Origin of the sequence: Limnothrix sp. PR1529 (assembly GCF_002742025.1) — a bacterium.
Taxonomy (GTDB): domain Bacteria; phylum Cyanobacteriota; class Cyanobacteriia; order CACIAM-69d; family CACIAM-69d; genus CACIAM-69d.
Genome location: NZ_LIRO01000009.1, coordinates 393 through 58,063, shown reverse-complemented (window position 1 = coordinate 58,063; position 57,671 = coordinate 393). Strand labels below are relative to the sequence as shown.

General features: G+C 55.9%; 49 protein-coding genes and 1 tRNA gene (1 of these 50 only partly in view). 28 read left to right on the top strand and 22 right to left on the bottom strand.

Annotated elements, in window-relative coordinates; translation table 11 throughout:
• Positions 1–39: the final stretch of a DNA methyltransferase gene (locus AMR42_RS01605; RefSeq protein WP_099531725.1), read on the top strand. 2,703 nt of this gene lie to the left of the window's left edge; 39 of the gene's 2,742 nt are visible here — the last part of the coding sequence; its start codon lies beyond the left edge, outside the window; its stop codon occupies positions 37–39.
• 21 nt (positions 40–60) lie between these two features.
• Here the strand turns inward: AMR42_RS01605 and murD are convergent, their stop codons facing one another.
• The 4 genes from murD to AMR42_RS01580 form a co-directional block, all read right to left on the bottom strand.
• Positions 61–1,431, bottom strand: coding sequence for a UDP-N-acetylmuramoyl-L-alanine--D-glutamate ligase (gene murD, locus AMR42_RS01600; protein ID WP_099531839.1), 1,371 nt, complete (start codon positions 1,429–1,431; stop codon positions 61–63).
• Positions 1,432–1,483: 52 nt separating this feature from the next.
• On the bottom strand, positions 1,484–1,978 hold the full coding sequence (locus AMR42_RS01595; RefSeq protein WP_099531724.1) for a hypothetical protein: 495 nt from the start codon (positions 1,976–1,978) through the stop codon (positions 1,484–1,486).
• An 86-nt stretch (positions 1,979–2,064) separates the two neighbouring features.
• Complete coding sequence (locus AMR42_RS01590) at positions 2,065–3,438, bottom strand: murein transglycosylase A (RefSeq protein WP_099531723.1); 1,374 nt, start codon at positions 3,436–3,438, stop codon at positions 2,065–2,067.
• 302 nt (positions 3,439–3,740) lie between these two features.
• The gene (locus AMR42_RS01580) at positions 3,741–3,995 is read right to left on the bottom strand and encodes a hypothetical protein (RefSeq protein WP_099531721.1); all 255 of its coding nucleotides are present in this window, start codon (positions 3,993–3,995) and stop codon (positions 3,741–3,743) included.
• Positions 3,996–4,627: 632 nt separating this feature from the next.
• Here AMR42_RS01580 and AMR42_RS01575 point away from each other — a divergent pair.
• The 5 genes from AMR42_RS01575 (at position 4,628) to AMR42_RS01555 (ending at position 10,279) form a co-directional block, all read left to right on the top strand.
• Positions 4,628–6,001: a CmpA/NrtA family ABC transporter substrate-binding protein gene (locus tag AMR42_RS01575; protein WP_099531720.1), complete on the top strand. Its 1,374-nt coding sequence runs from the start codon at positions 4,628–4,630 to the stop codon at positions 5,999–6,001.
• A 105-nt stretch (positions 6,002–6,106) separates the two neighbouring features.
• Complete coding sequence (ntrB, locus tag AMR42_RS01570; protein WP_099531719.1) at positions 6,107–6,943, top strand: nitrate ABC transporter permease; 837 nt, start codon at positions 6,107–6,109, stop codon at positions 6,941–6,943.
• An 80-nt stretch (positions 6,944–7,023) separates the two neighbouring features.
• Entirely contained in the window at positions 7,024–9,021 is a 1,998-nt protein-coding gene (locus AMR42_RS01565; RefSeq protein ID WP_099531718.1) for a nitrate ABC transporter ATP-binding protein, read from the top strand.
• 92 nt (positions 9,022–9,113) lie between these two features.
• A complete protein-coding gene (locus AMR42_RS01560) occupies positions 9,114–9,953 on the top strand; it encodes a nitrate ABC transporter ATP-binding protein (protein WP_099531717.1) in 840 nt (279 codons plus the stop codon).
• Between the two features lie 125 nt (positions 9,954–10,078).
• Positions 10,079–10,279, top strand: coding sequence for a DUF433 domain-containing protein (locus AMR42_RS01555; protein WP_099531716.1), 201 nt, complete (start codon positions 10,079–10,081; stop codon positions 10,277–10,279).
• A gap of 21 nt (positions 10,280–10,300) precedes the next feature.
• Here the strand turns inward: AMR42_RS01555 and AMR42_RS19705 are convergent, their stop codons facing one another.
• The 3 genes from AMR42_RS19705 to AMR42_RS01545 all read right to left on the bottom strand — a co-directional run bounded on the left by AMR42_RS19705 (position 10,301) and on the right by AMR42_RS01545 (position 13,619).
• Positions 10,301–11,509, bottom strand: a complete 1,209-nt coding sequence (locus AMR42_RS19705) for a hypothetical protein (protein ID WP_143472889.1) — start codon at positions 11,507–11,509, stop codon at positions 10,301–10,303.
• 61 nt (positions 11,510–11,570) lie between these two features.
• Positions 11,571–12,155: a Panacea domain-containing protein gene (locus tag AMR42_RS01550; RefSeq protein ID WP_099531715.1), complete on the bottom strand. Its 585-nt coding sequence runs from the start codon at positions 12,153–12,155 to the stop codon at positions 11,571–11,573.
• 300 nt (positions 12,156–12,455) lie between these two features.
• Complete coding sequence (locus AMR42_RS01545; protein ID WP_099531714.1) at positions 12,456–13,619, bottom strand: GuaB3 family IMP dehydrogenase-related protein; 1,164 nt, start codon at positions 13,617–13,619, stop codon at positions 12,456–12,458.
• Positions 13,620–14,034: 415 nt separating this feature from the next.
• Between AMR42_RS01545 and AMR42_RS01540 the strand changes: the two genes are divergently transcribed.
• Positions 14,035–15,408, top strand: a complete 1,374-nt coding sequence (locus AMR42_RS01540; protein ID WP_099531713.1) for a TldD/PmbA family protein — start codon at positions 14,035–14,037, stop codon at positions 15,406–15,408.
• A gap of 186 nt (positions 15,409–15,594) precedes the next feature.
• Here AMR42_RS01540 and AMR42_RS01535 read toward each other — a convergent pair whose 3' ends face one another.
• From AMR42_RS01535 to kdpA, 5 genes are all read right to left on the bottom strand, one after another.
• Positions 15,595–18,444 (bottom strand): cyclic nucleotide-binding domain-containing protein, encoded by a 2,850-nt coding sequence (locus AMR42_RS01535; RefSeq protein ID WP_099531712.1) that lies wholly within the window; start codon positions 18,442–18,444, stop codon positions 15,595–15,597.
• 156 nt (positions 18,445–18,600) lie between these two features.
• The gene (gene kdpC / locus AMR42_RS01530) at positions 18,601–19,182 is read right to left on the bottom strand and encodes a K(+)-transporting ATPase subunit C (protein WP_099531711.1); all 582 of its coding nucleotides are present in this window, start codon (positions 19,180–19,182) and stop codon (positions 18,601–18,603) included.
• A gap of 3 nt (positions 19,183–19,185) precedes the next feature.
• Positions 19,186–19,437: a K(+)-transporting ATPase subunit F gene (kdpF, locus tag AMR42_RS01525; RefSeq protein WP_099531710.1), complete on the bottom strand. Its 252-nt coding sequence runs from the start codon at positions 19,435–19,437 to the stop codon at positions 19,186–19,188.
• Between the two features lie 103 nt (positions 19,438–19,540).
• Positions 19,541–21,631 (bottom strand): potassium-transporting ATPase subunit KdpB, encoded by a 2,091-nt coding sequence (kdpB, locus tag AMR42_RS01520; RefSeq protein ID WP_199858049.1) that lies wholly within the window; start codon positions 21,629–21,631, stop codon positions 19,541–19,543.
• A gap of 237 nt (positions 21,632–21,868) precedes the next feature.
• Positions 21,869–23,509: a potassium-transporting ATPase subunit KdpA gene (gene kdpA / locus AMR42_RS01515; protein WP_099531838.1), complete on the bottom strand. Its 1,641-nt coding sequence runs from the start codon at positions 23,507–23,509 to the stop codon at positions 21,869–21,871.
• Positions 23,510–23,895: 386 nt separating this feature from the next.
• Here kdpA and AMR42_RS01510 point away from each other — a divergent pair, with 386 nt between their 5' ends.
• The 3 genes from AMR42_RS01510 to AMR42_RS01500 are packed head-to-tail and all read left to right on the top strand — an operon-like array spanning position 23,896 to position 26,044.
• Positions 23,896–25,020 carry a sensor histidine kinase KdpD gene (locus AMR42_RS01510; protein WP_099531708.1) on the top strand — a complete coding sequence of 375 codons (1,125 nt, stop codon included), beginning with the start codon at positions 23,896–23,898 and terminating at the stop codon, positions 25,018–25,020.
• A complete protein-coding gene (locus AMR42_RS01505; RefSeq protein ID WP_099531707.1) occupies positions 25,001–25,690 on the top strand; it encodes a response regulator transcription factor in 690 nt (229 codons plus the stop codon). The genes AMR42_RS01510 and AMR42_RS01505 overlap by 20 nt, the downstream gene beginning before the upstream one ends.
• A 60-nt stretch (positions 25,691–25,750) precedes the next feature.
• Positions 25,751–26,044 carry a putative quinol monooxygenase gene (locus AMR42_RS01500; RefSeq protein ID WP_099531837.1) on the top strand — a complete coding sequence of 98 codons (294 nt, stop codon included), beginning with the start codon at positions 25,751–25,753 and terminating at the stop codon, positions 26,042–26,044.
• Between the two features lie 124 nt (positions 26,045–26,168).
• On the opposite strand, the gene AMR42_RS01495 is transcribed toward AMR42_RS01500, so the two are convergent.
• Positions 26,169–26,774: a Uma2 family endonuclease gene (locus tag AMR42_RS01495; protein WP_099531706.1), complete on the bottom strand. Its 606-nt coding sequence runs from the start codon at positions 26,772–26,774 to the stop codon at positions 26,169–26,171.
• Between the two features lie 131 nt (positions 26,775–26,905).
• Positions 26,906–27,217 carry a carbon dioxide-concentrating mechanism protein CcmK gene (locus tag AMR42_RS01490; protein WP_099531705.1) on the bottom strand — a complete coding sequence of 104 codons (312 nt, stop codon included), beginning with the start codon at positions 27,215–27,217 and terminating at the stop codon, positions 26,906–26,908.
• A 933-nt stretch (positions 27,218–28,150) separates the two neighbouring features.
• Here AMR42_RS01490 and AMR42_RS01485 point away from each other — a divergent pair.
• Positions 28,151–32,812: a glutamate synthase-related protein gene (locus AMR42_RS01485; protein ID WP_234406511.1), complete on the top strand. Its 4,662-nt coding sequence runs from the start codon at positions 28,151–28,153 to the stop codon at positions 32,810–32,812.
• 150 nt (positions 32,813–32,962) lie between these two features.
• On the opposite strand, the gene AMR42_RS01480 is transcribed toward AMR42_RS01485, so the two are convergent.
• Positions 32,963–33,678, bottom strand: a protein-coding gene (locus AMR42_RS01480; protein WP_234406468.1) for an IS1 family transposase whose coding sequence is annotated in 2 segments (ribosomal slippage) — positions 32,963–33,393 and positions 33,393–33,678 — 717 coding nt in all. Because the reading frame shifts where the segments join, the coding sequence is not laid out codon by codon here.
• A gap of 155 nt (positions 33,679–33,833) precedes the next feature.
• Here AMR42_RS01480 and AMR42_RS01475 point away from each other — a divergent pair.
• The 8 genes from AMR42_RS01475 to AMR42_RS01445 all read left to right on the top strand — a co-directional run bounded on the left by AMR42_RS01475 (position 33,834) and on the right by AMR42_RS01445 (position 37,537).
• On the top strand, positions 33,834–34,760 hold the full coding sequence (locus AMR42_RS01475; protein ID WP_099531703.1) for a hypothetical protein: 927 nt from the start codon (positions 33,834–33,836) through the stop codon (positions 34,758–34,760).
• 38 nt (positions 34,761–34,798) lie between these two features.
• On the top strand, positions 34,799–34,966 hold the full coding sequence (locus AMR42_RS20130; RefSeq protein WP_158234317.1) for a hypothetical protein: 168 nt from the start codon (positions 34,799–34,801) through the stop codon (positions 34,964–34,966).
• A 62-nt stretch (positions 34,967–35,028) separates the two neighbouring features.
• Positions 35,029–35,439 carry a hypothetical protein gene (locus AMR42_RS01470; protein ID WP_143472888.1) on the top strand — a complete coding sequence of 137 codons (411 nt, stop codon included), beginning with the start codon at positions 35,029–35,031 and terminating at the stop codon, positions 35,437–35,439.
• A 5-nt stretch (positions 35,440–35,444) separates the two neighbouring features.
• Positions 35,445–35,846 carry a type II toxin-antitoxin system VapC family toxin gene (locus tag AMR42_RS01465; RefSeq protein ID WP_099531701.1) on the top strand — a complete coding sequence of 134 codons (402 nt, stop codon included), beginning with the start codon at positions 35,445–35,447 and terminating at the stop codon, positions 35,844–35,846.
• A 27-nt stretch (positions 35,847–35,873) separates the two neighbouring features.
• Positions 35,874–36,284: a hypothetical protein gene (locus AMR42_RS01460; RefSeq protein WP_143472887.1), complete on the top strand. Its 411-nt coding sequence runs from the start codon at positions 35,874–35,876 to the stop codon at positions 36,282–36,284.
• Positions 36,284–36,691, top strand: coding sequence for a type II toxin-antitoxin system VapC family toxin (locus AMR42_RS01455; protein WP_234406466.1), 408 nt, complete (start codon positions 36,284–36,286; stop codon positions 36,689–36,691). Before AMR42_RS01460 ends, AMR42_RS01455 begins: the two co-directional genes overlap by 1 nt.
• A 26-nt stretch (positions 36,692–36,717) precedes the next feature.
• Positions 36,718–37,128 (top strand): hypothetical protein, encoded by a 411-nt coding sequence (locus AMR42_RS01450; RefSeq protein WP_143472886.1) that lies wholly within the window; start codon positions 36,718–36,720, stop codon positions 37,126–37,128.
• A gap of 4 nt (positions 37,129–37,132) precedes the next feature.
• A complete protein-coding gene (locus AMR42_RS01445) occupies positions 37,133–37,537 on the top strand; it encodes a type II toxin-antitoxin system VapC family toxin (RefSeq protein ID WP_099531698.1) in 405 nt (134 codons plus the stop codon).
• 49 nt (positions 37,538–37,586) lie between these two features.
• On the opposite strand, the gene AMR42_RS01440 is transcribed toward AMR42_RS01445, so the two are convergent.
• Positions 37,587–39,005: an FAD-binding domain-containing protein gene (locus AMR42_RS01440; RefSeq protein WP_099531697.1), complete on the bottom strand. Its 1,419-nt coding sequence runs from the start codon at positions 39,003–39,005 to the stop codon at positions 37,587–37,589.
• A gap of 433 nt (positions 39,006–39,438) precedes the next feature.
• Between AMR42_RS01440 and AMR42_RS01435 the strand changes: the two genes are divergently transcribed.
• On the top strand, positions 39,439–40,899 hold the full coding sequence (locus AMR42_RS01435) for a sensor histidine kinase (RefSeq protein WP_099531696.1): 1,461 nt from the start codon (positions 39,439–39,441) through the stop codon (positions 40,897–40,899).
• Between the two features lie 155 nt (positions 40,900–41,054).
• On the opposite strand, the gene AMR42_RS01430 is transcribed toward AMR42_RS01435, so the two are convergent.
• Both AMR42_RS01430 and folK read right to left on the bottom strand, forming a co-directional pair.
• Positions 41,055–41,609, bottom strand: a complete 555-nt coding sequence (locus tag AMR42_RS01430; RefSeq protein ID WP_099531695.1) for an NUDIX hydrolase — start codon at positions 41,607–41,609, stop codon at positions 41,055–41,057.
• A gap of 19 nt (positions 41,610–41,628) precedes the next feature.
• Entirely contained in the window at positions 41,629–42,087 is a 459-nt protein-coding gene (gene folK, locus AMR42_RS01425; protein ID WP_255407480.1) for a 2-amino-4-hydroxy-6-hydroxymethyldihydropteridine diphosphokinase, read from the bottom strand.
• Between the two features lie 490 nt (positions 42,088–42,577).
• On the opposite strand from folK, the gene AMR42_RS01415 reads away from it, so the two are divergent.
• From AMR42_RS01415 to AMR42_RS01375, 8 genes are all read left to right on the top strand, one after another.
• Entirely contained in the window at positions 42,578–43,045 is a 468-nt protein-coding gene (locus AMR42_RS01415) for an MgtC/SapB family protein (RefSeq protein WP_099531692.1), read from the top strand.
• Positions 43,046–43,085: 40 nt separating this feature from the next.
• On the top strand, positions 43,086–44,267 hold the full coding sequence (locus tag AMR42_RS01410) for a cysteine desulfurase family protein (RefSeq protein ID WP_099531835.1): 1,182 nt from the start codon (positions 43,086–43,088) through the stop codon (positions 44,265–44,267).
• Positions 44,268–45,046: 779 nt separating this feature from the next.
• Complete coding sequence (locus AMR42_RS01400; protein WP_099531690.1) at positions 45,047–46,159, top strand: polysaccharide deacetylase family protein; 1,113 nt, start codon at positions 45,047–45,049, stop codon at positions 46,157–46,159.
• A 226-nt stretch (positions 46,160–46,385) separates the two neighbouring features.
• Complete coding sequence (locus AMR42_RS01395; protein WP_099531689.1) at positions 46,386–46,607, top strand: hypothetical protein; 222 nt, start codon at positions 46,386–46,388, stop codon at positions 46,605–46,607.
• A gap of 161 nt (positions 46,608–46,768) precedes the next feature.
• Entirely contained in the window at positions 46,769–49,468 is a 2,700-nt protein-coding gene (locus AMR42_RS01390) for a glycosyltransferase family 39 protein (RefSeq protein ID WP_158234316.1), read from the top strand.
• 190 nt (positions 49,469–49,658) lie between these two features.
• Positions 49,659–49,961 carry a 30S ribosomal protein S14 gene (gene rpsN, locus AMR42_RS01385; protein ID WP_099531687.1) on the top strand — a complete coding sequence of 101 codons (303 nt, stop codon included), beginning with the start codon at positions 49,659–49,661 and terminating at the stop codon, positions 49,959–49,961.
• 284 nt (positions 49,962–50,245) lie between these two features.
• On the top strand, positions 50,246–50,797 hold the full coding sequence (locus AMR42_RS01380) for a Uma2 family endonuclease (RefSeq protein ID WP_099531686.1): 552 nt from the start codon (positions 50,246–50,248) through the stop codon (positions 50,795–50,797).
• A 115-nt stretch (positions 50,798–50,912) separates the two neighbouring features.
• Positions 50,913–51,464 (top strand): Uma2 family endonuclease, encoded by a 552-nt coding sequence (locus tag AMR42_RS01375; protein WP_099531685.1) that lies wholly within the window; start codon positions 50,913–50,915, stop codon positions 51,462–51,464.
• Between the two features lie 74 nt (positions 51,465–51,538).
• On the opposite strand, the gene AMR42_RS01370 is transcribed toward AMR42_RS01375, so the two are convergent.
• From AMR42_RS01370 to AMR42_RS01355, 4 genes are all read right to left on the bottom strand, one after another.
• On the bottom strand, positions 51,539–53,794 hold the full coding sequence (locus AMR42_RS01370; protein WP_099531684.1) for a Piwi domain-containing protein: 2,256 nt from the start codon (positions 53,792–53,794) through the stop codon (positions 51,539–51,541).
• A 240-nt stretch (positions 53,795–54,034) separates the two neighbouring features.
• Entirely contained in the window at positions 54,035–56,149 is a 2,115-nt protein-coding gene (locus tag AMR42_RS01365) for a pentapeptide repeat-containing protein (protein WP_158234315.1), read from the bottom strand.
• Between the two features lie 56 nt (positions 56,150–56,205).
• Positions 56,206–57,159 carry a dihydropteroate synthase gene (folP, locus tag AMR42_RS01360; protein ID WP_099531682.1) on the bottom strand — a complete coding sequence of 318 codons (954 nt, stop codon included), beginning with the start codon at positions 57,157–57,159 and terminating at the stop codon, positions 56,206–56,208.
• 246 nt (positions 57,160–57,405) lie between these two features.
• A tRNA-Pro gene (locus tag AMR42_RS01355) sits at positions 57,406–57,479 on the bottom strand.
• Between the last annotated feature and the right edge of the window lie 192 nt (positions 57,480–57,671).

Below are 57,671 nucleotides of genomic sequence, written 5' to 3'. Positions count from 1 at the left end.
TGGGCACTCGATCGACCCCCAAGCGATCGGTCGAATTAACAACCAAAGCCAAACCGTCTCTTAGCTTTGTTGGGCAATCCAATCGAGACAACATTGGCGGAAATGATCGCCCCGAACTTCAAAATTCGGGAACTGGTCAAAGCTGGCACAGGCAGGCGACAACAAGACGATCGGGGCCTCGTGTGCTTTGGCTAATTCGGCGGCCCGGGGCACTGCCCGATCGAGCGTTTCCACAATTTCCGTAGCCCCATAGCCAGCCGCTTGCAGATTGGCTTGGAAGGTTTCGGCCGCGCTGCCAATCAGCAAAACGGCGGCGGCTCGGGACTGAATGGCCGAAATCCAGGCGAGATCGTCCCCTTCTTTAGCCTCGCCGCCCGCAATTAGGATCGCCGGTTGGGCCACCGCCTTCAGCCCCACTTCAGCCGCATCGTAATTGGTGGCTTTGCTGTCGTTGATGAAATCGATGCCTTGCCAACTGCCCACCCGCTCCAGACGATGGGGCACGCCGGGAAAGTCGCGCACCGCTTGGGCAATGGTTTCCGGGGCAATACCCGCATAGTGGGCCGCAGCCACGGCCATCAGCAGGTTTTGTTGGTTGTGGCGGCCGGTCATGGCCAGGGCGCTCACGGGCACGATCGCTTGGCCAGCCACCACGGCCCAACCGTCTTCGACCCAAGCCCCCCGATCGGGGTTGGCGGGCAACTGGTCACGCCCGGCCACGCTCGTCCAAATGGCGTTGGGATAGGGGGCGATCGCCTGGGCCCGCAGGGCCGGATCATCACCGTTCAAAATTTGCAGGGCCGCTCGATCAATCAGGCTGGCTTTGATGTTGAAGTAGTTGTCTAGGCTGTAGTGGCGAGCCAGATGGTCGGGGGTAAAGGTGGTCCAAATGCCGATTTTTGGGGCCAGGTTTTGGGAGGACTCAATTTGGTAGCTGCTGACTTCAGCAATCACCCAATCGATCGGGTCGGCTTCCGGCAGGGCCAAGCCACAGGCGGCGGCTCCAATGTTGCCGCAGGCGGGCGCTTTTCGGCCGGCCGCTTGGAAGATGGCGGCCGTGAGGGCGGTGGTGGTGGTTTTGCCGTTAGTGCCGGTGATGGCCACCCAAGGGGTCTGTTGCAGGTTGCGCCAAGCCAACTCCATTTCCCCGATCGTGTCGATGCCGAGCGCCCGGGCCCGGGCCACGCCGGGGCTATCCCAAGGCACGCCGGGACTGACCACCACTAAATCCGGTTGCGGCTCGATCGGGTCGGGGTTGAAGGTGTCGCCCAATCGGACTTGGATGCCCAACTGGGTGAGTGTGGCTTCGATCGGGGCCAGGCGATCGCCCGTTCCCCGATCGCTCACGGTCACCTGCCAGCCCTGGGCCGCCAACAGTTGCGCCGCCGCCACTCCAGATTTACCCAATCCCACAATCCAAGCCGTTTGCACGCTCAACGCTCCCGTTTTGTCTCTGAACTGCTGTTTTTGAATCAGACTCTTTTTAGCGCTGCCGTTCCCGTTCCAAGGCATCGATCGCATCGCCCAGGGCCGTGGTCAAATCCCGTCGAGTGCGATCGTGGGCTTCCCGTTCTGCCTGGAGCTGCCGTACCAGTTGTGCCAGTTGCTCGCGCAGTTGCCGACATTCAATTTGAGCCTCGGCCAGGGTGGCCGGAGTGCTGGCGGGCAGAGCGGCCCCGACGCTGGCAGCCTCTCCCAGCGGTTCCCACCCGTCCAGCACTGCATCGGGATTGCCGCGCAGCCGATCGATTTCCCCTTGCAGCCGGGTCTGTTGTTGCTGAAACTGTTCCCGATCGGCTCGGCGTTGTTGGGCTTCCGTGGTGTAACGGGCTTGCCAAGCGTCGGCGGCCTGGTAGGCCGCATCCCGATCGCGTTTCAGGTCGGTCACCTGTTGTTTGAGGGCTTGAATTTCCCCAATCCATTGGGTGACCTGTTCGTGGGACAGGGGCCCTGCCCCATTCAGCCCTTGGTTGCTCATGGCCGATCTCCGAATGGTTGCCAACTGCTTGCGGACAATTGCTAATTTTTCAGCAACTAGTTTCTCAGCAACTAATTTTTCAGCAACTAATTTCTCAGCAACAGGTAGTAGAGCCGGCCGCGCGACCCGGTGACCCCGGCTCGATTCCCGGCGATCGGGCCCGTGCCCATGAAGTAGTCGGCTCGGCCAGGGCCAATCATGGCGCTGCCGGTGTCTTGATCCAACACAAACCGGCTGACGTTGCGATTCACCACGCGCCCGTCCGCGCTGGCATAGGGCAGCGTGGTGTTGACCAAGGCCAAGGCTCCATGGGGCATCAGGGAGCGATCGGTGGCGATCGAGCGATCGGGCGTAACAGGCACACCCAAGGTTCCTGTGGCCGGTGCGCCAAAGGTTTCCCGGAAGAAGATAAACCGCGTATTGCGGGGCAAGTAGTTATCCAATTCCTGGGGATTTTGGCGGAAATAGCGAATCATCACCGGCAGGGTCAACCCTTCAAAGGGCAGCTTGCCATCTTTGGCCAGCTCGCGGCCCACGCTGGTGTAGCCATAGCCGTTGTGGTTGGCATAGCCGACGGTGATCACGTTGCCATCGGGCAATTGCAGCCGGGCCGAACCTTGGATATGCACCAAAAAGGCTTCTAGGCGATCGCTCAACCAAGCAATTTCCTGGCCGCGCAGGGGGCTGTTGGTGCCTTGACCGTCTTTGCCTTCCAGGATTTCGCGGGTGGGCATGGGGGTGCGCCAACTGGCCAAGTCGGCCGGCTCCCGATAAATCGGATAGCGATAGGTGGCGGAGGGGGTGCGGCTGGCGCGATAAATCGGTTCGTAATAGCCCGTGAAGAAAACATCACCGTTGCCATCCCGCCCGATCGATTGGTAGAGCGTAAATTCCCGATCGACCAAGGTGGCCAACTCGCGGGCCGATCGCGCCTGGGTCACCAGTTGCCGAAACCGCCGCACACTTCGCAACACCCGATCGCGCGTGATGCCAGCGACGGGATAGTTTTGGTAAGCCGTGGCAGCCGCTGGCGATTGCAAATAGCGCAAGCTGTGGTCGATCGATTGCAACAGGTTACGGCGATCGCCTGATTGGCCGAACAGTTGCTCATCTAAGCCCAACAGACTCGCAATCGATCGCGCCTGTACCGGCCGCAGGGGAATCCGCTGTTCCGATGGCGAAAGGGGGGTTTCTCCCTGGTGCAGAGGCGGCGGAGTAGACCGCTGGGCCAAGGCCGGAGAGCCGCTGAAGGTGGAGCCGCTCAACGCCACAGAACCCAAAAGAGAACTCAGACTAAAAACCGCCCCCCAGTAACCAAACTTGGGAGCGGCATGATGGCCAGAACGGCGATTGGTGGCCAGGTGATCGAACTTAGCCCTTAGCTCAGATTGATCGGATTGATCGGAGCGATGGCGGAAGCGATGGCACAGAAGATCTTTCAGGGAATCTTTCAGACTCATGGGGGTGGTTGGGGTGAAGCGGTGAGGAGCAATCGCGATCCCCGATCAGCATGGGGCGACAGCGATCGGCTCAGAGGCGATCGGGTTGGGGATCGACGGACTATTGCTATCAGACTGGCGGGTGATCGCGCAAGCCCCGATCGGGGAATTGCTTCCTCGATCGCCCCATTGCATCGCCACACCAGTTTTGAGACCAATGGCCAACCACCGTTCAACCCCGATCGCCCCTGAAGCGACTGCTTAAGAACTCCTAGTCGATCGAAGAGACCCACAAAGGAGCAGCTTTGGCTTCCCAGGCATCCTTAAAACGATCGATCAATGCTGGAGTTAAACACCGGTTCCACCCGGATACCTAACACCTGCGATGGCCGCACCACCATATATTCACCCTGGAGATTTTGGATCGGCACGCTAATGAAGGCCGAAGAGTCCTGCTTCGGAACCAAGTCCGTGCTGTACCACTTTTGGAAGTCTTGAATCGTGCGGAAGCGAACTTCCTCGCGGTGACCGCCCGCCAACAGGATATGCACCGCAAACTCATCAGGTGTTCTCGGCATCGGCCCGGGATCCTTATAACAACAACAACTGCTGCCGCAGCAAACTACCCATCAACACACTCATCAACATTCGTTCCAAGGCAGCTTGGTTGCCAGCGGCGATCGCCCCAAACAACCAGTGACCCGCAATTAGCCACCTTAATTTTGGCCACCTTAATCATGGAGCTTGCCCAGACTTTACCAAAAAAATGGGTTTAAAGCCCCGCCCTTGTGGAGCGGCTGATCGATCGGGGCGGGCAAAGCATCGGCCGGGATATCCATAAAGCAGCCTGACTCGATCGATTAGTCAAGTTGTGAAATCTGTGAAATCTTAGATTGTGAGAGCTAATCAAGATAATCAAAACTTGTTTTCAATGAAAAAAATTATAAAGAGAAGCTTATGAAGACAATTTAGTTTTTGTTATTCTCAAGCTGATCAAGCATCTAGACTTTTTATGAAAGAACCTTTAGCATGTCTGAAGTTGCTAAAGCGGGAAGGCGCTTGACAAGCGGGATTCAGCCCCTATGATCAAGCTCCGATTTAAATTTCCTTGGCTCTTAGCGATCGGCTTTTTCACAACTCATGACAAATTTAGCGACCCCCCGATCGCCCGGTTTGTCGTGCTCAACTTTCACTTAAGGTTGCTAGCGCCATGTCTGATGAGTTCGGATTTTCGCGTCGTCGCTTTCTATTGACCGCTGGAGCCTCCGCCGCAGGCTCCATTCTTTTAAAAGGATGTTTGGGAAATCCCCCAGAACCCGGTAGCACTGCCGCCAGTCCCGCCGGAGGATCGCCCGCCAGCACCGGTAGCCCCGCAGCCCTGACCCCGGAAACCACCCCGGAAGTCACCAAAGCCAAACTCAGCTACCTCCCGATCGCGGAATCTGCACCGCTGATCATTGCCAAGGAAAAAGGCTTCTTTGCCAAGTACGGCATGACCGAAGTGGAGGTGTCCAAGCAAGCCAACTGGGCCGCCGCTCGCGACAACATTGTGATCGGTTCCAAGGCCGGTGGTGTTGATGGTGGCCAATGGCAAATGCCCATGCCCCACTTGATCACCGAGGGCATCATCACCAACGGTAAGAAAACCCCCATGTACGTGTTGGCACAATTGGTGACCAATGCTAACGGGATTGCCGTTTCTGGCAAAAATGCCGGTAAAGGATTGGGCTTGGATCTCAAAGGTGCTCAAGCCTACATCAAGGGCTACGCCGCACAAAATGGGCGTAAATTCAAAGCCGCCTTCACCTTCCCCGCTGCTAACCAAGATTTCTGGATTCGCTACTGGTTTGCAGCCGGTGGAATTGACCCCAACAAAGACATCGACCTGCTGGCTGTTCCCCCGCCAGAAACCGTACAAGGGATGCGGATCGGGACGATGGATGCCTTCAGTACCGGTGACCCCTGGCCCTATCGAATTGTGAACGACAAGATTGGGTTTATGTCTTGTTTGGTCACCGAAATGTGGCCCTACCATCCCGAAGAATATTTCGCGATGCGGGCAGATTGGGTGGATGCCAATCCCAAGGCCACCAAGGCATTGCTGAAGGGAATCATGGAAGCCCAGCAATGGTGCGACAAGCCCGAAAACCGCGCAGAATTGGTGAAAATTGTTTCCGGTCGGAACTATTTCAACATTCCTGCCAACATTCTGGAGCCGCCTTTCTCAGGTAAATATGCCATGGGAGATGGCAAACCCGACATCAACGATTTCAACAAGGGCCCGCTCTATTGGAAAGACCCGATCGGGAGTGTTTCCTATCCCTACAAGAGCCATGATCTTTGGTTCCTCACGGAAACTATTCGTTGGGGCTTCCACAAGGATTACGGTTTCACGGTTGCTAAGGCTAAAGATTTGGTTGAGCGGGTCAATCGCGACAGCATTTGGCTGGAAGCTGCCAAGGAAGCTGGGATCACCGATGTGCCCAGCAGCCCTTCCCGTGGGGTAGAAACCTTCTTCGACGGCATCAAGTTTGATCCTGAAAAGCCCGAAGATTACCTCAAGAGCTTGGCCATTAAGGCTTAGGAATTCGCTCCCAAGGAACCGACTCCTTCAGGACGACTCACACACCCAATTGGTTGAATTCTGCTTCATTCAACTTCTTTCTTCGACCTTCGAGAGAACATCACCATGGCACCTTCTGTATCTCGATCGAACGGCATTTCCAAGCCCTCCGCCTTTGACCAATGGCTGAAGAAAAATGGCAGCACGATCCTATTACCCGCGATCGGGATTTTAGGATTCCTGACCATCTGGCAACTGATTGCTTGGTCAGGTGTGACCCGGTTGCCCGGCCCCCTGAGCGTGTTTACCGACGAGCGCACCCGCACCCTGCTGCTCTATCCCTTCTACGATCGCGGCGGGTTGGATAAGGGACTGTTTTGGCAAACGATGGCGAGTCTGGTGCGCGTGGCCCAGGGTTATGCGATCGCCTCGGTCGTGGGCATTTCATTGGGGATTTTAGTGGGTCTTTCACCGGCCATTGATAAGGCGCTGGATCCGGTCTTCCAGTTCTTGCGGATGATTGCACCGCTGGCGTGGGTACCGATCGCCCTGGTGACGTTCCAACAACCGGAAATCTCCGCAATCTTCGTGATTTTTGTGACCGCTGTTTGGCCGATTTTGATTAACACCACGGTGGGTGTGAAGCAAATTCCCCAGGACTACATCAACGTCAAACAGGTGTTGCAACTCAAGCAAAAAACCTTCTTCTTCAAGATTCTATTCCCCTCGGCCCTGCCCTACATCTTCACGGGTTTGCGGATTGCGATCGGTCTGTCGTGGTTGGCAATTATTGCGGCTGAAATCGTGATTGGTGGCACGTTGGGGATCGGCTTCTTTATCTGGGATGCCTATCAGCAAAACTACGTTAGCGAAATCATTCTGGGCGTGGTTTACATCGGAGCTGTGGGCTTGATTCTCGATCGCGCTGTTGCCTACATCCAAACCCTGATCCTGCCGGAATAAATCGGTAAATCGCCAGTTCCAGAGGGCGCAAGCGTTGCGCCCCTACCTATTCCCTCCGCTGGTTTTTAGAGGATTGCCCCATGAGTGCATTCGTTGCGATCGAGAATCTCGAAAAAGTCTTTCCCCTCAACCAAGGTGAATATCTCGCCCTCAAGGGCATTGACCTAACCATCAAAAAGGGTGAATTCGTTTCCCTGATTGGTCACTCCGGCTGCGGCAAATCCACCCTGCTAAACATGATTTCCGGGTTGGATTTTCCCACCGATGGCCTCGTCACCCTGGAAGGGCAACGGATTAAAAAACCCGGGCCCGATCGAATGGTGGTGTTCCAAAACTATTCGCTGCTGCCCTGGTTGACCGCTCGCGAAAACATCGCCCTGGCTGTCGATGAAGTGATGGGTGATTTGCCCAAGGCCGAGCGCGATGCCATGGTGCAAACCCACATTGATATGGTGGGTTTGAAACAAGCCGCCGAAAAGCGCCCCGGTCAACTGTCCGGCGGGATGAAACAACGGGTGGCGATCGCCCGTGCCTTGGCCCTCAAGCCCAAGCTGTTGCTGTTGGATGAACCCTTCGGTGCGTTGGATGCCTTGACTCGCGGCAATTTGCAAGAAAAGCTGATGCAAATTTGCGAGGAAAACCAAGTCACCGCCGTGATGGTGACTCACGATGTGGATGAGGCGGTGTTGTTGAGCGATCGAATCGTGATGCTCACCAACGGCCCCGGCTCCAAAATTGGGCAAATCTTGGAAGTGGATATTCCCCGCCCCCGCAAGCGGATGGAAGTGGTGGAACATCCCAGCTACTACAAGCTGCGATCGGAAATGATCTACTTCCTGAACCAACAGAAACGGGTGAAGAAGATCCGTGCCCGCAAGGTGGAAGTGGTCGCCAAACATGGCTTGGAAAAAGTCAATTTGGAAATCGGCTTTGTGCCCCTCACCGCCTGCGCTCCCCTGGCCATTGCCAAGGAAAAGGGCTTCTTTGAAAAGTACGGTCTCGATGAAGTCAACCTGGTGCGGGAAACCAGTTGGCGCGGCATCGTAGACGGAATTGCCGGTGGCTACATCGACGCGGCCCAAATGCCCTCGGGAATGCCAATTTGGTTAACCGTTGGTGGCCATGAGGATCGCCCCTTGCCCACGGTCACTTCCCTGACCATGAGCCGCAACGGGAACGCCGTCACCCTTTCCAAAAAGCTGTTTGATGCGGGTGTCCAAACCGCCGCCGACTTCAAAAAGCTGCTGCGGGAAACGCCGGGTAAATCCCACATTTTGGGGATGGTTCACCCCTCTTCCATGCACAATTTGCTGCTGCGCTATTGGCTGGCAGCCAACGAAATTGATCCCGATCATGATGTGCATTTGGAAACGATTCCGCCGGCCCAAATGGTCGTGGATTTGAAAGCGGGCAGCATTGACGGCTATTGCGTTGGTTCGCCTTGGAACCTGCGGGCCGCCATGGAAGGCGTGGGCGTAACGATCGCCACCGACCTAGAAATCTGGCAAGGACACCCCGGCAAAGTCCTGGGCGTGCGCGAGGACTGGGCGAACGCCTACCCCAACACCCACGTGGCCCTGGTGAAGGCGCTGCTGGATGCCTGCCGCTACTGCTCCGACCCGGCGAACCACTTGGAAGTCCGCAAAATCCTGAGCGATCGCGCCTATGTGGGCACTCGCGAGGAATACATCCACCTGGGCGATCCGAAGGAGCTGACCTGCGACCTGGGCAACCCGATCGAATATGCCCACCACTGGTTCTATGGCGAAGGGGCCAACCGTCCCAGCCGCACGGAGCACCTGTGGATGATGGCGCAGATGGCGCGTTGGGGCGATGTGCCCTTCCCGCGCAACTGGCTGGAAGTGCTGGAGCGGGTGGTGCGTCCGACCACCTATAGCATCGCGGCTCGTGAGCTGGGCTTGCTGGATGAGAAGTTCCGGCGCGGGGCGATCGAACTGTTTGATGGCTCGGCCTTCGACGCGGAAGACCCGATCAGTTACCTGAACAGCCTGGCGATTAAGGCCAATATCTCGATCGCGGAAGTTCACCTCGATCCGCCACGCATCTTGGCTGCCTAAATCCCGGAGAGGGCGCACCGCCGTGCGCCCCGACAGAGAAACATCGCTTCAGTTTGCAATCCGAATTAACCGATTCGTCGGAGGTTTTTAGGATGTCGATCGCCACCAACAGCGCTCAAAAAGTTGCGCCGCTTCAGTCTTCCGGCACGCCCTTTCTAGAGTTCAAAGGGGTTAACAAAACCTACCCCACCGGTAAAGGCCCCTATGTCGTTTTGGATGGGGTGAACCTCACCGTTAATGAGGGCGAATTTATTTGCGTCATCGGTCACTCCGGTTGCGGGAAATCGACCCTGTTGAGCATGGTTTCCGGCTTTGCCCAGCCCACCCACGGCACTGTGCGCCTCAAGGGCCAAGACATCAAAAAGCCCGGGCCCGATCGAATGGTGGTGTTCCAAAACTACGCCCTATTGCCCTGGTTGACGGTGTTTGAAAACGTCTATCTAGCGATCGATGCGGTGTTTCCCGAAAAGCCTGAACGGGAAAAGCGCGCTATGGCTCGCGACAACCTGGCCATGGTGGGTCTCAGCGAAGCCATGGAAAAGAAGCCACCGCAAATTTCCGGGGGTATGAAGCAGCGGGTTTCGATCGCCCGCGCCCTTTCCATCCAACCGGAAGTGTTGATTCTCGATGAACCCTTTGGTGCGCTGGATGCGATCACCAAGGAAGAACTCCAAGAAGAATTGCTAAAAATTTGGAGTGGTCGCCGCTGCACGGTATTGATGATCACCCACGACATTGATGAAGCACTCTTCTTGGCCGATAAGTTGGTGATGATGACCAACGGCCCTTCCGCAAAAATCGGTGAAGTGATGGAAATTCCATTCGATCGCCCGCGCGATCGGGATCTGATCATGGAAGATCCGCGCTACTACGATCTGCGGAACTACGCCCTCGATTACCTATTCAATCGTTACGCCCACGACGACGAATAGGCGCGATCGGTTTTTCTCAGTTTTCTCCTCAGCAACTTTGCTTCTTCCCCGTTTGCCCCACCAGGGCGATCGGGGATTTTCTTGTTAAGCTGAGGCTGATTACTGAGCCATTTCTGAGCTATATCATGCCCACTTTACTGTCCAGAATCACCATCAACCCCAAGCAATGCGGCGGCCGGCCTTGCATTCGTGGTATGCGGATTCGGGTTGCAGATGTGCTTGATTTACTAGCAACGGGATTGAGCAATTCAGAAGTCTTAGAAGAACTTCCCGACTTGGAGCCAGAAGATATTCAAGCAGCTCTAATTTATGCAGCCCCGCAATAGCTTCACCATCTTCTTCTGATCTTAGGAGTTAGATGTTTCTGGACTGGTTACAGCCATACTTTTCCACCAATTGAGAAGAGAGCATCGAACTATATACTCAAAGACATGAAGATGTATGGGAACATCTTTTGCTTTCCAAGATGCTCCAAGATATACCTCTGCCAATCCAATTGCAGGTTGTTCTACAAATATTCCATTTTGATGATCTCGAATTGGAGGTCTACACATAGGCTTAGGGAATGGCGTACCACCATGTAGTGCTTTTGATCGATGTTTATAAACTACATCAAATACCCTTGCCAAAGTGGCATCATCCCATTCTATTTGCCATGATTTCGGTCTATTAGCTGGCGGCTCTTGAGGCTTAAACTTGGAAAGAAACTGCTTAAATTTTTTGGTTACTCCTATCGTCCCTTGCAGGTCTTTACTGACAATATCTATGGCTTTTAGGTGATCGTGTTCTAAACTACTTAAATCTCGAAATAGATCTGGTTTGAGATCTTGTAGTTGCTTCTGAATATCAGGATTTTCTCGGCCATACCAATGATCAGCAGCAACTTCGATTGCAGACACTAATAAAAGCCAAGAAATCTCCGGATCACTTTCTGCAATCCAAACTGCATCTTGGTAAAGCCTTGCAGACTGAATTAAGGTAGAGGCTTGCTGAGGCTCTAGAAAACCATATGAACTTACATAGTCTTGCATTAGTTCCAAATCACGCTCGGTTGGATGAAATGGCAAAATATACCGATCATCACGAGGAGGAAGGAATATAGGAGTTTCGTCAGGTCTTGGAATGCGAGGTTTACCATACTCATTTCCTTCTTCAAACTCTCGAACCACTCCACCAGCTTTTAACCGTACACCTAGAGCAAGAGAGTATAGAGATGCCATTTCATCTCGAAGAGTCCCACCATGATATCTTGACACATCTGTCTTGAGTGGGTACGTAGAAGGATGAACAGTCGGATCCTGATTAGGATCTAGATAGTATTCACATCGAAAAATTAATCGACCACGCATAAATTGACGATTCTCACCCAAAGGAATTGGATCGGCATTAACTACCAAATATGGGCCATGCTCAACTACAGTTCCCTTAAAGAACGCATCACTGTACAACTCAATCTCCACTGTAGAGATAGGTAATTCTCCATCTAGCTGAGATTGCCAATTCCAGTGAGAGTAGGGACCAAAATCTTTAAACTTTTTATTTTTATTGTTTTTCATGGAATCGATAGAAACTCTGATTTCCGTAAAAGGTCTAATTCAATTCCAAATTGGTACAACATCAAAATAGAGAGTTGAGCCAGTCATACACTGCTCCTTTCTCAATCGTAGCGGTGGGTGGATTTGTGAAGGATGTATGGAGCGTCTGAGTCATCGCCGCATCATAAACTGGCGACGATCGCTCGATTTGCTCTAATTTTTGATGCCCCAAAGCCTTGAGATCATCCAAGGAAATAGCTTGTGTTGAGCTGGCTGCGGTCGGTAGTCCTTGACGCGCTTTTCGCCAGGGAAATTCCAAGTGACTCATCTCGCTCAGTCGATAAGCATGATAGCCGCCAAAATTCTCCCAAACTTCATCCAGAACTGATTGGATTTCTTCTGAAAGATGCGATAGTTTTTTTCGCTCTGGAAATGGTAGCTGCTGGGCTTCAAAGTCACTATAAAATCGATAAGCAGGTGGGCAAACGGGCCCATAGCGCCATGCTTGGATTTCTTCCGCAAAAAGCGGTTGATCGTATAAAGCTAGGTGCAAGCTCTGGGCGTAATACAGTAGCTTTTGCACCTTCATATTCGTCATATTAACTTCCAAGCCATCTTCATAGGCTCGGGCAATGAAGTATTGAGCAGCATCGAGGCAGCTAATCATGGCTTGGGTTCCCCTCTGCTTTGGTCGATCGCTAATCACTTCTCAGTCCATTCTAGAGTTCTCGACTGTTCAAAATCCAGTTCCAAACGTGGGTGAAAAGCGATCGCACACGCTTCCAACGATTCAAAAGCATTAAAAAACCGCCCGAAGCTTGTTCGAGCGGAGTGTGGTGTGAGGAGTGAACGGAAACATGCGTCTCCGCTATACCTCTATTCTATACGCTGAGTTTGCCTCTCGATAAGGATTGTGGCCGATCGCCCTATAAATTGAGACGAATCGACAACCTCAGCGGGCGATCGGCTATTTGCCCATGCCCAACTGTTGGGCCTTCTGGTACACCTTGCCCTCGGTCAACAGCGACGGCGCAACGGCCACCTCCACTTGCTGCATTTCCTTCAGGGTGCTGGCTCCCAACGTGCCCATGCTGGTCTTCAGTGCGCCCAACAGGTTGTGGGTTCCATCGTCCAGCTTTGCGGGGCCAATCAGAATTTCTTCCAGGGTTCCCGTCGTGCCCACCTTGATTCGCGTCCCCCGGGGCAGCACGGGGCTAGGCGTGGCCATGCCCCAGTGGAAGCCGCGACCCGGCGCACCGGCCGCCCGCGCAAACGGCGAGCCAATCATCACCGCATCGGCTCCGCAGGCGATGCACTTACAGATGTCGCCACCGGTCACCAAGCCACCGTCAGCAATAATCGGCACGTACTTACCAGTCTTGGCGTGGAACTCGTCGCGAGCGGCCACGCAGTCAGCCACGGCAGTTGCTTGGGGCACACCAATGCCCAGCACCCCGCGCGAGGTACAGGCCGCACCGGGGCCAATGCCCACCAACACGGCGGCGGCTCCGGCTTCCAACAGTTGCAGGGTCACTTCGTAGGTGACGCAGTTGCCCAGGGCCACGGGCATCGGCATTTCTTTGCAGAATTTTGCCAAGTCCAGCGGGGTCACGCCTTCGGGAGAAACGTGGTTGGTGGAAACAACGGTGGCTTGGATAAAGAGGATATCGGCTCCGGCTTCGGCGATCACGCTGCCGAATTTTTGGGCGGCGATCGGGGTGGCGCTGACGGCCGCGATGCCGCCGCCGGCCTTCATTTCCTGAATTCGCTTAGCAATCAAGGCTTCTTTGATCGGTTCGGCGTAGAGTTCTTGCATCAAGGGCACGAATTCATCTTTGCCGACGGAGGCAATCCGATCGAGGATCGGTTCGGGATCGTCGTAGCGGGTTTGGATCCCTTCCAGGTTCAACACGCCCAATGCCCCCAACTGGGCCAGCTTGATGGCGGTTTGGACATCCACCACGCCGTCCATGGCGCTGGCAATAATCGGGATCGTGCGTTCGATGCCGCCGATCGTCCAGCGGGTATCGGTGACGTTTGGATCAACGGTGCGGCCCCCCGGCACCAGGGCGATTTCATCAATACCGTAGGCCCGGCGAGCGGTTTTGCCTCGTCCCAATTGAATGTCCACTGCGCTTGCTTGCTCCTTGGCTCGAATCGAGGTTTGCGATCGCTCATATAGATAACCCTAGAATTCGTTTTGCAGAGCGAATTCGGGGGGTGATTGAGCGGGTTGGCGAAATGTATTCCAGCTAGGGTATCAAATCTAGCAGACGGCGCGATCGCTTCTAGAATCTTGGGCGATCGATTCGCAATCGCCCCCTTGACTTTCGGAGGACTGGGCCGGGAATGGGCGGGTTGCGCGGCCCCCGCAACGGTACAATTTGGGGCAGCGTTGCGGTCTGGCGCGGTTTTGCTGGCGCACGATCGCTGGTGAAATGAGGGGTTGCCCGCATGGCTCCCTTGGTGTTGGCCGGCCCCTGGCCGACCCTGTGCTAATCCCAAAAGCCGCAGTGATGTTGTCAATTGCCCCTGTGAATTGCCCTATGGGTGCTGCTGAGTGGCCGGAAGTTTCTGCAACCAACGGAATCGCCACAGGTGCGATCGAACCGGAGCAATTACTCGATTTAGCCCAGCGGGCCGGTGCCGAAGCCGCTGAAGTTTATCAATCTCAGTCCCTATCGCGGCCGGTTTCCTTTGAAGCAAACCGCCTGAAGCAAATTGAAAGCGCCCAGGCCGCGGGCACGGCCCTGCGGCTTTGGAAAAATGGTCGGCCCGGCCTGGCGGTGGCCTATGGGCCCGTGGATGCCCAGGCCTTGGTGGAACGGGCGATCGCCCTCAGTGCGCTGAACGACCCGGAAGATATTGAACTGGCTGACAGCGCCGCCGCTGACCACTACCCAGACTTGGGCCAGGCGATCGCCGTGGAACAGTTAATTGAGTGGGGCAAAAGCGCGATCGCCCATATTCGCGATCGCCATCCCGATGTGCTCTGTTCTGCGGAGTGGGAAGCGGATGTGGAAACCACCCGATTGGTGAACTCCCGCGGCCTCGACTGTGGCTACAGCGACACCACCTTGGGCTGTTACCTGTCCGCCGAGTGGGTGCGGGGCGATGACTTTTTATATGTGGCCGATGGACAAACCCAGCGCGATCAACTCGACCCGATCGCGATCGCCCAACAGGTGGTGCAGCGGCTCGATTGGTCTCGGCAAAACGCCGCCACCCTCACCGGCCGGTTACCTGTCCTGTTCACAGCCAAAGCCGCCGACATGCTTTGGGGAACCGTCCAAGCCGCCCTCAATGGCAAGCAAGCCCTCGAAGGAGCCTCGCCTTGGGGTGGGCAAACGGGCAAGTTGGAAGGCAGCCGCCTGGGCGATCGGGTCTTGGATGGGGGAGTAACCCTGTCTCAACAGCCCGAAGCGGGGCCCTACAGTTGCCCCTTTGATGACGAAGGCACGGCCACCCGGGCCATTGACTTTGTGAAAGACGGGGTGCTGCAAAGTTTCTACGCCGATCGTAAAACCGGCCGCCGCCTGGGCATTGGCAGCACCGGCAACGGTTTCCGGCCCGGCTTGGGCAGCTATCCGGCTCCCGGCCTGTTCAACATGGTAATTACCCCCGGCCAAGACAGTTTGGAGCAACTGATTGCCAATTTGCCCTCGGGCCTGATCATTGACCAAATGTTGGGCGGCGGCGCAGGCATTTCCGGAGATTTTTCCGTGAATATTGACCTGGGCTTTTGGGTGGAGCAGGGGCAAATTGTCGGCCGAGTCAAGGACACCATGGTGGCGGGCAATGTTTATGCCGCCTTGAAACAGGTGGTGGCGCTGGGGGGAGATGCGGAATGGAACGGCTCTTGCTACACACCCTCGATCGTGGTGGATGGCCTGTCGATTACGGGGCGATCGGGCGATTAGGCGATCAGCAGCATTCTGGCCAGGCAACGGACAGGAAAGCTAACGGGCCAGCTCCCAGCAATCACCAGCCATGGAGCGATCGCCCCAAAAGCAAGGGCGCACCGAAATGCGCCCCCCCTTTCAACTATTCAGTTCATGGCATTGGGCTGATGCCGTTTGGCCATGCAGCCCCAGCGATCGGAACGGTTAGCCCACAGCCCTGGCGGTCGCCAGGGTCGATCGCAGGCTCAAGACCTGTTGCAGGCGGCGGCTTTCCAGTTCCAGCACTCGACGGGATAGCTCGCGATCCTGATCCAGCAGGTCATCAAAGCGATCGACCGGCATGGCCAAAATCCGCGTCGGTTCCGACAGGGCCACCACCGTGCCCGTTTGCTCCGAGTGGGCCAGCACTTCCAGCTCATCGAGCACTTGCCCCGGATGGAAGGCGGTCGGCTCCGGCTCGCCCGGGCGGGTGATCTGCGCGTCGCCTTCGATCAACACCAGCAGTTCGCGGCAGGTGTCGCCCGCTTCGACGATTTCCGCGCCCGCCCGGTAGCTGCGGACTTCCGATCGCGCGGCCACCTCTAGCAACAATTGCCCGTTCAAATTCGCGAAGAAATCGGTATTGGCCAAGGCCGCCAGTTTTTCCAGGGTCGGACAATCCACCAACAGCAGGGGTCGATCGGGGTCAGCATCCACCACCCGTTGGGCCGTGTCCGCCACGATCGGGTCAGGAGCCGCCAGCCAATCCCGCGCCAAACTCACGGCCCGGGGGCGATCGACCCGCGCCAAGCCAAACAGGGCCACCGCCTGGGCCGTGGGCGGCATTTCCACCTCGCCCAGCAAATGGGCCAGGTCGTCGGCAATGTCCGAAGCGGGCAGGTCGATCGCACAAGCGCCGCCCCCCGGTGCATGGAGCTGCTGCCAAATCTCGGGAGTCAGTCGATCGCTCCAGCGATCGTCCGGATCGGCCAGCACATCCGGCAGGGTCACGGCGGCCAAGGTGCTGAGGGTTTGGGCAAACCGCTCGGCCACCGGGTCGTTGCCCAACCGCTCCAGAATTTCCAGCAACCCGCGAATCACCAACTCCTGCTGGTGGCGCACGGTCGATCGCAACACCGTGAGCAACGACGACAGGGCCGGCTGGGCCAGCAGTTGCGGTTGGTGCAAGCGGCGGAACCGATCGACCTCCACGGTCAGCCGCGCGATCAACCGATCGCCCCGCTGTTCCGCCGCCTGGACGCGATCGAGCTGGGCGATCGCCCGTTCTTCGTCACTGGCGCTAATCCCATATTCCAACCGCAGGGCCGCCAACTCCTCGGGGTTGACCGCCAAGGATTCCAGGGCACTTTGGCGCGGGCCGCCCCGATTTTCTTGCAGGGCGATCGTCCGCTCCAAGGCCCGTCGATAGCCCGTCAAGCGCACCAGATTTTCCAAGCTGCGTTGGCGGTTCGGATCGAGCAGGGCCGGATCTTCCACGCCCAACTGGGCCAGAATTTCCCGGTGATCATCATCGGAAATATCCAACTCTTGACGCAATTGCCGCAACACTTCCAAGCTGCTGGCGGTGTCGGTGAAGCCTTCTTCCAAGGATTCGCGCAACACGCCCTTGTAGGCTTCCCGCCGTTGGTTTTGGGTGAAGCCGGGCAGCACTTTGGCCAGCACATACAGCTCGTGGGGGTTCAGATCGTCGATCGACCGGCCCTCAAAGTACTGCGCCACATCCAACCGCATTTTCACCAACTGCTTGCGGAAGCGGTTGGCCAAGTTCTCCAGGGAATAGAGCCGGGGGCTGCGGGCCCAAGCCCGTTGCAACCAAAAGGCACTGAGCAACACGAGGGACACATCCCACAACCACTGCACCTTATAGGGCAGTTGGGTGATGATCGGCCGGCCGCCAAAGATAAAGAAGAAGTTGAACACCGCAAAGGTGCAAATCGTGAAAATTCGGTGTTGCAGCACTTCGCGGGGCAACTTGGCGCTGCCGGCCCACAGTTGCCGGATCGCCCGTTCCACCGCCAACCCGATCGCCACGCCCAGCACCGTAAACAGCCCCAAGGTCAGGGGCACGGCCAGCAGTTTGGGAATCGCGATCGCCTGGCCCGCCAGATAGAAACCGGGTTTCAGCCATTGGCCGATCGCGTCAGTTTGCCGGGCCCAATAGCCGGACATGTAGTAGTTCCAGTTCCCGGCGTAGAGGTAGTAGTAGCCAAAGTAGCCGACCACCAAACCCACGTAGCCGTAATAGAGCCAGCGGGTGGTGCGATCGGTGATGTCATCCCAGTACGATCGCTCGGAGTCAATATCAATGCAGGGGTTTTGGCAGGCCACACAGGCGCTGCGTTCCTTACCTTCCGGGTCGATCGTCCGGCACATGGACTGGGTGATTGGCGTTTCGCTGGTGTGGGCCTTGCTGGCAAACAGGCCACCCGGCTCCCCATAGATCCGCTGCACCGGAGCCATCGGACAGAAATATTGACACCAAGACTTGCCGCCGTAGAAATAGCCCACCGCAATGGCGATCGCGATCGTCCCCAACAGCCACAGGCCCAGGGCCAGGCGATCGGAATTGATCACCAAAATCCGCAAGCACAGGCCCACAAACAACCAGCCAAATTGCAAATACGGATAGTTGCGCCCCAGCCAGGAATTGGGTTTCACCTTGGCCAGTTCCGATTTCACCTTGCCGGTTTTCGGATCGGTTTTGGTGCGTTGTCGCTGCCAACCCAAGGCCCGGGGAATTTGCGACAAAAACGACAGGGGGCAAATCCGCCGCCACAGCTCGTGGCCAAACACCAACAAAATCAAAATCCCCGCCGGAACCACAATCCCCCAAAACAGGGAAGTCCCGATCGGGTAGGGCTGCTCGGGCAAGCAGTTGCCTTGGACAGTGATGCATCGGGCAGGGTCAACCCGAAACGGACTCCAGGTTTGTTCCCAGCGGGTCAACCCAGCGGAAAAGGGGTCGTAAAACAGGGAGGCGATCGTGAGTAACCACCCGATCGTCAGCACCCAGCGCACCCAGTGAAAGGTGCGTTCAGAGAAGCGAGCGAACATGAGTTTTTTGAGCGAAATAGGGGAGCAACGAAAACAAAATCAGGCCAATGAATCCTGCTATCAACGCACAGAACGAGGTGCAGGGCCAGCCCCGCACCTCAATCTTAAAAAATCGCCATTAACAAGTTGGGAAGCGACGATTCCTCTGCCGGTCTCCTAACGATTGAGCCGATCAAGGGCGAGATTCAGCTTCAGCACATTCACCCCCGGCTCGCCAAACAGATTCAGGAAGGGGCGATCGGTGGCTTGGTCAATCAGGCTCCGCAGTTGGTCGGGGGTCACTTGGCGGGCGCGGGCCACCCGATCGAGCTGGGCGATCGCGCTGGCGGGGCTGATGTGCGGATCCAAACCCGAGCCGGAACTGTAGAGCAAGTCGCCCGTGGGTTCGATGCCGACCTGTTGGAGGCGCTGTTTTTCCGTGGCGATCCGTTCCGCGAGGGCCGGGTTGGTGGGGGCCAGGTTGCTTGCGCCGGAAATGCCGGTTTTGGCCACCTGGGGATCGGTGCTGTAGGCGATCGCGCTGGGGCGGGGCCAAAAGTAGCGATCGCTCGTGAAGGGCTGACCAATCAGGGCTGACCCAATCACCTGGCCTTGATCATTCGTCAACAGGCTGCCATTAGCCTGGAACGGCAGGGCCGCCCCCGCCAGCAACAACATCACCGGGTAAATCACCGCCGTCAACAACCACAGGGCCGCCGACAGTCGCAGCGATCGCCCCATTTCGCGCAGGAAGTCCATGATCTAAAACCGCTCCGGTTGAAAAATCGCCACGAACAAATAAATCGATAGGGCAATAGTGGCCAGACCCAACAGGGCGATCGCCCCCAGTTGGCCGCTGTTCAGGGGGGCGGGGCTGGTGGCGGCGGTGGCCGGGGCGATCGCGGCGAGGGCGGCGAGCCAAGCCAGGCCCCAGCGCAGACTCCAGCGCACCCAAGGCGTGAGGCGGCGATCGGGCGATCGGTCAGGCGCTGAATGGTGCAACAGGGTTTTCATTGGACTTAGGCTCCGGCTGGATAAACGCTCAAATGCTTGCGGGTGTTGGGTTTCGCTTGGCTCAACCCAACCTACGGGACTACTACGGGACTACGAGATAGGCTCAACCGACCCAGCGGCCGATTGCCACATCGATCGCCTTGATTGCGATGAACGGGGCGATCGTGCCGCCGAGGCCGTAGACCAGAATGTTGCGCTGCAAGAGGCGATCGGCCGACAGGGGCCGGAACGCCACCCCCCGCAGGGCCAAGGGCACTAGCGCCGGGATGATCAGGGCGTTGTAGATCAAGGCGGACAGCACCGCTGAGTTGGGACTCGTCAGGCCCATCACGTTCAGGGGCCCCAGCCCGATCGAGGCGAACAGGGCCGGGATAATCGCGAAATACTTGGCCACGTCGTTGGCGATCGAGAAGGTGGTCAAGGCTCCCCGGGTCATCAGCAGTTGCTTCCCGATCGTCACGATGTCGATCAGCTTCGTGGGGTCGGAATCAAGGTCGACCATGTTCGCCGCTTCCTTGGCCGCCTGAGTGCCGGAGTTCATGGCCACCCCCACGTTGGCTTGGGCCAGGGCGGGCGCGTCGTTGGTGCCGTCGCCGGTCATGGCCACCAGCTTGCCTTGGGCTTGCTCCCGTTGGATGGCGGCGATTTTGTCCTCGGGCGTGGCTTCTGCGATGAAGTCATCGACTCCGGCTTCTCGGGCAATCACTTCGGCGGTGATTCGGTTGTCGCCCGTGAGCATGACGGTGCGAATCCCCATCCGCCGGAGTTGGTCAAACCGCTCGCGGATGCCGGGTTTGATCATGTCTTTCAGATAGATCACGCCGTAGATTTGGTTGTTTTCGCAAACTGCCAAGGGCGTGCCCCCCAACCGCGACACCTGCTCGAAGGCCGCATCCAAGTCAGCGGGAATCGAGCCACCGCGAGATCGAGCAAATCCCTTGATCGCATCCACCGCGCCCTTGCGATATTCCGTGCCGTCGGGCAAATCCGTGCCGCTCATCCGGGTGCGGGCAGAAAAGTCCAGACCCGTGGCGGTTTCCGGCGTGGGATGGGGGCGATCGCTCAGTTTTTCCGCCAGCCGGACGATCGACTTGCCCTCGGGGGTTTGGTCAAACCAACTGGCGGCCCAGGCCACGCGGGCCACGGTGTCGATCGGGTGGCCGCCCACAGGGATGAACTGCTCTGCCAGGCGGTTGCCGAGGGTAATCGTGCCGGTTTTGTCCAGCAGCAGGGTGTTGATGTCGCCGCAGGCCTCCACGGCCCGACCGGAGGTGGCGATTACGTTGAATTGGGCCACCCGATCCATCCCGGCAATCCCGATCGCGCTCAACAGCCCCCCGATCGTGGTGGGGATCAGCGCCACCAACAGGGCAATCAAAATCGCAATGCTGGCGGGACTTTGCACATAGGCAGCCACGGGCGGCAAGGTGGCGATCGCCAACAAAAACACCTGGGTCAACACCGCCAACAACACCGTGAGGGCAATTTCGTTGGGGGTTTTGCGGCGCTCGGCTCCTTCCACCAGGGCAATCATTCGATCGATAAACCCCTGCCCCGGATCGGCGGTGACGCGAATCGTCAGCTCATCGGACACAATCCGCGTGCCGCCCGTGACGCTGCTGGCCGTATCCGATCCCGGCTCCTTCAGCACCGGAGCCGACTCGCCGGTAATCGCCGACTCATCCACCGAAGCCACCCCGGCCAGCACTTCCCCATCGGCGGGGATCACATCACCTGCGGCCACCCGCACCCGATCGCCCCGTTGCAACCGAGATGCAGATATGGCCTCTTCGCTGCCATCGGGCAACAACCGCCGGGCGATCGTGTCCGCCTTGGTGGCGCGTAGGGCATCAGCCTGGGCCTTGCCGCGCCCTTCCGCGATCGCCTCGGCCAAGTTGGCAAACCAAACCGTCGCCAACAAAATCAGGGCGATCGCGCCATTCACGGCCCGGGCGTTCAGGTCGGCCACGGGGCCAAACAAATCCGGGGCGATCGTCACCAGTAGCGTCACCACCGTACCCAGCCAGACCACGAACATCACCGGGTTATGCACCGCCTGACGCGGGTCGAGTTTCCAAAAGGCCTGCTGAATGGCGCGGCCATACAAGCCTTGGTGACTGACTTTGGGCGTGTGGCGACGTTGCGATCGGGGGCCACCCGGAGTGCGCCGCATCTTATTCGCAAGACTGTTCATCAATCGAAATCCTGAATTGATCGGGATAATGCAGGGCTGATTGACTGAAAACTACGCTCCCAAATCGATCAGTTTGTAGGTTGGGTTGAGGCACGAAACCCAACACCCGTAACCCTTGCATCGATTGCGTTGGGTTCCGCAAGGCTCAACCCAACCTACGGGATCAGCCAACTTGGGAGCGGTTTTTGATCAATCAGCGCATCTTGAAAACAAGGCTTTGGGAAATTACGAAGCGACCTAACGCAGGGCAAATCCTTCGGCGATCGGCCCCAGGGCCAACACCGGGAAAAAGGTCAACAAACCCAAAATCAAAATCGTTACGCCCGTCACCGTCGTGAACAAAAACGTGTCCGTGCGCAGCGTGCCCGAGGTGGCCGGAGCCGGTTGCTTTTGGGCCATGCCGTCGGCGAGTAACAGCAACGCCGCGATCGGGAGGTAGCGCCCCGCCAAAATGCTGACCGTTGCCGATAAGTTCCACCACAGGGTTCCGTCACCCAAGCCCTCAAAGCCCGAGCCGTTGTTGGCGGCTGCCGAGGCGTATTCATAAATCACCTGGGAAACGCCGTGGAAGCCGGGGTTCGAAATGCCCGCCAATTGCTCCGGAAAGGCCAGGGCGATCGCCCCGGGAATCAACACAAACACCGGGTGAACCAGCAGGATCGCACTGGCCAAAATGATTTCCCGTTTTTCGATTTTGCGGCCCAGGAATTCCGGCGTGCGACCCACCATCAAGCCGGTTAAAAACACCGTCAAAATCAGGAACACATACAGATAAGCCGTGCCAGTGCCTTGGCCGCCCCAAACCATCTGCAAAAACAACCCCAGCAAGGTGGCCAAACCACTCCCCGGCATCAGGGAATCATGCATTCCATTCACAGCGCCGCACATGGTGGCCGTGGTGGTCACTGCCCAAAGAGCCGTTTGGGCCCAACCAAAGCGCTGTTCTTTGCCTTCCAAGTTGGGGCCAGGAGCCAGGGTCGGGTTGCCTTGCCACTCTGCGATCGCACTGAGGGCAATTAAGCCCACAAAAATGCTGCCCACCAAGCCAAATAACCACCAAGCTTGTCGCCGGTTTTGGCTGATTTCTCCATAGGTAAAAATCAACCCCACGGGAATTAGCAACATCGCCACAATCTCTAAACTGTTGGTGAAATTGTTGGGATTTTCAAAGGGGTGAGCGGAGTTAATCGCAAAGAATCCGCCGCCGTTTTCCCCCAGTTGCTTAATCGCTTCAAAGTGGGCTACGGGGCCGCGAGCGATCGCCTGGGTTGCCCCTTCCAATGTGCTAGCCATTGCTGGCCCGGCCAGGGTTTCCGGCACGCCATTTAGCAACAGCAACAGGGCGATCGGGATCGACAGGGGCAACAACACCCGCGTGATCGATCGCGTCAAATCCCGATAGAAATTGCCCAAGGGTTGCCCACTCAGGCCGCGAATAAACGCGATCCCCACCGCCAGCCCCGTGGCCGCCGAGAAGAACATCAAGTAGCCCAAAATTCCCACTTGGGAACCGTAGGTAATCGCCGTTTCGCCCGAGTAATGTTGCTGGTCAGTGTTGGTTAAAAAGGAGGCGATCGTATGCACCGCCAAGTCCCAACTGGGCGCACCCAAACCGGTCGGATTCAGGGGCAAGCGGTCTTGCAACCAAAACCCGCCAAACCCCACCAGAGCGATCGCCAAGTTACTCGCCAACACCGCCCGCAGGTATTGCCCACCGGTCATCGGTTCGTCGGTGCGGTGACGAATTTGCCGGTATAGCCAGCGTTCGGGCAGCCAGTCCGGCCCTTGGAATGCCCGCGCCATGTAGCGCCCTAAAAACGGGGCGATCGCCCCCACGATCAACAACGTCAGGGCAATTTGCAACCAGCCCGATAGCATAAAGACCCGATCGCTCGATCGGACGAAAGACCAGACCCCCATCCACCCGATCGCGGGCGCTAGGGAATCCTCTTGATCGTCGGGCGATCGCCCCGAATCCGCCATCTATCAATCAGTCTAAACATCCGGCCTAGGCGATCGTCGATCTATACCAACCGTTTAGTCCTGTAGGTTGGGTTGAGCCTTGCGAAACCCAACGCGATCGATGCAAGGGTTACAGGTGTTGGGTTTCGTGCCTCAACCCAACCTACCAAAATGATCTGTGCGAAACCCAACGCGATGACTACAAGGGTTACAGGTGTTGGGTTTCGTGCCTCAACCCAACCTACGAGATGATCTTTTAAACGCCACCGGATCGCTCCCACTGCCAACCCCAGGACAATGACATGAACCGCCGATCGCCCTCATCAGCCCTCTTTCCCAGTCAACGGGTTTGGATCGGTAGCGCCACGGTGCTTTGGACAGTGCTGGCGATCGCCGCTGAGTTTTTGACCCCCACCGATTACGTGTTGGGGTATCTATATGTAGTTCCGGTCGGGCTGGTGGGGGCCTATGGTCGGCCCAAAACCACCATGGTCGTCACCCTAGGGGCGATCGGGCTGGTGTTGCTCAACCTGTGGATACCGGCCGGGGCGATGGGTTCACCGGCCGCCATCACCAATCGGCTGTTGGTTGGGTTGGCCCTGTTGGTCACGGCCCTGTTGAGCGATCGGGCCCGGCGCGATCGCACCCGGCTGGCTCAACAACAGGCCCAACTGGCCGCCCAAAGCCAGCTCGCCCAACTGCGCGAAGACTTTGCCGCCACCTTGACCCACGACCTGAAAACGCCGCTACTTGGGGCGATCGCCACCCTGGAAGCCTTCCAAGCCCAACAACTGGGCCCTGCCACCGAACAACAGCAACAGGTGTTGGCAGTGATGTTACGCAGTCATCGCAACAGCTTGCGCCTGCTGGAAAGCGTCCTGGAAATTTATCGCAACGACGCGGAAGGGGTTTTGCTCGATCGCCAGCCTTGGGAGTTGGGAGAGCTGGCGGAACGGGCGATCGCGCCGTTGCGGGTGTTGGCGGCGGGGCGGCGCGTCACGATTCGGCTGGAGCGCGGCGACTCGGGCTTTTGGGCCAGCTTTTGGGTGGCAGCCGATGCCTTGCAGTTGGAACGGGCGATCGATAATTTGCTGCTGAATGCCCTCAACCACGCGCCGCGCGACTCGCAAATTTTGGTGCAGTTGCGATCGCTCGGGTCTTGCCATCGGCTGGAGGTGTCGGACTCGGGCCCCGGCATTCCCCCGGCGGCGCTGCCCAAGCTGTTCGATCGGTTCTATCAAGCGGGCAGCGATCGCCAGCTCACCGGCTCGGGGTTGGGGCTTTATCTCAGCCGCCAAATCATCGAAGCCCACGGCGGTAGAATCTGGGCAGAGAATCGATCGCCTCAAGGCGCAACCTTCCTGGTGGAGCTGGCCGCTTGTCCTCCGCCAATTACCCCCGCAGTCCATGCAAATTCTGCTGATTGAAGACGACGAGCTATTTCGCCTAGGGCTGACGATCCGGCTCCAGCAGGAAGCCGATTGGCAGGTGGCGGCGGCGGCCGATGGCGAACAGGCGATCGAGCTGGCGCGCCAACAATGTTTTGATGTGGCACTGCTGGATATTGGGTTGCCGGGGCTAGGCGGCGTGGAAACCTGTCGGCAACTGGTGCAAATTCAGCCCGCTTTGCCCGTGTTGGTGCTGACCTCCCGTGCCGAACCCGACGCGATCGCCCGGTTGGTGGCCGCCGGAGCACGCGGCTATTGTCGTAAGGGCATCAGCGCCGAAACGTTGATTCTGGCGATGCGATCGATCGCCGCCGGGGCCTCCTGGTGGGATGACCTGGCCACCAGCCAAATCCAAGCGGCTATGGCCCAATCGGGGGAATCTAGCGTTTCCAAACCTGTAACGAGTCGGGGCGATCGCCTGGCCATGGGGGCGATCGAGGAACTCACCCACCGGGAACAGGAAATTTTGAACCTGATTGCCCAAGGCCAAAGCAACCAAGACATTGCCCAAACCTTACACATTGCTCCCGGCACGGTGCGGGTGCATGTCCATGCGATCTTGCAAAAACTGGGCGTGCGCGATCGCACCCAAGCCGTAGTTCACCTCTTGCAACACCAAGCGCCGATGGGCGATCGCGCCATCTCCTAGGTGGCCTTGGGGATTTTTCACCTAAGATTCGTGATATTCGTGCAAGAGGTTGATTGCATCATGGCCCATGTGTTGATCATTCATGAAGTGGAAGATTACGCCACTTGGAAAGCGATTTTTGACGGCGCTGCCAACATTCGCCAACAGGCGGGCGAGCGCTCCTATCAAGTATTACGGGATGAATGCGATCCTAACAAGATTGTTCACTTCTCCCATTGGACTTCAATTCAAGACGCTAGGGCATTCTTTGAGTCACCGAAGTTGGTAGAAATCCGCAAACAAGCCGGTGTGAAAGCACCAGAATTTATCTATCTCGATCAGTTGGAAGCGGGAGTTTTGAAACCTGAAGATTGATTACTCCTCGAAGCTAGAATGTCGTTTCTCCCAGCAATTCATCCATAGGAGCATAAGTCGCCTATCTTGTGCCAGTGGCGGCGGCGCAGAGGGCGATCGAGCACACCTGAGCTGAATCGGGCGATCATGACTCAACCGATCGAGTGGAATCTATAGGATTTGGATCGATCGCTTGGCTCAGTTCCACTTCTTCGTAAACCAACGACAGCGGACAAGCAAAATCGAGACTCACCAGCTCAAGAATCGGCTGGTTCGGATCGGCTTCATCGTCAGGATATGCGGTTAATTCCCACTTCCCCGCGCTCGTTTTGCGGTAGCAATCAACTCCCACCTTTTCCGCATCGATTAGCACGTATTCTTCCAAGGTTGGAATGCGGCGATAGTAGCGAAATTTGTCGCCGCGATCGAACCCAGCGGTACTGGGGGATAGCACTTCAACAATGCATTTGGGATAACTGATGGCCTCGATCGCCCGTTGATCGCGATCGTCACAACTCACAACTAAATCGGGATAAAAGTATGGCCCGGCAGCGCTGACCTGCACCTTGGCATCAGCCATCCGCACTTTGCAGCCTGTCCCCCGCAAAAACAACCGCAGGGCGCTGGTTAAGTTCACCGCAATATCGTTATGGGGCAAGGTTCCGCCAGCCATGGCATACACCTGCCCATGGATATATTCATGCTTAATGGGCTGCTCAGATTCCCAAGCCAAATACTCCGCAGCGGTCATGAACTGAGACGGAAATGGAGGCTGAATTTGAGCAATCACGATGCAGCTCCACCTTGATCATTTCAGCTTTGCTATCTCAGATCCCTGGATCCAATTCCCGTTTTCGCTTGAACAGAAAAATAATTGAAAGTTTAGGTGACGCGGTGGGGTTCGCTTTCGGGGGTGTAGTCGATCGGCATCACGCCCTCCGTGTTTTCGTAGGGGTGGGGAATGATGTAGTGGCTCATTACCTGACCGCCATAAACCGCTTTCGCCGCTTTGATCCCTTCTTCCATGGCCCGCTCCACCTCGGAGACGGGGCCGCGAATGGTGATGAAAAAGTTGCCCTTTTCGGCCTTGTCAAAGAACACCAGGGTGACGCGCCCGCCTTTCACCATGGCATCGGCGGCGGCCAGGATGGAGGGAAAGCCAAGGGTTTCGATCGTTCCAACGGCAATGGGCATGGGACAGCAGGGACGCGAAAATGAAGGGCGCAGGTCGCGGGGCGGCTAAACCAACCCTGGCAAAAGTGTAGCGCGATCGGGTCGAATCGCCGCCAGGGATCTGCACAACGGCAGGATTGGGACTAGGAAACCCATCCGGGTCTCTTCGCTCGCGGGGAAATGGCAGCAAGGGTGAGCAAGTCAACGGGCAGTTTAGGCAACTGAGTTAGCAATTCAGATCGAGTCCAATCAACATCCGATCGACATTCGTTGGCCGATCAGTTGCATAAACGCCAAGGGCCGATCTAGATTAAAGCGCTACAGTTTCTTTAGAATTGGGTTTGCTGACTATCCTGAAGGCTCGAATCATTTTGGTGCACCCCCTCACTCCCCAGTCATCTGTACGACTCGATGAATGACGATTTGTGCTGGCGGATGTGCGCACCAATCTTCCGATCCGACCAACCCAATCGCGGTTAACTGGTTCTGCTTCCAGCGGTTTTGGCCCTGGGTCATGGGATTGAACTGGGTCATGGGATTGAAGTCGATCGCCCGCGTGCTAACCCCGTGCTCCCGATGCCGGTTCCGCCAGCGATTGACACGATCGTTACCGATCAGTGCTAATCAGTAGTTGCCAATACAACCAGTGCAACCGCGTTCACCGGACAATCAGTAAGGCCCTCTGGCTATGTATTCCGGTCGTTTTGCCGGGGACTCAAGACCAAGCTCAACAGACGGTCTTTTAACCCAGTCATAACGCAAACTCTGTAGTTTCGATCGCATCCGATCGACTCTAACTTGATCGATCTCAGCAGCGGCTACCTGATTGCCGCTGTGGCTCGATCGCCCTCGCTGTCTGTTTTTTTATTCACCCCGATCGCCTAGTCCACCCGATCCACTATGAGTGACCGCACCAGCCAAGCCCCTGTGTTTTCCAGCAATCCGTTGCCGGTAATGCCGGAATCCGGGTTGCGCTACCTGACTGAGGAGCGCGATGCCTGTGGCGTAGGCTTCATTGCCCAGCGCCAGGCCCAAGCCAGTCACGACTTGGTGGAGAAAGCTCTGATCGCCCTGGGTTGCATGGAGCACCGGGGCGGTTGCAGTGCCGATCGCGACTCGGGCGACGGCGCAGGGGTGATGACGGCAATTCCCTGGACCCTGATTGAGCAGTGGGCCGCCACCGAAGGCAAGACCATCGATCGCGATCGCACGGCGGTGGGGATGTTGTTCCTGCCGTTGGATGCGGACAAGCTGGCCAAAACCAAGGCCGCCATTGACGCAACGATCTCGGAGGTCGGTTTGACCCTGCTGGGTTGGCGTGTCGTGCCCACCCGCCCCGAGGTGCTGGGCATCCAAGCCCGCGAGAACCTGCCAACGATCGAGCAGGTGATTATTGAATCCACCCTAACCGGCGATGCCCTGGAACGGCAACTCTACCAACTGCGCCGTCGGCTCGGAAATGCGGTGGTGAAGGCCCTCGGTGAGGATGATACAAAAGTCACATCCCAGTCCGTAGGATTCTACGCTTGCTCCCTCTCGAACCACACGATTATTTACAAGGGGATGGTGCGATCGGAGGTTTTGGGCCGCTTCTACCAAGACTTGACCAACCCGGACTACACCAGCGCTTGGGCGGTCTACCACCGACGCTTCAGCACTAACACGATGCCCCGCTGGCCCCTGGCGCAACCGATGCGGATGCTGGGCCACAACGGCGAAATCAATACTCTGCTGGGCAACCTGAATTGGATGTTGGCCAAGCAGGCGGATTTGGCCCATGAAAATTGGACAACCGAGGAGCTGAACGCCCTCAAGCCGATCGTCAGCTATGAAAACAGCGACTCGGCCAACTTGGATAATTCCTTGGAACTGTTGGTGCGATCGGGCCGCAGCATCCTGGAAGCCGTCACCCTGCTGGTTCCGGAAGCCTACGAAAATCAGCCGGATTTGGCTGACTACCCGGAAATCGTCGATTACTACAACTACTATCGCGGGGTGCAAGAACCTTGGGATGGCCCGGCGCTGCTGGTATTTGGCGATGGCAAGATCGTCGGCGCAACGCTCGATCGCAACGGTCTGCGCCCCGCCCGCTACTGCATCACCCGCGATGACTACATCATTGTCGGTTCGGAAGCAGGTGTGGTGGACATCCCGATCGAGAACATCCTTGAAAAGGGTCGTCTCGGCCCCGGTCAGGCGATCGCCGTGGATCTAGAAGCCGGTGAAGTCCTGAAAAATTGGGATCTGAAGCTGAAGGTGGCTCGCCAGCATCCCTACGGCGACTGGGTGCGCGACCATCAACAGCAGTTGACCGCCCAACCCTTTGCCACCGATAAAACCCTGGATGAGGGTCGCCTGCTGCAACACCAAACGGCCTTTGGCTACACCGCCGAGGACATTGATTTGGTGATTGTGGACATGGCGGCCAACGGCAAGGAGCCGACCTACTGCATGGGCGATGACATCCCCTTGGCGGTGCTCTCGACTCGCCCCCACCTGCTTTATGACTACTTCAAGCAGCGGTTTGCTCAGGTGACGAACCCACCGATCGACCCCCTGCGCGAAAAGCTGGTGATGTCGCTGGAAATGCACCTGGGACGGCGCGGCAACCTGCTGCAACCCATTCCGGAAGCGGCCCGCCTGCTGAAGATCAGCTCGCCCGTGCTGAATGAAACGGAACTGGGCAAGCTGTCCGAGTCTGGAATGCAAGTGGTCACCCTTTCAACGCTCTACAGCACGGCCGATGGCCCGGCGGGTCTGCGGGCGGCGATTACGGCCCTGCAAGAGCGGGCCGTGGCGGCGGTGCAAGGCGGGGCAGAAATCCTGATCCTGAGCGATCGCACCGATGGCCTGTCGCCGGAAACGACCTACATTCCGCCGCTGGTGGCGATCGGCTCGGTTCACCACCACTTGATCCGCCAAGGAATGCGGATGCAGGTGTCGATCGTGGCGGACACGGCCCAATGCTGGAGCACGCACCACTTTGCCTGTGCGGTGGGCTTCGGGGCCAGCGCCGTTTGCCCCTACCTGGCCTTGGAGAGCATCCGCCATTGGTGGAACAGCGATCGCACCCAAAACCTGATGGGCAGCGGTAAGTTGCCAGCCTGCTCGATCGAGCAGGCCCAGGCCAACTACCGGGCCGCCGTGGAAGCCGGGTTGCTGAAGATCCTCTCGAAGATGGGGATTTCGCTGCTGGCTAGCTACCATGGGGCGCAAATTTTCGAGGCGATCGGGATTGGCCGCGAGCTGATTGACCTGGCCTTTGTGGGCACGCCGTCCCGCGTTGGTGGCTTGGGCGTGGCGGAACTGGCCCAGGAAGTGATGACCTTCCATGCGACGGCCTTCCCCGAACTGACGGCTAAGAAGCTGGAAAACATGGGCTTTGTGCAGTACCGCAAGGGCGGCGAATACCACATGAACTCGCCGGAAATGGCCAAGGCCCTGCACAAGGCCGTGGATGCCTTCAAGGCCCAAACGCCCGACGGTGAATGGATGCCCGGTGCCCAAGCCCTCACCACCGAAGCCTACGACCACTACAGCGTCTACAAGCGCTATTTGCAGCAGCGCACGCCCACGGCCCTGCGGGACTTGCTGGACTTCGACACCAGCCGCAGCCCGATTTCCGTGGACGAAGTGGAGTCGATCGAGTCGATTCTGAAGCGGTTCTGCACGGGTGGTATGTCCCTCGGTGCGTTGTCGCCGGAAGCCCACGAGGTGCTGGCGATCGCCATGAACCGGATTGGCGGCAAGTCCAACTCTGGCGAAGGCGGCGAAGATCCGCGCCGCTACACCACCCTGAACGATGTGGACGAAAACGGCCTGTCCGCCACCTTCCCGCACCTGAAGGGCCTGCGGAACGGCGACACGGCCAGCTCCGCGATTAAGCAGGTGGCTTCGGGGCGCTTTGGCGTGACCCCGGAATACCTGATGAGCGCCGAGCAAATCGAAATCAAGGTAGCCCAAGGGGCGAAACCCGGTGAGGGCGGTCAGCTCCCCGGCAAGAAGGTCAGCCCTTACATTGCCATGCTGCGGCGATCGAAGCCCGGTGTAACCCTGATTTCGCCGCCGCCCCACCACGACATCTATTCGATCGAGGATTTGGCCCAACTGATCTTTGATCTGCACCAAATCAACCCGCGTGCCAAGGTGTCCGTGAAGCTGGTGGCCGAAGTGGGCATCGGCACGGTGGCCGCCGGGGTAGCCAAGGCCAACGCCGACGTGATTCAAATTTCCGGCCACGACGGCGGCACGGGAGCCTCGCCCCTCAGCTCAATCAAGCACGCCGGTAGCCCCTGGGAATTGGGCTTGGCGGAAGTACACAAGTCCCTGATGGAAAACGGCCTGCGCGATCGCGTCGTTCTGCGCGTTGATGGCGGCTTCAAGACCGGCTGGGATGTGTTGATGGCGGCCCTGATGGGTGGCGAAGAATTCGGCTTCGGCACGATCGCCATGATCGCCGAGGGCTGCATCATGGCCCGCGTTTGCCACATGAACACCTGCCCCGTGGGCGTGACTAGCCAACAGGAAAACCTGCGCAAGCGGTTCCCCGGCATTCCGGATCACGTGGTCAACTTCTTCTACTTTGTGGCTCAAGAAGTGCGGTTGTTGCTGGCTCGGTTGGGCTTCCGTCGCCTCGATGAGGTGATTGGCCGCGCCGACCTGCTGAAGCGGCGCGAAGATGCCAGCCTGACCAAGACCCAGGCGATCGACCTGTCGATCTTGACCAACTTGCCCGACAGCCGGAGCGATCGCAGTTGGCTGAACCACAGCCCCCGCCCCCACAGCAACGATGTGGTGCTGGACAACGCGATCCTGGGCGATGAAGACATCCAACGGGCGATCCGCTACCAGGGCACGGTGCAAAAGACGATCAAAATCGTCAACACCGATCGCTCCGTGGGCACGCGGGTTTCCGGCAACATCGCCAAGCGCTACGGCGACAAGGGCTTTGAAGGGCATCTGCACCTCACCTTCGTGGGCAGCGCCGGCCAAAGCTTCGGAGCCTTCAACATCAACGGCATGACCCTGGAGCTGATTGGTGAGTCCAACGACTACGTGGGCAAGGGCATGAACGGCGGTGAAATCATTGTCCGGCCGCCCGCTGAAGCCACCTTTGCGCCGGAACACAATGCGATCGTCGGCAATACCTGCCTCTACGGTTCCACTGGCGGCGTGCTCTACGCCAGCGGTCGGGCCGGTGAGCGGTTCGGCGTGCGCAACTCCAAGGGCCAAGCGGTGATCGAAGGTGCGGGCGACCACTGCTGCGAATACATGACCGGCGGCACGATCGTGGTGCTCGGTTCCACGGGTCGCAACGTGGGCGCGGGTATGACCGGCGGCTTGGCCTACTGCTACGACGAGGACGGCAGCTTCCCCGGCAAGGTGAACGGCGAAATCGTCAAGATCCAGCGCGTTTGCACCCCGGCGGGCGAGGAGCAACTGAAGACGCTGATCGAAGCCCACGCCGAAAAGACCGGCAGCCCGAAGGCGAAGGCGATCCTGTCCGACTGGGCGAACAGCTTGCCCAAGTTCTGGCAAGTGGTGCCGCCGTCGGAAGCGAACACGCCGGAAGCGAATGCCAATCCTGCCGAGGAAAAGGTGGCCGCGACGGTTTAGGTTCAGTTGCCTAGGGCGATCGGGTGGTGATGAGCCGCCCGATGCCTTGACCCCAGTTGGTTGCTCATTCAGGGCGATCGACTGGGGTTATTTTGTGTCGTGTTCAGAAAACCGTACTTTTTTCGGTAGTGCCTGTGAAGTAATGATGGACTATGAAGCGACTGGCAATGAGGCATTGTAGTGGTGAATAAATCGCCAAATCGCTGCTTCGTGATTCACCAAGGATTTGGAAAAAGACAGGGTGCGCCGCACTAGACGACTAATCCGCTGACGCAAGGTGTTATTCAATCGCTCCACGTAATTCGTTAACCCGGTTTCTTTGCCCACCGGCCGATGTCGTTTTTTGGGAATCACGCTGCGATAGGCTTCCCAAAAATCGGTGTAGCAGACTGCACATTGGCGATAGACACCCGGTAAGCTCTCCCATAGCTTTTGGGCTAACTGGGCTGAACGATTCCCCATGACCATCCCAACAACCTCGCGAGTCACGGCATCCAGCGCTAGCCAGATCCAGACTTTTTGCTTCTTGGAACCCACAAAAGACCAAAGTTCATCCAGTTGCAGGATTAAACGGCTTTTTTTTTAGGGCGCACTTGCGCCTGGCGAGGGATGCGACCGGCTTCGACTGCCACATAGGATTCAATCCAGGATTCAGAGACCTGTGCGACCCGCGCAATCGCGGCCTGGGAGAGGCGCTCTAGGAGCAGACGATCAATGAGGGCGATCTGCTCAGGTGTGACTCGTTTCTGAGTGGGGTGCTCAATGAACTGGCGACCACAGGCTTTGCATTTGAAGCGTTGCTTGCCGTTGTGGATACGACCATTTTTAACCGTGTGGCTGGATTGGCACTGGGGGCAAGCAGGCATGAACTGGAGCGGTGAATGACTGCTGCTAGACTAGCATCATTACTTCACAGGCACTACCAACTAAATGACTTCCATGAATTGGTCATGGAGTAAGGCCTGAGAGAATTCAAAATAAAGGAACTACCTGAATTTCAATTCATATTCTTAGAAAAGCTATGACCAATAAACTCTTCTGCGGCTCTGTATCATATCAAGTTAATTTCTCTTGCTACAAGCCAAGCATTAATGAAGAAATCATAAATATTTCTCAAAAGAACCAACAAAATGATGCCGATTCAAAAATTCAAGAATCAAAATTAAAAGTTGAAATCCTCAATGACCAGAGCTTAGAGTTTATTTTAAGCCTTAAAACTTCTTTTTTTGAATCTAATCTATCTGTAGCAAAAGAGTGGTTTACAGATTACCAGGAATGGATTTTTACAACTTTTGCAACACAAACAGGTTCGATCATAGAACAACATCAAAAGCCCACTGTATCTGAAATCAACCCGCCTGAGTTTAGCTCTATTGATAGTTTTATCGGAAGTGAATCAGCATGTTTTTTGCAAGTCTATAGTTCTAGTCCTCTATCGCAAAAAGTCGGTGATTGGTCATTTCTAGGCCCAAGCCAGTTTATAGAAACTCATCCAAAAATCAAAACCATTTGTAAACAATATGCATTTTGCCTACAGTGCCAAGATTCGATTGCACGTTATATGTTTCTTTACAATCTGCTATTTCAAATCAATGAATATCAAGGGAGAAGTGATCGACAGGCTGACATTGATGATTTGATTAGAGAAGTCATCCAAGCCGCTAAAGACAGAGAAGAACTTATCAAAAATCAAGAAACCTATAAGCCAGATTCACCTGAAAGTAAAAAGAAAAACAGAAAGCAATGTGAAACGATCTATACCTGTTTAAGAAATGAGATTGCACACAAAAGAACACATCGAATTCTTGTGCTTGACAACAAAACTGACAGCCCTAGCAAATTGACTTTAGAACAGACAATATACGACATTAAGCAATACGTCAGCTCTTTATCAAGAATCGTGCAACTTGCTATTCTCAACCTTTCATCTCAGGCAAGTTTAGATTAAAGCGAGGAACTATAACGAGCTGAAACAATCGGCAACTGATGCCTAGCGGTAGCCTGACGGATATTTTGGCTGAGTATTACGATGCGTCTCAGCGCCCCTTGCCTCAACCGGGCTATCGATTGCGCGATTATGTGCGGGTTGAGTCGGCGATCGATCCGCAATTTCCCACCACCAGCAATCGCCGCCACCTGAGCCATTTGAGCTGACCGCCCGTTGCAGAAGCGCTTGTGCCAAGATCACAGCAGACGATCGAGTGGAGGATCAAGCGATGAACCCAGGGGACTTGCGATCGGCAGCGCTGCGATTATCAGTGGGCGATCGGTTGCGGCTGATTTGGGATTTAGTGCGATCGCTCCTGGGCTGGGATGGGGCGATCGAGCCGGCCGCGCCTACAGAACCTAGCCTAGAACAGGCGATCGCCCGAATTGAGCCGCTGATTGACCAGGCGGCAAGTCACCAGCCGCACTATCAAGCACAACTCAAGACCCGTCTGCTGGATAACTTGCGCCACACGTTTGCCCAATCCCCTAGCCATTGGCAAACCCTATTAACCATGTCAGAGACGGCGTTATCAGAAAAAGTAGCATTGCTGTTAGCCACTGAAGCCCTGCTAGCAGCCAGTGAGGATGAATCTGAAGCGGATCAGGCAGAATTACAGCAACTGATTGAAGGGCGATAAACCGAATGGTTTATTTACTAGATACCAATATTGTCAGTGAGTTTTTAAAACGGGATTCTCAACTGCTGTCTCAGCTTCGGTTGTTATTGGCAACTGAGTCCGTAGCCATTAGCGCCATAACTTACTATGAAATTCGGCGGGGTCTATTAGCAAAGGCAGCACCCAAACAATTAGAACTATTTGATCGATTCTGCCAGCTTGTGAATATCGTACCGATCACACATCCCGAAATTGTCAATATTGCCAGCGAGATTTATGCAGATCTGCGATCGCGTGGTTGTTTGATTCAAGATGCAGATATTTTGATTGCGGCAACAGCGATTGCCCAAAATTGGATTTTGATTTCCAATGATTCTGATCTCTCTCGCGTGCAAGGATTACGATTGGAAAACTGGCTGATTCGTTGAATCTAAAAAACAATGGAGGATCAAGCAATGAATCCAGGAGACTTGCGATCGGCCGCGTTGCGGTTATCAGTGGGCGATCGATTGCGGCTGATTTGGGATTTAGTGCGATCGCTCCTGGGCTGGGATGGGGCGATCGAGCCGACCGCGCCCACAGAACCTAGCCTAGAACAGGCGATCGCCCGGATTGAACAACTAATTGACCAGGCCTTGGCGGCACATCCCGACTGGGATCCTGGCTTGAAACGGCCGGTACTCAATCGGGTGGCATCTTCCCTTTCGCAATCGCCCGATCGTTGGCGAGCCATCTTAGCCACACCAGAGGAAACGCTTCTGAAGCGTGTGAGCTTGTGGCTAGTTATGGAAACATTTAGTCAGATTGCAGCCGAAGAATCCGACACAGAGAAAGCAGAACTCGTAGCCATCATTGAGGGGAAATAGTGTTGGTTGGCTATCTGCTGGATACGAATATTGTGAGTGCCATCATTCAGGGCAACACTTCAGTAAAAGCTAAGTTTCTTGAGGTAATTGTGGTTATGCCCATCGCTATTAGCGCTATTACCTACTTTGAATGTCGGCGTGGGTTGTTGGCGAACAAGTCGCAAAAGAAAATCCAAGCCTTTACTGATTTTTGCCAATTGGTCGATATCTTGCCAGTGACGCATCCGGAAATTGTGGAAATTGCTAGCGAGATTTATGCAGATCTGCGATCGCGCGGTTGCCTGATTCAAGATGCAGATATTTTGATTGCGGCAACAGCGATTGCCCAAAACTGGATTTTGATTTCCAATGATTCTGATCTCTCTCGCGTGCAAGGGTTACGATTGGAAAATTGGCTGATTCGTTAAATCTAAAAATAGTGGAGGATCAAGCGATGAACCCAGGAGACTTGCGATCGGCAGCGCTGCGATTATCAGTGGGCGATCGGTTGCGGCTGATTTGGGACTTGGTGCGATCGCTCCTGGGTTGGGATGGGGCGATCGAGCCGGCCGCGCCCGCAGAACCTAGCCTAGAACGGGCGATCGCCCGCATAGAACGCCTACTCGACCCAATTTTGTTGACATCAGACTTAGCCCAATCGGTGGATCGATCGGCATTGTTAGAACACTTGAAGGAGTTACTGATAGCTGATCCTGATCTTTGCCAAGCTGTCTTACAACAATCAACAGAGTCTTTGCAAAAGGCAATTACGGACATTGCTACTGCCAGTGCTGCAACAGCGGAATTAACCCAAACTTGCACTGCGGAAGAGTTAGCGGAGTTAGCTGCGATCGGAACTCATTAACTTCATGGGAATCCTGTTAGATACCAACATTGTGACGGCGCTCATGGTGGGTAATCCCTTGGCAGTCAGTCGATTCAATCAGGCTAAATTGCGGGGGGCATCGATCTCGATTAGTGCAATAACCTATTACGAAATTAAGCGCGGCTTGCTTGCAAGGCCTTCGCCCAATAAGCTGTCGGCTTTTCAGCGGTTTTATCAAACTGTGGATATCTTGCCGGTGACGCATCCAGAAATTGTGGAAATTGCTAGCGAGATCTATGCAGATCTGCGATCGCGCGGTTGCTTGATTCAAGATGCAGATATTTTGGTTGCAGCAACGGCGATCGCCCACAACTGGATTTTGATTTCCAACGATTCTGATCTCTCTCGCGTGCAAGGATTGCAATTGGAGAATTGGTTAATTCGCTAACCTGCTAACCCTTGCCCACAATCGACTTTTCAGCCCTTCATTTGGATGATTAGGCCTTTTGGGCTTTGTAGAGTTGCTTAAAGCGTTCCTGCTGAATTTTGTGATCAACGATCGGGGCGGGATAACCCAATGATCGCCGCTCGATCGGGGTGATTTTTCCCGTGAGTAATGATCCCGTATCCAACCGGCGCAACTCAGGAACCCACTGGCGAATATAGTCACCCTCCGCATCAAATTTTTGGGCTTGGCTAGCGGGATTAAAAATGCGTAACGGCTTCGGATCCATGCCACTGGAAGCGCTCCACTGCCAACCGCCATTGTTAGCCGAAAGATCGCCATCGACCAGATTTTGCATAAAGTATTTTTCGCCCCAACGCCAATCAATGATCAAATCTTTGGTTAGGAAACTGGCCACAATCATGCGACAACGGTTGTGCATCCAGCCGGTTTCATTCAGTTGACGCATTGCCGCATCAACGATCGGATAACCCGTTTGGCCATTGCACCAAGCTTCAAAGAGAGCTTCGTTGTTCTCCCAAGGAAAAGTTTTGAGAGGCGCACGATAGGCTCCTTCCGCAAGTTCGGGAAAGTGATACATCACATGTTGATAAAACTCGCGCCAGGCTAATTCCTGTTGCCAGGTGCGAATGCTGTTGATGGCTTCTTCGCTGCGGGCATGGTCGAGGGCGCTGGCGCTGGCTTGCCAAATTTCCCGAATCCCGATCACCCCGAATTTCAAGGCGGCGCTCAGACCCGATGTGCCCTCCAAGGCGGGGAAGTTGCGATCGGGATCGTAGGCTTCAATGGCCCGTTGGCAGAAGGTTTCCAAGCGAGATCGGGCGGCGGCGGTTCCCGGTTCCAAAATCCAAGGCCCATCCCAGGGATACCCCAATTGGCGAGCAGTGGGCAGCGAGATCGCCTGAGTTTTGGCCCGTTCAGCTTCGGTGAGGGGCAAGAGGCGATCGGGCGTGGGAGCTGGGGCCGCTTTCGATCGGGACTGCCAATTTTTCCAAAAGGGCCCATAGACCGTGTAGGGCGTGCCGGAGCCGGTGCGAATTTCATCCGGCGCATGGAGCAGTTGATCCCACTGGGTTTGAGCAGCAACGCCCCGCTCCTTCAGGGCAGCCAACAGGGACCGATCGCGCTGCAAGGCGTAGGGTTCCACATCCCAATTCCAGGCCACGGCCACAGCTCCGAGGCGATCGGCTAAGTTGGGAATTTCCACCGTGGGATCCCCTTTGAGGATCAGGAAATCCCCACCCCGTTCTTGATAGGTTTGCTGCAATTCTGCCAAGCAACCGATCAGATAAGCCACCCGTGCGGGAGCCACATCATCCCGATCAAGAATTCCAGGATCAAGACAGAAAACACCGACAACTTTGGGCGATCGAGCAACGGCTTGGGCTAGACCTAAATTATCGGAAATTCGCAGGTCTTTTCGATGCCAAAACAACAGCAATTCGGACATAGGTGACACAAAAGCTCTGCCAAGTTTCCACACAATGCCTATTCGTGATTCGCGATTCTGTGCGATATCCTGGGGCAAAATGATTTATTACTGATAACCCCATTGTACACAATTCAGAAAAATGTAATGTTTTGTATCTAAATTCCTAATCATCAAAACAGGCAATGCCCAATTAGTCATCATCAATCGTTTTTCTATGTATCAAAAGTAACATGCCTTGGCGTTGTGTAGCTCTCAATCAGTATTTTAAGAAATGGAAGAGCTTAAGCCAGTAGGATGACTTATTCGATTTTGTTTAATCCCAGCATCAAGCAACTGGGCGCGATCGTGAGTAGCCTCCAAGGTGACGATCAAACGAGTTTTATCCTCTAATGGCTGATCGGGCTGCCATCCTCGATCAATCCCTAATCAATCCCCAATTCATCAAACAACTATGTACTCTCAGCCTCATACACCTGACGCTGCGCTCACACATTCGTTAGCGCCCGCTGACACGGCCGAACATCGACATTGGGAGTCAGATTTAAAGCTCATTGTTGAAGGAATTGCTTCTCAAATTGGCGAAGAGTTTTTTCGAGCCTGTGTTCGGTATCTAGCAGAGCTGTTGCAAATTCGCTATGCATTAATTGCTGAATTTATTGATGGTGAACCTCCTAAGGCAAAAACCCTAGCTTTTTGGGCTGGTGATGATTTTGGCATGGATTTTGATTATGTTTTGGAGGGAACACCCTGTGGAGTTGTGGTTAATAAGGGGCTGCAAATTTATGATTGCAAAATTCAGCAAAAATTCCCTGAAGACATTGACCTCGTGACCATGGGGGCAGAGAGCTATCTAGGGATCCCAATTTGTAATATGGCAGGAGAAACGATTGGTCACATTGCTGGTTTACACGTCCAGCCCTTAACCCGCAGTTATGAGGAGCAGGCAGCCATTCTCAAAATTTTTGCGGCTCGTTCAGCAGCAGAAATTGAACGACAACTAACCGAACGCGAACTAAAACAAAAAAATCTCCGCTTAGAGACCACGCTGAATCAGCTCAAGCAAACTCAAATGCAATTGATTCATGCGGAAAAAATGTCAAGCCTAGGAAACATGGTCGCGGGCCTTGCCCATGAAATCAATAATCCGATTAGTTTCATTCATGGAAACCTATCCCATGCTCGTCAATATTTTGATGAGCTATTGGAGCTGATCCGACTCTACGAACAAGAACATACTCAGCCCAGCCAAGCCATTCAAGATAAGCTGGAAGCGATCGACCTTGATTTTCTAAGAACAGACATCTATCAACTGTTTCAATCTATGCAGCAAGGTTCCCAGCGAATTGGCGACATTGTGAAGTCCTACCGAACCTTTTCACGCCTGGATGAATCGACTTTCAAGTTTGTGGATATTCATGAAAGTCTGGAGTCTGTTTTAGTTATTGTGCAGGGGCGCTTACAAGCCGAGGGACTAACATCAAAGATCACCATTAACAAAACCTATGGTAATTTACCCCATATTTATTGCTCTCCTGCACAGCTCAATCAGGTATTTTTAAATCTTCTGAACAATGCCATTGATGCCTTAGAAGAACTCGATCAACAACAGCAATTTGACCGAAAAAGCGACTCGCTCAATCATTTTTCTCGTCATATCTGGCTTCAAACATTCCTGATTTCAGAGCACCAAATTCAAATTTCAATTTCTGATAACGGCTCGGGGATTTCAGAGGAAGTTCAAGCCAAAATTTTTGACCCATTCTTCACAACCAAGCTCATCGGAAAAGGAACAGGACTTGGGTTAGCCGTGAGTTACCAAATCATCACAGATATGCATCATGGCGTGATTGAGGTCAACTCCTGCCCTGGTCAAGGCACAACATTTACAATTAAGCTACCGATCACGCCTTAGAAGATACCTGAAAAGCCAGAACTATGCCCCTGTAACTGTAAGCCTGATTGATCGACAAAGATCAGAGGCTTGAGCTTCTGGCCCCGACGACTATGGGTACTTTGCAAGATCTCCAAATGACTGATCAGATAGTCTCTGAGCAAGGAACTGCTGAGCTAGAGACTGCTGAAAAAGGGTTTGGCTAGAAAATAGCTGGTGACGGTTTTGGCATCGACCATCGCCCCCGATCGCACTGTTTCTTCAAACACTTCAGGAGTCATCAACACCACTTCAATATCTTCATCGTCATCCTGTAGCGGTGGTTTTTCTAGCTTGGTCAAATCTGTGGCCAAGAAGGCATAAATTAGCTCATCGGAATAGCCTGGGGCGATCGGGAAATCTCCCAAACAATGCCAAGTGGCGGCCGCATAGCCCGTTTCTTCTTCAATTTCCCGCCGAATGGTTTCCGCCGGATCTTCACCCAATTCCACGGTTCCAGCCGGAAACTCTAACAAGCGCCCTTGCATGGCGAAGCGATATTGCCGCACCAACACCAGTTGCCCATCGTTCGTGACCGGCACGGCCAAGGCCCCGCCGGGATGGCGAATACATTCCCATTCCCCCTCTGCGCCGTTGGGTAACCGCAATTGGGCAACCTCAAAGGCAAACTTACGACCGCGATAGGTGAGGCGATCGCGGAGTTTGTGGGCGAGTTCGGTTCCAAGGGGCATAGGACGGATAAATCGTGAGTTAGGCTAGGGGAATGACTGCTGAACAGTCTAGCGTTTGGACGATTTGCGCGATCGCCCGGCCCGTGAGCGGTTCCACCCAGTCGGGGGCAATTTCCGCCAAGGGAACCGCAAAAAATGCCCGATCGCCCAATCCTGGATGGGGCACTTGTAGCCGAGGCGTTTGCATCACCCGATCGCCATAAAGCAACAAATCCAAGTCCAAGGTGCGCGGCCCCCAATGCACTGTCCGCACTCGCCCTGCGTCGTTTTCCAGAGCTTGTAGCCGATCGAGCAAGGCCTCTGGGCTAAGGGCGACCTTCAACAGGGCGCAACCATTCAGAAAGTCCGGCTGGGGCGGGCCCATCGGCGGGTTGCGATACCAGCGCGATCGACCCGTGACCTGAATTCCCGGTGTGGCATCCAAAGCCGCCAAGGCCCGCTCAAAGGTGGCGGCCACGTCGCCCAAGTTGCCCCCCAGGGCGATCGCACAGGGGATCGCACAGGATACTGAATGCTTGGGTATTGAATGCTTGGGTATTGAATGCTTGGGTATTGAATGCTTGGGTATTGAATACGTGGGTATTGAATGCGTTGGCTCCCTCTGTGCCAAATTCATGGAGTCTGCCAAATTCTGCCCCGAAGTCGAATCGCTGTCCTGGGGGCAAGGCAAAGGTTCCATCTGCGGCGTTATTTTTGCCGTGACTGGCGCTGTTAGTGGTGTTGTCGTGGGTACTGTTGTGGGTGTTGCTCTTGGTGCTGCCGTCGGTGCTGCCGTCGGTGATGTTATCGGAGTTGTCCCATCGTCCGCTGCCCGATCGCCCGTGAATTGCGCCATCGTTTCCGTCATTCGCTGCCTGTTAATTCGCCCTTGATTAGCCCTATAGCCCCCGCCCCGGGCCGTTGCCAAACGGTCACCGCCAAACCGCTCCTTAAAATACCGCCGATTCTGAACTTCTCCTCAACTTCTGATGAATCTTCCCCCCGATCCCTCCTGGTTCCATTTGTTGATTCGTTTAGGGCTGGCTCTGTTTGTGGGGGGAGCCATTGGGATCGATCGCCAGTTGCGACACAAGCCCGCCGGAATGCGCACTCATATGCTGGTGAGTTTGGGAGCTGCCCTGTTTGCCATCATTCCGGCGGAAATGGGGGCGAATATTGATGCCATCAGTCGATCGGCCCAAGGTGTGGCTACTGGGGTGGGTTTCTTGGGCGCGGGGGAAATTTTACGCACCAAACGCAGCGAAGAGAAGGTGAAGGGATTGACCTCAGCAGCAGCCATTTGGGTCTCGGCCGGATTGGGGTTCGCGGCGGGCTGCGGCTTGTTAGGAGTGGCCACCCTGGGGGCCCTGATGGCTTTCCTAGTCTTGCGCTTGAATGGGGTGGAGCGGCGTTTAACTCGCAATTTTGATATGAACGCAATTATGGACGATGACTAAACTACAGCAGCTCCCACTTGCCAAAGCCGCCTGGCCCAAGATGGCGAATTTGGTTTATTTAGATTGTCATGCCACGACCCCGATCGATCCCCGAGTGGCGGAGGCCATGTGGCCTTTTTTAACGGACTATTTTGGCAACGCAGGCAGCAACCATGCCTACGGTTGGGCCGCGGCGGCCGCGGTCGATCGATCCCGGGCTACTTTAGCGACGGCGATCAACGCCAGCCCTGAGGAAATTTTGTTCACCAGCGGTGCAACGGAAGCCAACAATCTGGCCATCAAGGGCGTGGCCGAGGCCTATCTCAACAAAGGGCGGCACTTGATTACGGTGGCCACGGAGCATTCGGCGGTGCTGGATCCCTGTCGCTATTTGCAGTCCCTGGGGTTTGAGGTGACGGTTTTGCCGGTCGATCGCCTGGGTTTGTTGGATCTGGAGGCCCTGGCCCAGGCCATGCGGCCGGAAACGGTGCTGGTGTCGGTGATGGTGGCGAATAATGAGATCGGTGTTTTGCAGCCGATCGAGCAAATTGGGGCCCTCTGTCGCGATCGGGGCGTGCTGTTTCACACGGATGCGGCCCAGGCGATCGGGAAAGTGCCCCTTGATGTGCAAACCCAGTCGATCGATCTCATGTCCCTGACGGCCCACAAGGTTTATGGGCCCAAGGGCATTGGGGCCCTGTACGTGCGGCGGGGCAACTCCCGCGTGGCCTTGGCTCCCCAATTACACGGCGGCGGCCAGGAACGGGGGCTGCGGGCGGGAACCTTGCCCGTGTCGCAAATTGTTGGGTTTGGCCGGGCGATCGAGCTGGCGATGGAGCACCTGGCCACGGAAGCAGAACAACTGCAAATGCTGCGCGATCGGCTTTGGGAGCGATTGCAAACCTACTTTGCCACTGCGCCGGGTTTGGCCCTGGAACTCAACGGCCACCCCAGCCTCCGCCTGCCGGGTAACTTGAACGTCACGATCGAGGGCTTGCCCAACGGAGCCGTTTTGAAAGCCATCCAGTCGATCGCCGCTGTGTCTTCCGGCTCCGCTTGCCAATCGGAAACCGGCCGCCAATCCCATGTGCTCAAGGCGCTCGGGCAGTCGGCTGGCCCCCTGACCACAACGCTGCGGTTTGGGTTGGGTCGCTTCCATGACTTCGCCACGATCGATCGAGTTGCGACCCGGTTAATTGGGGCGATCGAACAGATTCGCCGCAACGCTGGAACCCTAGCGTGAAGGCTCTTCCACAGACTCAAACCGCATCCCAAATGGGCCACCCCTCGTTTAACGCCCCCGTTGACCATTGACCAGGCCTTTGACCAAGCCTTGACCCGGCATTAACCAGGCGCTGAGTCAAAAATCTAGCCAGTCCATGGCGGTCGGCCACGGTATTTTGCGCTAGGGACAGAATTTCCCCCTCAATTTCCAAAATTTCTGCTACCTTGCGCTGTATCGTGCCAAGGCCGCAATCATCGCTCACCCCACCCCCGGCTATTCCAAACCGCTGTTCAAAGCCGCTGTTCAAAGCCGTTGTTCAAAATCTCCATGAACAATCCGGTTTTCAGCACCGAGCGATCGGGTTATGCAATCAAGGTGGCATAACCGGCGCGATCGGGTAAAACTGATGGGGAGTTTGCTGAAAGGCGAAGTAGCATTCTCATGCACCCTAAATATTTGCCTCTAAATAACCCATTCAAAATGCTTGGGAGTTGATTAAATTTCTAATTTTGTCTGAATTTTGCTGTTCTTCATGTCATTTTTCACGCCATTGCAGTTTCATTTTCAAAAGCTTTTCTTGAAATAAACGGAATTTCGCTCTATTCACCATCCAATTCTATGGATTTAGAACCCTTAATTTTCAGCAATTGATAACCACCGATACCTATTGCTCACGTCCCCTGACCGCATCAACCCTCAACTTGCCTCGTTCATCGTGAGTCTGTCGGTTAGTTCCGTTGCTCCGCGATGTTTTCTCAACCGCTATCCCTACCCTTCCGGCTCTTCCTGTTGCCCCTATGACTCGGCTGTTTTCTAAACGATCTGGTTCTTCGCGATCCCAAGCCGCCCGTGGCTATCGTTCCAGTAAGGTGGGGCAAAACTTCAATCAGCGATCGCGGTTTTCTTGGCGATGGTGGCTGTTGGCGTTGGTGACCTGTGCGGCGGTGTTGGGAGGCAGCTATGCCTGGACGACCAACAATGCTTCGCTGAAAACCGCCTTGGACAATTCCGCCGTGGCCTCTCAGTCGGCTCCGCCCCTTTCCCTGGGTGAAGCGCTCGATCGCAGCATTGGTAACTTTCGCCAGCAAGTGACCAGCCAAGAGCAGGAAATTTTGATGGCTCTGGGGAATTTGCCCCAAGCTTTTGTGGGCAAACTGGTGCGGGATCAACGCCTGGCCAGCGGTGAGAAGGTGGTGGCGTTGACCTTTGACGATGGGCCAGCCCCCCGTTACACCGATCAAGTGCTGGACATTTTGAAACAGGAAGACGTGAAGGCCACGTTCTTTGTGATTGGTCGCATGTTCCAGGCCTTCCCGACGATCGGGCAGCGCGTGGCCCGGGAAGGTCACGTGATTGCGAATCACACCTGGTCCCATGGTTACCATCGCCATGCTCCGGCGGCGGCGGCCCGTGAAATTGACCAAACCGCCGCCATCATCCAAGCCAAAACCGGCCAGGTGGCTCGCCTTTATCGGCCGCCGGGTGGCGTTTTGAATAATGGGATGGATACCTACGCCCAAGGTCATGGATACGCCACGGTTCTGTGGGGCACGGATACGGGCGATTGGCGCAGACCTCCGGCGGCCACCATTGTCGATCGGGTGATGCGCACCATGCACCCGGGCGATATTGTGCTGATGCATGATGGCGGGGGCGATCGACACAACACGGTTGCAGCCTTACCCATCATCATTCGGCAACTGAAAGCTCAGGGTTACCGCTTCGTCACCATGCCGGAACTCTTGCAACTGCGGGCCCAAGCCAGCCGCTCCGCCAGCACCCGAGCCACGGCCAAGCCCCAACCAACAGCGACCGCAACGCAACCGGCTAACCCTGGGCCCGGGGCGATCGACCCAACGGTCAACGCTCCCATGAGTGCCCCCAATTCCACCATGGATCTACCGCTGTAGGAACCGCTGAAGTCGTTGCTGCTGTGTTCCCCGAATCGGCTGATTTGCCTGGGCCAAGTGCCAAATAGAGTCTAGGTTTCCCGAATTTGGTTATTTGCCTAGGTCAATTGCCAAATTGAATTGGCGCGCTATGGTGTATGGAACTTGTGCCGATCCCCGACAATTGCCTTGGGGATCGGTTCACGAGTGCCGCCCTATGCCAGATTTTGGCGCGAGGAGATCCCCTATGGCTAATGTGCAGACTTGCTCGACTTGCGGTGTGCGGATTGAAATGAATCCGCTGGGTGATCGAGTGCTGTTTTCCTATGGCAGCCCAGGCACGAGGGCGCGTCTCTGGAGCCGAGTTTGTAAATTTGTAGCCGATCGGGGAGGTTGCATTAACCAAGATCAAGGGGCGATCGGGGCCACTGAGCCAAGTGATGAATATAATCCGATGCCGGAAGGATAATCGAGCACGGATATAAAACTGAGAACGGAAGTGGCGGGTCAACCAACGACGATCGAACATGGGACAGAGAAAGTCCATCGGGTACTGCGTTGGGCCCGCCGATGGGGGCAGGGGATCGGCTGATCATCCCCTGCCTTTGGTTTTGGGAGAGCATTTTGAGCATGGGTCAAGATTTGGGCGATCGCGCCGGCCAACTAGGCAGCGGGTTCAAGGTTCACGGGTTCAGAATTCACAGGTTTCACCGCTGGCTCAATCCAGACCATTGGCAAAGCTGGTGGCAGGGTCGGTGGCAGACCGATTGGGCCAAGCTGCTGGGTCTGTGGCTGTTGGTGTTGCTGGTCGATCGGGCTTGGTTCGCGATCGACCAATCAGCCCCCGCCTGGGATCAAGCGGAATATCTGACGGCGGCCCTGACCTATGCCGATGCCCTGCGGAATCCCCAGTGGTTGTCTGGTTCCTGGTGGGTGGATTTTTGGCGACTCTCCCCCAAAGTGCCGCCCCTGGTGGCAATCATCACCGTGCCGTTTTTATGGCTGTTTGGCCCCACGGCCGATGCCGCGACGGCGTTGAATTCCGCCTGTTCGCTGCTGTTGCTGGGGTCGGTTTATGCGATCGGGCGGCGATTGTTCGATCGCACCACGGGCTGGTGGGCCGCCCTGCTGTGCAGTGTGATGCCCGGCCTGTGGCGCGTGCGGCTGGACTATCTCACCGAATTCCCCTTGGTGACCGTGGTAACGGCAGCCTTTGCGGCCCTGGTGTTTTGGGCAACAGGGGGCCGATTTGGCCCCTGGCGCGGACGTTTGGCCCATTGGCTGTGGGCGATCGGGCTGGGGCTGTTGTTGGGAGCTGGACTGCTGACCAAGCAACCGGTGGTTTTCTTCCTGGGGTTGCCCTGGGCGGGATTGCTGGCCGTTGCCCTCTGGCGATCGCGCTGGGAACGGGTCACCCAAGGCCTGTTGGCCCTGGGGATCGCCTGGATCGTAGCGGCTCCTTGGTATCAAGCGAATTGGCTCTTTGTGCTCAGTGGCGGCAAGCGGGCCACGGTGGATTCCGCGATCGTGGAGGGTGACCCGGCCCTCAACACCCTTGATGCTTGGATTTATTACCTGAAGCTTTTTCCGCAACATCTGTCTTGGCCCCTACTGGGTCTGGCGATCGCGGGGGGCTGTTTGGCCTTTCTGAAATATCAACAACAACTGGCCTGGCCCGATCGGCCCTTGCCCAGTTCACCGACTCCCAAGGGCGATCGCCGGGGGTGGCTCTGGACGTTGGGCTTTTGGCTCGGAGCCTATCTGTTGTGTTCCTTGCTGGTGAACAAAGACTGGCGCTACGTTTTGCCCTATTGGCCCGTGGGGGCGATCGTCTTGGCCCGAGGCTGGTTGGTTTGGGGAGCGCGGGTGCGGTGGAGCCTGTTGGGGCTGACGGTGTTGCTGTCGGTGCTCAGTTGGTTGCCGCCCACGGCCGCCGGGGTGGCTCCCTTGGTTCCCGGGCCAATGCGGGTGGTGCAATGGGGGCCCGCCTTGCCCCATGCCCAAGTGGTGCAGGCTGTGATCGATCACGCACCCTATCTGCAATCCACCGTGGGCGTGTTGCCCTCCACCGCCGAACTAAATCAACACAACCTCAATTTCTTTGGAGCCGCCCGAAATTTTCAGGTTTATGGTCGGCAGGTGGGCACTGATCCGCAAGCCGTGGCCCAAGATGCCCGATCGCTCGATTGGTATTTGCTGAAAACCGGTGACCAGGGATCGATGCGCGGCCGACGACGACGAGAGGCCCAAGCGGCCACCAGCCAAACCCTGCGCCAAAGTTCCGAGTTGCAGTTGGTGGAACATTGGCCCGTGGCGGCGGATGCCGAATGGCAACTTTGGCAGCGGCGATCCCCATCGGTGACGGTCGCTCCCTTGGCCAATCCGGCTCCCTTGAAGCTCATGGCCCAACTGCCGGAGCGGCTGCCCCCGGGCCAAGTTGCGCCGGTCACCTACCGTTGGCAGGGTCCGGCGGCCCAACTGCAAGGGGGCTTGGCCCTGTTGACCTGGCAGCGGGAACCCACGCCCGATCGCCCGGCGGGTCGCACCGGTTGGATTGACGATCGGGCCATTGGTCGCGGCCGGTTAATGACCCCTCTTCCCCCGTCCACCGGCCGGGCCTGGGAGGTTTGGGATCGATCAGCCATGGTCTTGCCGCCGGACTTGGCCCCCGGTCGGTATCGTCTTTGGGCGAGTTTGTTGCCCAACGATCCCCAATTGGGCGATCGGGCCCAGCCGATCGCGATTCCCACAGAGGCCACCGTGGTGATTGACCCGGCCGCCCCGGCCCAACCGGCTCCCGAACTGGACGGCGTGGCCCAACTGCGGCTGCTGGGATTGCAATTGCGATCGGGGCGATCAGGCTTGGAATCTGTGTTCAACACCATTGGCCGGATTAACCAATACAATCCCAATCAAACCTACGTGGCCCAAGCGGAACTGACCCTCCGTTATCGCCTCAGTCAACAGCCCGATCGACTCGGTTGGCGCTATGCCCTCGGCTTGGCCCAAGTGTTGGATCGAAACACCAGCGGCGCGATCGCCACCTTCGAGCAAATCACCCAAGCGGAACCACGCAACCCTTGGGCCCAGGCCTACTTGGCCGTGGTGCGGCTTTATGAATTTCAAACCGATGCCGCCTGGCCCGCCATCCAACAAGCCTTAGTCTTGGCTCCCCGAGTGCCCGAATTCCATTACCTAAAAGCCGTGGCCCATGCCCAACGCTGGGAACTGGGCCGGGCGATCGCGGAGTTGCGAATCGGTCAGTCCCTGGAGCCGGCCGCCACCCAAGGCCACCACCCCCCGATCGGGTTAATCCCGCCCACCAGTTGATTGCAACCTGTTGATCATGACCCGTTGATCGCGATCGGTCGCCTTGCCGTACAATAGGATGCTTGCTTATACCCTTTTTTGCCGCCAAGACCCAGCATCTGTTTAGGGCTGTGCAGTCCAGCGGTCTCAAGCATTAGCCCCTGTCGAGTTTCGACAGTCCAACCCTTAGTCAACAAGCAGAAACACCGCAATGGCTAAAAAGTCCATGGTCGAGCGCGAAAAGAAGCGCGATCGCCTGATTGCTAAATATGCCGCCAAGCGTGCCGATCTGAAGGCGCAGTTTGAATCCGCCCAGGATCCGATGGAAAAGCTGGCCCTGCATCGCCAAATTCAGCGCCTGCCCCGCAACAGCGCCCGGAACCGCCACCAAAACCGCTGCTGGTTAACTGGCCGTCCCCGTGGCTACTACCGTGATTTTGGTCTGTGCCGGAATGCTCTGCGCGAAATGGCTCACCAAGGCTTGCTGCCCGGTGTGGTCAAGTCGAGCTGGTAAGCAACGAACTGGCCAGCATCAGCAGTACCATTACCGCACTGTTTTGGGGCTTCTTGCCGAAGTCCATCCCGTTTTCACAAAAGCACGCCGATCCACCCGATCGACGTGCTTTTAGTTTTTGATCAGTCAGAATCAAAATAGCATCAGCCTCTAATTAAGATTGTGATCGCCAATTTCAAATATTTTTTCCTCGGTATAAATCCCCGATCGCCGCTGCCGGCCAAATACTTTCAAGCATCACCCGATCACCCACGCCGAACACCACAACGACTCTACAGGCTGCCATGATCGCTATTCCAAACTACATCAATCCTGATGAATACCTGATCATCGATCGCGATAGCCTCACCCGCCACGAATACCGTCGCGGTCTTGTCTACGCCATGGCAGGCGGCAGCGACAGTCACGCCCGAATTGCCATTAATCTCCTCAGTTTGATTAACTTTCACCTTCGGGGCACAGCCTGCCGTCTCTACAACGGCGATGTCAAAGTCAACTACCGCGACGAATTCTACTACTACCCAGATCTCTTCGTGACCTGCGATCCCCGCGATCGCGAAAATCGCACCATCAAACGCTATCCCAAACTGATTGCCGAGGTTCTTTCAGACAGCACCAAAGACTTTGACCGTAACCTTAAATTTACCGACTACCAGCAGCTCGAAAGCCTCGAAGAATACGTCCTCATCTCCCAAGACACTCAGCAAGTGGAATGTCGCCGCCGCCAACCCGACAATACCTGGGCAACCACCGTCTACAAAAATGGCGATCACGTCACCTTGAGCAGCATCGGTCTTGAACTTGATGTGGCCGAACTCTATCTTGATCTCAACTAATCATCACAAGACACTCACACCCCCATACAAATCCCCGATCGCCACCTTCAACCCAATACTCCCAAACTCCACTCGATCGCCCAAGCCGAACACCACAACGACTCTATAGGCTGCCATGATCGCCATTCCAAACTACATCAACCCTGACGAATACCTAATCATTGAACGCGATAGTCCCACCCGCCACGAATACCGTCGCGGCCTCGTCTACGCGATGGCAGGCGGCAGCGGCAACCACGCCCGCATCACAATTAATCTGCTCACCCTGATCGACCTCCATCTCGGCAATACTGACTGCCGCTTCTACAATGGTGATGTCAAAGTCAGCTACAAAGATGAGTTTTACTATTACCCTGATGCCTTCGTGACCTGCGATTCCCGCGATCGCACCGATCGCTACATCAAACGCCACCCAAAATTGATTGCCGAAGTCCTATCCCAAAGCACGCGAGCCTTTGATCTGGGTCAAAAGTTCGAGGATTATCGGCAAATCCCAGACCTAGAGGAATACGTTCTCATTGATCAGGATCAGCACTGGGTGGAATGCCGCCGCCGCCAACCGGACAACACTTGGACAACGGTGATCTATGGAACAGGGGATCAAATTACGCTTCAAAGTATTAATTTAACCTTCCCCCTTGAGCAACTCTATCGAGGCTTGGATTAGTGTTCGTTTGGGTCAGGCCCCAACGACTTTGAATGGGTTGATATTCCCGAAACAAGCCTAAACGAAAAACAAACCTAAACAAAATAGAGGCGGCGTTCGCAGCGCACATCGGCTGGAAGGCAATCCTTGAGGGCAACTTCGGCAATTCGATCGGCGTAGTAAGTGGTAATCGGCAGGCGAATTACTTGGGTGCTGCCGATGTGCATTTCGCTGAGCCAATAGATTTGGGCGGCGATCGTCAGGATGTCCGTTTGGCCGTGGCGGCGACGCACCAAAAGGGGCTGGGGGCTGGCGTTGGGGGCAACTTTGGCCTGTTTAGCACCGGTTGTGAGGACGATCGCCTCATGATCGTTGTGAACCCAAGCCCAACCTCGATCGGGATTTTGCCACTGTTCTTGGTTGGTGTTGGGGTCGATCGCCCGCACCGCCGCCCGCGCCAACACATCCTTCACCACTTCCACCACCTCCAATTGCTCTAACCCATGGGGTCGCAATTCGGCTTCTAGGGCTTGCAGGGTGGCTAATTCGCTGTTTTTGACGGTTCCATCGCGATGAATTACCACGTGGCGCAGGGGTTCACCGCTTTGCTCAGTGAATGCACCAAATAAGTCGAGCAAAATATTGCGCAGGCTGGTTTCGCTGAAGGTTTCGCCCCGCTGCATGGAGGCGCTTGACCAGCCGATCGCCTGGCCTTGGCGGTTGACCACAAAGGCAGAAGCCCCGATCGTCCGTTCCTCTTTGCGGCCCAAATCTAGCCCCACAAAAGCTTGGGCAGTTCCCGGCATTTGGTGCAACTGCCAGGGAGCATAGCCGAGTTTGGCCAGAATGCCGAACACCACGTTTTGATCGCGCCCATCATTGTTGATTTGGCGCATGGTTTCGCGCGTCACCATTTGCGAACAGTAACTCTGTTGATTGAGGATTCTTTTTAAGGTGAAGTAGGGGTTAACTTGGGCGTTGTAAATTGGGTCTGCTCCGTTGGGGACAAAGGCAAAAATTAGGTCATTAGCATTCACGGGCAAGTTCTGGCAAACCTGACGTAGGGAGAGGGAATTTTGCGGATCATAGGGACGTAAATCGCCAGCCCTCGTGAGTGTAATTCCAAATTCTTGGAACCGACTTTTTAGGGCTGACATATACTTTTTCACCTCTGCTTCCCAGGCTTGGGGATACAGCACTTGCGTCCGAATTTCTGCTGGTTTTTGGTGAAGGGTACGTTGCTTCCAACCACGCCAAGCTTCGTCTACGAGGATTGGTCGATCGGGCTGTTGTGGATCTGCTCCAAAGGATAGGTTTCTGGCCATGGAGCCAGCGGTCAATTGAGTGAGGCGATCGGGCTGCCAAGGGTTGGGATCAAATTCAATTCGATCACCACAAATAAATTCTCGTTTGTTTAAAAGGTCGATGGTCTTTTGCATTAATTCCCGACGCTTAGCCAGTGGCAAAATGCAATGGTTCAGCGATTTGCTGGGTAGGTCTTCACGGGCATAGATTCGTTTTAATAGTTGCGGTAGATGATGAAACGGTTGGTAGCGAGGCGGATAGCCCACTGCAACGGCGGGTTGATTGGGATCCAGTTGTGCGGCCAATTCTGGGGGCAGATTTTGGCGATCGCAGTGATAGTTCAATAGGCTTTGGTTACCTAATTCTGCGAGGGGTTGACCAATGGTGATCGGTGCAACGCCCAGAAATTGGCAACTTTTGCCATCGTAAGTATGAATCAGGCGCTGTTTGGGTGGAAACTGCTGCCAATCGAATTGGTCGATCGTGCCAATGGATTGATATTCATTCCGAAAGTGCAAGGTTAGGAAGAGAAATCCCGCCGAGTTTTGCCAAAAATCAAAGGTTAAATATCGTCTCGCTTCGGCAATGATTCGGCCTTGGGGATCCCGAATTTGCATCGGCGGTTCGTTGGAATAAATTCGTTTGCGAGTTTCTTGAACTTTCTTGGCGCTATGGGGATTAATGGTTTTGAAAATGCTGCACAACCGATAATTACAGAGTTGAAACAGCCAGTTCTGATATCTGGGTTCGCTCAGATCGATCGCCTCGCTCTTGAGGATCTCAATTTCCAAAGGTTCTGAGGAGGTTTCGCAAAACTGCCGCAAACAGGCTAATAAGTTCGCGGCCTGTCCCCGGTCTTCGGAAATCAGGGCGAGGCTGGACTGATCGTTGGTCACCCACTGATTGAGCCGAAATTTGCAGAATCTTGCGAGGGAGTAGAGGGTCTCGATCGGGGTGGCACTGCCGACGATTCGCAGTCGATCGCGCCGGGCAGGTACAGCGCCAAGGGGCTTGCGCGATTGAAAGCTGAGTTCTCGAATATCCACAATTGAAGCGGCTATAATGAACGCATGAATTATATCACTTAAAGCATTTTATTTTAAAGCACCTTGAAATTCATTCAAAGGTTATTATGAAACAATGCAACCCCACGCCCCCGATCGCCATCAAGTCGCCATTAAGTCGTCATCAATAAAATTCAATTAATCCAATTCAATTAGCCTAGATATTCATCTAATTTAATCAACAAGAATCAGCCAAAGCCAGTCAAGGTCAATCGATATAAACTAACCAAAATAAATGAGTAAATTCAGACCCGGAATAGTTCGGGAAAGCGTCCACAAAAGCAGACCAATATACATTAAGCCCAAAGTCCATTGATACCAAACCACCAGTGAAATTTCGGCGGGTAAATGCTCATCTCGCATCCGCACATCGCTAAACCCAATCCGAAAAAGATTGATGGCGCTGAGGTCGTAATAATTCAGCCAGGCCCAACGCCGGTTCCAAAGGAGAGGCATGAATCGTTCCCGAAAGAAGTGATAGCGCGGCATGAGGGGTAAACGGGCGATCGGGAGTTGCACTTGCCGAATTTCACCATTTTCCACAAAGTAGCTCACATCCATCAGGTCATGGAACCGGCCGCGCCAATAGAGCTTGATCAGTAGGGCGATCGGGACGGGGCCGATCGAGATGGCAATGCTGGCCAGCGTCCACCAAGGTCGATCGCTGGTTTGGAAAATGGTTGCTAAACCCAGGCTGAACAACAGTCCGGCGCTGCCGCCCATCCAGAGGGTTTCGGGCCAGGTGGGCACGATCGGTTGGGGGCGCAACTTGCGAAGCCGATCGACCAACCAAAACCAAAGGGCGAAAAAGGTCATGGCCACCAACCCCACCCCCAACACGAGGCCGGCGCTGGTGCCAGCCCGACTCAGCAAAATCAACAGGTTGGTTCCCAGCCATTGCAGGGCGATCGTGCCCCAGGAGAGGGGGGTGCTGGTGCGATCGGCCGTGACCCGATCGCGCACTTTCACATAGGTTGCCAGGTCAACGCCCTCGATCGACAGCATTTCCGCCACGGTGCGCAGGGGTTGCCGATCGCGGGCTTGGGCGATCGCCTGGGCTTGGGTGGGCGAAAACCCGATCGACACCAGCACCGCTGGCTTGGCCGCGTTCAGGTTCACCCCCGTGAGCCGCTGTTGCAGGGTCTTGAGCCGCAATTTAAACAGGGTGTAATCCACTTGATTGGCATCAGCAATCTGTTCCACCCGCCGAAAGTTCCGCACCAGGGTTCGTAAAACCGTTTCATTGCCCTGCAAAACCGGTACTGACAAAATGCGCCCAATTTCCCCGGGGGAGCCAATTAGTTTTGCTTGGTCGCTGTCAAAGTCCAGCCCGGACACGTTGATATAGGCTCCGGGGGCAAAGCTGGCGCTGGTGAAGTCGGCTTCGTCCAGAATGGTGGCCCCGCGTAGGTTCAGGGGTTTGGCAAACCGAGCATTCCGAAAGGAGCTTTCGCCATGGAATAGGCTGTCGATCGCATAAAAGGAACTGGCAAAACTGGCCCCATCAAACCGCACTTCGCCTTGCCAGTCGGCTTGGGTGAGGTCGGCGCTGCCATTCCAATGGCTTTTGCTGAAGTTGGCGATCGCCTGAAATTGCGATCGATAAAAATTGGCTCCCCGCTCAAAGGTGCTGGACTGGAAGCTAGCATTTCCGGCAAATTTAGCCCCATCGAACCGCGCTTCGCCCGTGAATAGGCTGTTCCGAAACTGGGCACTTTGGGCCACTAAGCCGGAAAAGCGGGCCCCTTGGCTGAAGCGGCTGAGGGAACCCACCAAGGCTCCGCCCAGACTCAGGCCCCTGGCTTCCACCGGTTCCAAAAAATAGGTGTTGGCTAGGCGCAGGGAACCGCTAATTTGCAGACCTTCAAGGACGATCGGGCCGCGAAAGACGGAAATTTGCCAATCCAGGGGGCTACCTTCATCGAGCAACAGCGACCGGGACAATCGGCTGAGGTGCAAGAGTCGCAGTCGATCGCGCCCCAGTTGTTCCTGTTCCGTGGGGGTCAGCAAGGGCGAAAGGGCCTTGCCATAGAGCGGCGCACGCAGGCCCAACCGGGCCAAATCCAAATCGCCCTGGATGCTGGATCCGCGCAAGTCGAGGCCCAGGCGTTCCTGTTGCAACTTGCTGGCGACCTGTTGATAAAAGGCTTCCCGAAAGTTGCCATTGTCGCTGCGCAGGTCGATCGCACTCTGGCTGAGGTCGATCGCGGGCTTGCCATCCAACAGTTGGGGATGTTCCAGGCGAGCGTGCAAAACCTCCAGGGTCAGGGCCGGGCGATCGACCGGAGCCGCCTGCACAGGACTGGCTGCCCACAGCCACCCACACCCGATCGCCAAAACCCAGCAGATTCCAACCCCCCAGATCCGCCAGCGGTTAAACCATTGCTGAAATCCTATCCCTCGCCCAATTGCCACCCACGCCATATCGCGTCTGCCACTCGCACCACGTCGCGCATTTGCTGAATATCATGCACCCGCACCCAGTCGGCCCCGCCGGCCACACAGGCCGCACAGGCCGCCCCGGTTCCCCAAACCCGCTGCTTCGGATCCGGTTGCTCCAGAATTTTGCCAATGAAGCTCTTGCGAGAGGGGCCCACCAAAAGGGGATGACCGAGCGATCGCAAGCTGGGCAAATGCCGCAGGAGAGCAAGGTTTTGTTCAGCGGTTTTGGCAAAGCCAATGCCCGGATCGATCGCAATTTGGGCCGCCGGAATCCCCGCCTCGATCGCCGCCGCCACCCGTTCCGCCAAGCTCGATCGCACGGCAATCACCACGTCGGGCAAGTGTTGATCAGGCAACTCACCCGACCCACCCTGACCCGCAAAATCACTGTAATCCGTAAGCTGCTGCATGGTTTGGGGCGTGCCACGCAAATGCATCAAAATCACCGGCACACCCAAGGTTGCCACCGTGGGCAGCAGTTCCGGGTCATACAAGCCCCCAGACACATCATTCACCACATCGGCTCCCGCCTCGATCGCCGCGCGGGCCACGATCGCTTTGGTTGTGTCGATCGAAATGGGCAAATCCAACGGCGCAAAGTCCCGCCACCCCCGCCGCAGGGCCGCAATGACCGGCACAACCCGATCGATCTCTTCCTGGGCAGAAACCGGCTGGGCATCGGGGCGCGTCGATTCTCCGCCAATATCTAACCAATCGGCCCCGTCAGCCGCCAGTTGGTGGGCCTGGGCGATCGCCGTTTCCAGTTGGTCAAATTGCCCCCCATCGCTAAAACTGTCGGGCGTGACATTCAGCACCCCCATCAAATAGGTGCGATCGCCCCAAGTCCAAGGGCGATCGCGCAAAATCCAAGGGGTCAAAGCACAGGAAGACAAGGGCACATCCATAACCAACCGAATGGGTCAAAAAATCATCAAGCCGGAATCCGCCCGGCCCATATCCACCCGGTCAAAACATGCTCAACCTTGACCGCAACCCAACACCAACTGCCCAACAAAAAAGGCAGCGAAGATCGCTACCTTTTACCTTGTGGACTGTTAGTCATCTGGGAGTGGAATGGCTCTCAGATCGGGGTTTTCGGACTTTCGCAAAACAGTTCATGCTGAAGAGTTTTCATGGAAACTGTTTGCAAATCGGAGCGGCGGGATTCGAACCCACGACCCCCACTACCCCAAAGTGGTGCGCTACCAAGCTGCGCTACGCCCCGATAGCCCAGTTACTATAGCATGTTTATTTGATTTGCCAAGGGCCCTGGTTAAATTTCTGTGCCCAAAGTGGCCAAGGCGGTCGATCGAGCTGGCCAGCCCGGGCCAGCGCGTCCTCAGAAATGATGGATTGCCCAGGCCCCAATCGTCGTCACAAGGGGCTTAGGGCCTGTCGTCATTTCCATCGCCGTAGG

What these genes read in the sequence shown, in the direction of transcription:
- AMR42_RS01595 (WP_099531724.1), bottom strand. Translation starts at nt 1,978, where the DNA reads ATGAGCAACCAAGGGCTGAATGGGGCAGGGCCCCTGTCCCACGAACAG.
- AMR42_RS01445 (WP_099531698.1), top strand. Translation starts at nt 37,133, where the DNA reads ATGGGAATCCTGTTAGATACCAACATTGTGACGGCGCTCATGGTGGGT.
- AMR42_RS01430 (WP_099531695.1), bottom strand. Translation starts at nt 41,609, where the DNA reads ATGCCCCTTGGAACCGAACTCGCCCACAAACTCCGCGATCGCCTCACC.
- AMR42_RS01505 (WP_099531707.1), top strand. Translation starts at nt 25,001, where the DNA reads ATGCAAATTCTGCTGATTGAAGACGACGAGCTATTTCGCCTAGGGCTG.
- folP (WP_099531682.1), bottom strand. Translation starts at nt 57,159, where the DNA reads ATGGATGTGCCCTTGTCTTCCTGTGCTTTGACCCCTTGGATTTTGCGC.
- AMR42_RS01485 (WP_234406511.1), top strand. Translation starts at nt 28,151, where the DNA reads ATGCCGGAATCCGGGTTGCGCTACCTGACTGAGGAGCGCGATGCCTGT.
- AMR42_RS01440 (WP_099531697.1), bottom strand. Translation starts at nt 39,005, where the DNA reads ATGTCCGAATTGCTGTTGTTTTGGCATCGAAAAGACCTGCGAATTTCC.
- ntrB (WP_099531719.1), top strand. Translation starts at nt 6,107, where the DNA reads ATGGCACCTTCTGTATCTCGATCGAACGGCATTTCCAAGCCCTCCGCC.
- AMR42_RS01375 (WP_099531685.1), top strand. Translation starts at nt 50,913, where the DNA reads ATGATCGCCATTCCAAACTACATCAACCCTGACGAATACCTAATCATT.
- AMR42_RS01580 (WP_099531721.1), bottom strand. Translation starts at nt 3,995, where the DNA reads ATGCCGAGAACACCTGATGAGTTTGCGGTGCATATCCTGTTGGCGGGC.
- AMR42_RS01560 (WP_099531717.1), top strand. Translation starts at nt 9,114, where the DNA reads ATGTCGATCGCCACCAACAGCGCTCAAAAAGTTGCGCCGCTTCAGTCT.
- AMR42_RS01540 (WP_099531713.1), top strand. Translation starts at nt 14,035, where the DNA reads ATGGGTGCTGCTGAGTGGCCGGAAGTTTCTGCAACCAACGGAATCGCC.
- AMR42_RS01390 (WP_158234316.1), top strand. Translation starts at nt 46,769, where the DNA reads ATGGGTCAAGATTTGGGCGATCGCGCCGGCCAACTAGGCAGCGGGTTC.
- AMR42_RS01510 (WP_099531708.1), top strand. Translation starts at nt 23,896, where the DNA reads ATGAACCGCCGATCGCCCTCATCAGCCCTCTTTCCCAGTCAACGGGTT.
- AMR42_RS01415 (WP_099531692.1), top strand. Translation starts at nt 42,578, where the DNA reads ATGAATCTTCCCCCCGATCCCTCCTGGTTCCATTTGTTGATTCGTTTA.
- AMR42_RS01500 (WP_099531837.1), top strand. Translation starts at nt 25,751, where the DNA reads ATGGCCCATGTGTTGATCATTCATGAAGTGGAAGATTACGCCACTTGG.
- AMR42_RS01395 (WP_099531689.1), top strand. Translation starts at nt 46,386, where the DNA reads ATGGCTAATGTGCAGACTTGCTCGACTTGCGGTGTGCGGATTGAAATG.
- kdpF (WP_099531710.1), bottom strand. Translation starts at nt 19,437, where the DNA reads ATGAAAACCCTGTTGCACCATTCAGCGCCTGACCGATCGCCCGATCGC.
- kdpA (WP_099531838.1), bottom strand. Translation starts at nt 23,509, where the DNA reads ATGCTATCGGGCTGGTTGCAAATTGCCCTGACGTTGTTGATCGTGGGG.
- AMR42_RS01590 (WP_099531723.1), bottom strand. Translation starts at nt 3,438, where the DNA reads ATGAGTCTGAAAGATTCCCTGAAAGATCTTCTGTGCCATCGCTTCCGC.
- AMR42_RS01475 (WP_099531703.1), top strand. Translation starts at nt 33,834, where the DNA reads ATGACCAATAAACTCTTCTGCGGCTCTGTATCATATCAAGTTAATTTC.
- AMR42_RS01565 (WP_099531718.1), top strand. Translation starts at nt 7,024, where the DNA reads ATGAGTGCATTCGTTGCGATCGAGAATCTCGAAAAAGTCTTTCCCCTC.
- AMR42_RS01470 (WP_143472888.1), top strand. Translation starts at nt 35,029, where the DNA reads ATGAACCCAGGGGACTTGCGATCGGCAGCGCTGCGATTATCAGTGGGC.
- AMR42_RS01550 (WP_099531715.1), bottom strand. Translation starts at nt 12,155, where the DNA reads ATGATTAGCTGCCTCGATGCTGCTCAATACTTCATTGCCCGAGCCTAT.
- AMR42_RS01535 (WP_099531712.1), bottom strand. Translation starts at nt 18,444, where the DNA reads ATGTTCGCTCGCTTCTCTGAACGCACCTTTCACTGGGTGCGCTGGGTG.
- kdpC (WP_099531711.1), bottom strand. Translation starts at nt 19,182, where the DNA reads ATGGACTTCCTGCGCGAAATGGGGCGATCGCTGCGACTGTCGGCGGCC.
- AMR42_RS01465 (WP_099531701.1), top strand. Translation starts at nt 35,445, where the DNA reads ATGGTTTATTTACTAGATACCAATATTGTCAGTGAGTTTTTAAAACGG.
- kdpB (WP_199858049.1), bottom strand. Translation starts at nt 21,631, where the DNA reads ATGAACAGTCTTGCGAATAAGATGCGGCGCACTCCGGGTGGCCCCCGA.
- AMR42_RS01460 (WP_143472887.1), top strand. Translation starts at nt 35,874, where the DNA reads ATGAATCCAGGAGACTTGCGATCGGCCGCGTTGCGGTTATCAGTGGGC.
- AMR42_RS01435 (WP_099531696.1), top strand. Translation starts at nt 39,439, where the DNA reads ATGTACTCTCAGCCTCATACACCTGACGCTGCGCTCACACATTCGTTA.
- AMR42_RS01555 (WP_099531716.1), top strand. Translation starts at nt 10,079, where the DNA reads ATGCCCACTTTACTGTCCAGAATCACCATCAACCCCAAGCAATGCGGC.
- AMR42_RS01495 (WP_099531706.1), bottom strand. Translation starts at nt 26,774, where the DNA reads ATGACCGCTGCGGAGTATTTGGCTTGGGAATCTGAGCAGCCCATTAAG.
- AMR42_RS01490 (WP_099531705.1), bottom strand. Translation starts at nt 27,217, where the DNA reads ATGCCCATTGCCGTTGGAACGATCGAAACCCTTGGCTTTCCCTCCATC.
- AMR42_RS01410 (WP_099531835.1), top strand. Translation starts at nt 43,086, where the DNA reads ATGGCGAATTTGGTTTATTTAGATTGTCATGCCACGACCCCGATCGAT.
- AMR42_RS01380 (WP_099531686.1), top strand. Translation starts at nt 50,246, where the DNA reads ATGATCGCTATTCCAAACTACATCAATCCTGATGAATACCTGATCATC.
- AMR42_RS01575 (WP_099531720.1), top strand. Translation starts at nt 4,628, where the DNA reads ATGTCTGATGAGTTCGGATTTTCGCGTCGTCGCTTTCTATTGACCGCT.
- AMR42_RS20130 (WP_158234317.1), top strand. Translation starts at nt 34,799, where the DNA reads ATGCCTAGCGGTAGCCTGACGGATATTTTGGCTGAGTATTACGATGCG.
- rpsN (WP_099531687.1), top strand. Translation starts at nt 49,659, where the DNA reads ATGGCTAAAAAGTCCATGGTCGAGCGCGAAAAGAAGCGCGATCGCCTG.
- AMR42_RS01400 (WP_099531690.1), top strand. Translation starts at nt 45,047, where the DNA reads ATGACTCGGCTGTTTTCTAAACGATCTGGTTCTTCGCGATCCCAAGCC.
- AMR42_RS19705 (WP_143472889.1), bottom strand. Translation starts at nt 11,509, where the DNA reads ATGAAAAACAATAAAAATAAAAAGTTTAAAGATTTTGGTCCCTACTCT.
- AMR42_RS01450 (WP_143472886.1), top strand. Translation starts at nt 36,718, where the DNA reads ATGAACCCAGGAGACTTGCGATCGGCAGCGCTGCGATTATCAGTGGGC.